Source organism: Anaerotignum sp., from assembly GCF_031981185.1.
In the GTDB taxonomy this organism is placed as follows: domain Bacteria; phylum Bacillota; class Clostridia; order Lachnospirales; family Anaerotignaceae; genus Chakrabartyella.
On the sequence record NZ_DALYUL010000007.1, the window covers coordinates 92986 to 146941 of the forward strand.

General features: G+C 38.0%; 56 protein-coding genes and 2 other annotated features. Of the genes, 14 read left to right on the forward strand and 42 right to left on the reverse strand.

All coding sequences use genetic code 11. The features are described from left to right. The 6 genes from RTK36_RS05665 to RTK36_RS05690 all read right to left on the reverse strand — a co-directional run. Positions 1–681, reverse strand: a 681-nt coding sequence (locus tag RTK36_RS05665; protein ID WP_312045147.1) for a metallophosphoesterase family protein, incomplete at its 3' end; no start/stop codon positions are given. Positions 682–813: 132 nt separating this feature from the next. Further along, the gene (locus RTK36_RS05670) at positions 814–1860 is read right to left on the reverse strand and encodes an alcohol dehydrogenase (RefSeq protein WP_331654969.1); all 1047 of its coding nucleotides are present in this window, start codon (positions 1858–1860) and stop codon (positions 814–816) included. A 106-nt stretch (positions 1861–1966) separates the two neighbouring features. Further along, positions 1967–2557 (reverse strand): NAD(P)H-dependent oxidoreductase, encoded by a 591-nt coding sequence (locus RTK36_RS05675; protein ID WP_312045149.1) that lies wholly within the window; start codon positions 2555–2557, stop codon positions 1967–1969. 15 nt (positions 2558–2572) lie between these two features. After that, positions 2573–3496: a ribokinase gene (locus RTK36_RS05680; RefSeq protein ID WP_312045150.1), complete on the reverse strand. Its 924-nt coding sequence runs from the start codon at positions 3494–3496 to the stop codon at positions 2573–2575. Beyond that, a complete protein-coding gene (locus RTK36_RS05685) occupies positions 3493–3969 on the reverse strand; it encodes a DMT family transporter (protein WP_312045151.1) in 477 nt (158 codons plus the stop codon). Before RTK36_RS05685 ends, RTK36_RS05680 begins: the two co-directional genes overlap by 4 nt. Before the next feature lie 11 nt (positions 3970–3980). Then, complete coding sequence (locus tag RTK36_RS05690; RefSeq protein ID WP_312045152.1) at positions 3981–4406, reverse strand: DMT family transporter; 426 nt, start codon at positions 4404–4406, stop codon at positions 3981–3983. A 149-nt stretch (positions 4407–4555) separates the two neighbouring features. On the opposite strand from RTK36_RS05690, the gene RTK36_RS05695 reads away from it, so the two are divergent. Beyond that, entirely contained in the window at positions 4556–5299 is a 744-nt protein-coding gene (locus RTK36_RS05695) for a nucleoside phosphorylase (protein ID WP_312045153.1), read from the forward strand. Positions 5300–5406: 107 nt separating this feature from the next. Further along, positions 5407–6186 carry a hypothetical protein gene (locus RTK36_RS05700; RefSeq protein ID WP_312045154.1) on the forward strand — a complete coding sequence of 260 codons (780 nt, stop codon included), beginning with the start codon at positions 5407–5409 and terminating at the stop codon, positions 6184–6186. A 362-nt stretch (positions 6187–6548) separates the two neighbouring features. On the opposite strand, the gene RTK36_RS05705 is transcribed toward RTK36_RS05700, so the two are convergent. The 16 genes from RTK36_RS05705 to RTK36_RS05780 form a co-directional block, all read right to left on the reverse strand. Then, positions 6549–7898, reverse strand: coding sequence for an aminotransferase class III-fold pyridoxal phosphate-dependent enzyme (locus RTK36_RS05705; RefSeq protein ID WP_312045155.1), 1350 nt, complete (start codon positions 7896–7898; stop codon positions 6549–6551). A gap of 38 nt (positions 7899–7936) precedes the next feature. Continuing rightward, positions 7937–9031: a YkvI family membrane protein gene (locus RTK36_RS05710; RefSeq protein WP_312045156.1), complete on the reverse strand. Its 1095-nt coding sequence runs from the start codon at positions 9029–9031 to the stop codon at positions 7937–7939. A gap of 362 nt (positions 9032–9393) precedes the next feature. Beyond that, positions 9394–9951 (reverse strand): XRE family transcriptional regulator, encoded by a 558-nt coding sequence (locus RTK36_RS05715; RefSeq protein WP_312045157.1) that lies wholly within the window; start codon positions 9949–9951, stop codon positions 9394–9396. A gap of 216 nt (positions 9952–10167) precedes the next feature. Further along, a complete protein-coding gene (locus RTK36_RS05720) occupies positions 10168–11085 on the reverse strand; it encodes an AEC family transporter (protein ID WP_312045158.1) in 918 nt (305 codons plus the stop codon). Positions 11086–11181: 96 nt separating this feature from the next. Then, entirely contained in the window at positions 11182–11535 is a 354-nt protein-coding gene (gene rplT / locus RTK36_RS05725; protein WP_256149828.1) for a 50S ribosomal protein L20, read from the reverse strand. Between the two features lie 30 nt (positions 11536–11565). Then, positions 11566–11766 (reverse strand): 50S ribosomal protein L35, encoded by a 201-nt coding sequence (rpmI, locus tag RTK36_RS05730; protein WP_066049731.1) that lies wholly within the window; start codon positions 11764–11766, stop codon positions 11566–11568. 77 nt (positions 11767–11843) lie between these two features. Beyond that, positions 11844–12338 carry a translation initiation factor IF-3 gene (gene infC, locus RTK36_RS05735; RefSeq protein WP_312045159.1) on the reverse strand — a complete coding sequence of 165 codons (495 nt, stop codon included), beginning with the start codon at positions 12336–12338 and terminating at the stop codon, positions 11844–11846. A 52-nt stretch (positions 12339–12390) separates the two neighbouring features. Further along, positions 12391–12521 (reverse strand) — a sequence feature (ribosomal protein L20 leader region). Between the two features lie 96 nt (positions 12522–12617). Beyond that, a complete protein-coding gene (gene thrS / locus RTK36_RS05740) occupies positions 12618–14525 on the reverse strand; it encodes a threonine--tRNA ligase (RefSeq protein WP_312045160.1) in 1908 nt (635 codons plus the stop codon). 408 nt (positions 14526–14933) lie between these two features. Then, entirely contained in the window at positions 14934–15854 is a 921-nt protein-coding gene (locus RTK36_RS05745; RefSeq protein ID WP_312045161.1) for a magnesium transporter CorA family protein, read from the reverse strand. A gap of 48 nt (positions 15855–15902) precedes the next feature. Beyond that, positions 15903–16214 carry a YbjQ family protein gene (locus tag RTK36_RS05750; protein WP_312045162.1) on the reverse strand — a complete coding sequence of 104 codons (312 nt, stop codon included), beginning with the start codon at positions 16212–16214 and terminating at the stop codon, positions 15903–15905. A gap of 235 nt (positions 16215–16449) precedes the next feature. Then, positions 16450–17196 carry an amino acid ABC transporter ATP-binding protein gene (locus RTK36_RS05755; RefSeq protein WP_312045163.1) on the reverse strand — a complete coding sequence of 249 codons (747 nt, stop codon included), beginning with the start codon at positions 17194–17196 and terminating at the stop codon, positions 16450–16452. Continuing rightward, positions 17186–17914, reverse strand: coding sequence for an amino acid ABC transporter permease (locus tag RTK36_RS05760; protein ID WP_312045164.1), 729 nt, complete (start codon positions 17912–17914; stop codon positions 17186–17188). The genes RTK36_RS05755 and RTK36_RS05760 overlap by 11 nt, the downstream gene beginning before the upstream one ends. Before the next feature lie 264 nt (positions 17915–18178). After that, positions 18179–18988: a transporter substrate-binding domain-containing protein gene (locus RTK36_RS05765; RefSeq protein WP_312045165.1), complete on the reverse strand. Its 810-nt coding sequence runs from the start codon at positions 18986–18988 to the stop codon at positions 18179–18181. Positions 18989–19267: 279 nt separating this feature from the next. After that, positions 19268–20530: a chloride channel protein gene (locus RTK36_RS05770; protein WP_312045166.1), complete on the reverse strand. Its 1263-nt coding sequence runs from the start codon at positions 20528–20530 to the stop codon at positions 19268–19270. A gap of 648 nt (positions 20531–21178) precedes the next feature. Continuing rightward, complete coding sequence (locus RTK36_RS05775) at positions 21179–22300, reverse strand: aminopeptidase (RefSeq protein ID WP_312045167.1); 1122 nt, start codon at positions 22298–22300, stop codon at positions 21179–21181. A 9-nt stretch (positions 22301–22309) separates the two neighbouring features. Further along, positions 22310–22831 (reverse strand): cysteine hydrolase family protein, encoded by a 522-nt coding sequence (locus tag RTK36_RS05780; RefSeq protein WP_312045168.1) that lies wholly within the window; start codon positions 22829–22831, stop codon positions 22310–22312. A gap of 181 nt (positions 22832–23012) precedes the next feature. Continuing rightward, positions 23013–23215: a binding site (T-box leader), on the forward strand. Between the two features lie 259 nt (positions 23216–23474). Here RTK36_RS05780 and proS point away from each other — a divergent pair. Next, complete coding sequence (gene proS, locus RTK36_RS05785) at positions 23475–24911, forward strand: proline--tRNA ligase (RefSeq protein WP_312045169.1); 1437 nt, start codon at positions 23475–23477, stop codon at positions 24909–24911. A 47-nt stretch (positions 24912–24958) separates the two neighbouring features. Here the strand turns inward: proS and RTK36_RS05790 are convergent, their stop codons facing one another. Then, positions 24959–25231, reverse strand: a complete 273-nt coding sequence (locus tag RTK36_RS05790) for a hypothetical protein (RefSeq protein ID WP_312045170.1) — start codon at positions 25229–25231, stop codon at positions 24959–24961. Between the two features lie 238 nt (positions 25232–25469). Between RTK36_RS05790 and RTK36_RS05795 the strand changes: the two genes are divergently transcribed. The 3 genes from RTK36_RS05795 to RTK36_RS05805 are packed head-to-tail and all read left to right on the forward strand — an operon-like array spanning position 25470 to position 27407. After that, the gene (locus tag RTK36_RS05795; RefSeq protein ID WP_312045171.1) at positions 25470–25754 is read left to right on the forward strand and encodes a UxaA family hydrolase; all 285 of its coding nucleotides are present in this window, start codon (positions 25470–25472) and stop codon (positions 25752–25754) included. A 1-nt stretch (position 25755) separates the two neighbouring features. Beyond that, on the forward strand, positions 25756–26919 hold the full coding sequence (locus tag RTK36_RS05800) for a UxaA family hydrolase (RefSeq protein WP_312045172.1): 1164 nt from the start codon (positions 25756–25758) through the stop codon (positions 26917–26919). A gap of 20 nt (positions 26920–26939) precedes the next feature. Continuing rightward, complete coding sequence (locus tag RTK36_RS05805; RefSeq protein ID WP_312045173.1) at positions 26940–27407, forward strand: VOC family protein; 468 nt, start codon at positions 26940–26942, stop codon at positions 27405–27407. A 229-nt stretch (positions 27408–27636) separates the two neighbouring features. Here the strand turns inward: RTK36_RS05805 and RTK36_RS05810 are convergent, their stop codons facing one another. Continuing rightward, positions 27637–29313: a methyl-accepting chemotaxis protein gene (locus RTK36_RS05810; RefSeq protein WP_312045174.1), complete on the reverse strand. Its 1677-nt coding sequence runs from the start codon at positions 29311–29313 to the stop codon at positions 27637–27639. A gap of 581 nt (positions 29314–29894) precedes the next feature. Here RTK36_RS05810 and RTK36_RS05815 point away from each other — a divergent pair. From RTK36_RS05815 to RTK36_RS05825, 3 genes are all read left to right on the forward strand, one after another. After that, complete coding sequence (locus tag RTK36_RS05815; protein WP_312045175.1) at positions 29895–30338, forward strand: MarR family winged helix-turn-helix transcriptional regulator; 444 nt, start codon at positions 29895–29897, stop codon at positions 30336–30338. Positions 30339–30437: 99 nt separating this feature from the next. Beyond that, on the forward strand, positions 30438–30926 hold the full coding sequence (locus RTK36_RS05820) for a permease (protein ID WP_312045177.1): 489 nt from the start codon (positions 30438–30440) through the stop codon (positions 30924–30926). Then, entirely contained in the window at positions 30923–31474 is a 552-nt protein-coding gene (locus RTK36_RS05825) for a permease (RefSeq protein WP_312045179.1), read from the forward strand. Before RTK36_RS05820 ends, RTK36_RS05825 begins: the two co-directional genes overlap by 4 nt. 134 nt (positions 31475–31608) lie before the next feature. On the opposite strand, the gene RTK36_RS05830 is transcribed toward RTK36_RS05825, so the two are convergent. Then, positions 31609–32856: a shikimate kinase gene (locus RTK36_RS05830; protein ID WP_312045181.1), complete on the reverse strand. Its 1248-nt coding sequence runs from the start codon at positions 32854–32856 to the stop codon at positions 31609–31611. A 362-nt stretch (positions 32857–33218) separates the two neighbouring features. Between RTK36_RS05830 and RTK36_RS05835 the strand changes: the two genes are divergently transcribed. Next, a complete protein-coding gene (locus tag RTK36_RS05835) occupies positions 33219–34823 on the forward strand; it encodes a family 10 glycosylhydrolase (protein ID WP_312045183.1) in 1605 nt (534 codons plus the stop codon). A 265-nt stretch (positions 34824–35088) separates the two neighbouring features. Here the strand turns inward: RTK36_RS05835 and rsmH are convergent, their stop codons facing one another. The 6 genes from rsmH to RTK36_RS05865 form a co-directional block, all read right to left on the reverse strand. Further along, on the reverse strand, positions 35089–36138 hold the full coding sequence (rsmH, locus tag RTK36_RS05840; protein WP_312045185.1) for a 16S rRNA (cytosine(1402)-N(4))-methyltransferase RsmH: 1050 nt from the start codon (positions 36136–36138) through the stop codon (positions 35089–35091). Positions 36139–36310: 172 nt separating this feature from the next. Further along, positions 36311–36544 carry a hypothetical protein gene (locus RTK36_RS05845; protein WP_312045188.1) on the reverse strand — a complete coding sequence of 78 codons (234 nt, stop codon included), beginning with the start codon at positions 36542–36544 and terminating at the stop codon, positions 36311–36313. Between the two features lie 298 nt (positions 36545–36842). After that, positions 36843–39383 carry an ABC transporter permease gene (locus tag RTK36_RS05850; RefSeq protein WP_312045190.1) on the reverse strand — a complete coding sequence of 847 codons (2541 nt, stop codon included), beginning with the start codon at positions 39381–39383 and terminating at the stop codon, positions 36843–36845. Beyond that, positions 39380–40063 (reverse strand): ABC transporter ATP-binding protein, encoded by a 684-nt coding sequence (locus RTK36_RS05855; RefSeq protein WP_312045192.1) that lies wholly within the window; start codon positions 40061–40063, stop codon positions 39380–39382. Before RTK36_RS05855 ends, RTK36_RS05850 begins: the two co-directional genes overlap by 4 nt. An 82-nt stretch (positions 40064–40145) precedes the next feature. Continuing rightward, positions 40146–41135, reverse strand: coding sequence for a sensor histidine kinase (locus RTK36_RS05860; RefSeq protein WP_312045194.1), 990 nt, complete (start codon positions 41133–41135; stop codon positions 40146–40148). Beyond that, entirely contained in the window at positions 41122–41808 is a 687-nt protein-coding gene (locus RTK36_RS05865; RefSeq protein WP_312045196.1) for a response regulator transcription factor, read from the reverse strand. The genes RTK36_RS05860 and RTK36_RS05865 overlap by 14 nt, the downstream gene beginning before the upstream one ends. Before the next feature lie 306 nt (positions 41809–42114). Between RTK36_RS05865 and RTK36_RS05870 the strand changes: the two genes are divergently transcribed. The 4 genes from RTK36_RS05870 (at position 42115) to RTK36_RS05885 (ending at position 45571) form a co-directional block, all read left to right on the forward strand. After that, positions 42115–42747, forward strand: a complete 633-nt coding sequence (locus RTK36_RS05870; protein WP_312045198.1) for a DUF4397 domain-containing protein — start codon at positions 42115–42117, stop codon at positions 42745–42747. A 255-nt stretch (positions 42748–43002) separates the two neighbouring features. Beyond that, entirely contained in the window at positions 43003–43968 is a 966-nt protein-coding gene (locus RTK36_RS05875) for an MBL fold metallo-hydrolase (RefSeq protein WP_312045200.1), read from the forward strand. 20 nt (positions 43969–43988) lie between these two features. Continuing rightward, positions 43989–44699 (forward strand): metallophosphoesterase, encoded by a 711-nt coding sequence (locus RTK36_RS05880; RefSeq protein ID WP_312045202.1) that lies wholly within the window; start codon positions 43989–43991, stop codon positions 44697–44699. Between the two features lie 359 nt (positions 44700–45058). Then, a complete protein-coding gene (locus tag RTK36_RS05885; RefSeq protein WP_312045204.1) occupies positions 45059–45571 on the forward strand; it encodes a VanZ family protein in 513 nt (170 codons plus the stop codon). A 287-nt stretch (positions 45572–45858) separates the two neighbouring features. Here the strand turns inward: RTK36_RS05885 and RTK36_RS05890 are convergent, their stop codons facing one another. From RTK36_RS05890 to RTK36_RS05940, 11 genes are all read right to left on the reverse strand, one after another. Next, complete coding sequence (locus RTK36_RS05890) at positions 45859–47520, reverse strand: flotillin family protein (protein WP_312045206.1); 1662 nt, start codon at positions 47518–47520, stop codon at positions 45859–45861. Continuing rightward, positions 47520–48110 carry a hypothetical protein gene (locus RTK36_RS05895; RefSeq protein ID WP_312045208.1) on the reverse strand — a complete coding sequence of 197 codons (591 nt, stop codon included), beginning with the start codon at positions 48108–48110 and terminating at the stop codon, positions 47520–47522. The genes RTK36_RS05890 and RTK36_RS05895 overlap by 1 nt, the downstream gene beginning before the upstream one ends. A 728-nt stretch (positions 48111–48838) precedes the next feature. Beyond that, complete coding sequence (locus RTK36_RS05900; RefSeq protein ID WP_312045210.1) at positions 48839–49522, reverse strand: peptidoglycan recognition protein family protein; 684 nt, start codon at positions 49520–49522, stop codon at positions 48839–48841. Next, positions 49522–49776, reverse strand: a complete 255-nt coding sequence (locus RTK36_RS05905) for a hypothetical protein (protein ID WP_312045213.1) — start codon at positions 49774–49776, stop codon at positions 49522–49524. The genes RTK36_RS05900 and RTK36_RS05905 overlap by 1 nt, the downstream gene beginning before the upstream one ends. Beyond that, positions 49742–50053 carry a hypothetical protein gene (locus RTK36_RS05910; RefSeq protein WP_312045215.1) on the reverse strand — a complete coding sequence of 104 codons (312 nt, stop codon included), beginning with the start codon at positions 50051–50053 and terminating at the stop codon, positions 49742–49744. Before RTK36_RS05910 ends, RTK36_RS05905 begins: the two co-directional genes overlap by 35 nt. Then, the gene (locus RTK36_RS05915; protein ID WP_312045217.1) at positions 50050–50328 is read right to left on the reverse strand and encodes a hypothetical protein; all 279 of its coding nucleotides are present in this window, start codon (positions 50326–50328) and stop codon (positions 50050–50052) included. Before RTK36_RS05915 ends, RTK36_RS05910 begins: the two co-directional genes overlap by 4 nt. A gap of 72 nt (positions 50329–50400) precedes the next feature. Continuing rightward, positions 50401–50556, reverse strand: a complete 156-nt coding sequence (locus tag RTK36_RS05920) for a hypothetical protein (protein ID WP_312045219.1) — start codon at positions 50554–50556, stop codon at positions 50401–50403. Continuing rightward, a complete protein-coding gene (locus RTK36_RS05925; protein ID WP_312045221.1) occupies positions 50556–50873 on the reverse strand; it encodes a hypothetical protein in 318 nt (105 codons plus the stop codon). The genes RTK36_RS05920 and RTK36_RS05925 overlap by 1 nt, the downstream gene beginning before the upstream one ends. Positions 50874–50895: 22 nt before the next feature. Then, on the reverse strand, positions 50896–52047 hold the full coding sequence (locus tag RTK36_RS05930) for a hypothetical protein (protein ID WP_312045223.1): 1152 nt from the start codon (positions 52045–52047) through the stop codon (positions 50896–50898). After that, complete coding sequence (locus RTK36_RS05935) at positions 52047–53057, reverse strand: hypothetical protein (RefSeq protein WP_312045225.1); 1011 nt, start codon at positions 53055–53057, stop codon at positions 52047–52049. Before RTK36_RS05935 ends, RTK36_RS05930 begins: the two co-directional genes overlap by 1 nt. Before the next feature lie 13 nt (positions 53058–53070). Next, positions 53071–53956: Gp37-like protein (locus RTK36_RS05940; protein WP_312045227.1), on the reverse strand; the 886-nt coding region annotated here is incomplete at its 5' end.

Below are 53956 nucleotides of genomic sequence, written 5' to 3' on the forward strand. Positions count from 1 at the left end.
CGCATAACGAATGGTTTCTCTACCGATCTTTTGTGGTCGGTGCAAATGCCCCAAAGCAACATAATCAAATGCAAAAAAAGCACTTGCATCTATTTCATCTACACCGCCTAAAGAACTGGTTTCCGAATCACTTCTCTCTGCTTCTCCGCGCCAAGTCACGAACTGATGAGCCAATAAAATGTTTCTTCCCTCTTTCTTAGCCGGGTTCCCTTGCAAAACAAGCTCCATAGCTCTCTGATAGGAGGGAATCTCCTCTTCATAATAAGGACTTACTAATGCGGGCTTGATAAAAGGAAGTAAAAACACTTCCATTTCTCCATATTCATCCTCCAATACAACAGATTTTAAAGCACCTTCATAGCATCCACAAATATGAATTTGATTTTCTTGAAATAGTCGGCTGCCAAAATCCAGACGATGGGCAGAATCATGATTTCCTGCAATCATAAAAATTGCAATCTTAAGTTTAGATAGCTCTGTCAGAAACCAATCTAACAGCCGCACAGCCTCCACCGGAGGAACGCCCTTATCATAAACATCCCCAGAAATAAATATGCCGTCTATTTTCTCCTCTACGGCCTTTTCTAAAATTTGAATAAGGATATATTTTTGGTCATCAATCATAGAAAAATCGTAGATTCGCTTTCCTAAATGTAAGTCTCCTATGTGAAAAAATCTCATACTTTCCTCCTTTCTTAGACTTTTGTTCCATTCATATGCTTAAAAGCAGACACCAAATAGATGTCTGCTTTGTATTAGCGATGGTTTCACAAGCTTAAAAACTTGGTGCTTTGATGTTTTGTAAATCTTCCTTCAACTATGTTCAAATGGCGTAATGACCCATTTGATACAGCCATCCAATCTATTTTCAAAAATGCGATATCCCTCCATCACATCATTTAAAGGCCCTCTATGGGTGATCAGGCAGCTAGTGTCAATCTTTTTGCATTCCACCATTTTCATTATGGCTTCACAGCTATTGGCATCCACCCCACCTGTTTTAAACACTAGGTTTTTACCATACATTTGATGCAACGGCAAGGTTTGTTCCTTTTCATAGAGAGCCACTAAAACCACAATGGCGTTTGGTCTTGCTACCTTCCATGCCAGTTGAAAGGTGTTCTCTCCACCAGCCACCTCAAACACACGGTCAGCACCTCTGCCTTGTGTCAGCTTTAAAATTTCTTCTTCTATATCTACTTCCAAAGGGTTTAAGCAAACATCCGCCAAACCTTGTTCTTTTGCCAAATTTAATCTGTCTGTGCTGGTATCCACAACAATGACGGTGGCAGGACTATAGAGCTTTATACTCATTAAAGTACATAAGCCTGTAGGCCCAGCTCCCAAAACAACCACGGTATCCGCAGGTTTTATCTCTCCAATGCTTGCAGCCCAATAACCTGTAGCCAAAATGTCCCCATTAAATAATGCCTCTTCATCAGATACATCATCGGGAATTTTCGTTAAGCCTTGATCCGCCATGGGAATACGAGCATATTCTGCCTGTCCCCCATCAATTCGGCACCCCAGCTCCCAACCTCCATGGATACAATTATTTACATAGCCTTGTTTGCAGAAAAAACACTCACCGCAAAAGGTTTCCACATTAACAGAAACCCGGTCACCAACAAAAAAGTTCTTCACCTTTCTGCCAACCTCAACAATTTCCCCTACAAATTCATGTCCCAAAACTATATTTTCTTTTGCTCTGGGCACAGCTCCATGCTTAATATGTAAGTCGCTGGAGCAAATTGTGGATCTAGTTACTCTTACAATGGCATCTGTCTCTTTTTCAATCACCGGAATTGGTCTATCTTCCAAGCACACAATGCCATTTCCCTTGTATACAACTGCTTTCATCGTTTCCCCCATCTTCAGCCCCCAATTCTAGATCGTAGACCCTTTTTTAGTAGTAATCCTATTTTAAAATCACTATAACTTTGAACTTTAAGCTCTTTATTTTCTATTAAAATGTGTTTGCAATCTCTTTCCCTTTTTCTGCAGCTTCCTTAATGATAACCTCAACAGGACGAAGGCCCATATCCAAACCTTCCGCAAAAATACAATCATATTTTTCAATTCCAAAAAACCGGCTCATTGCTTCCATATATCTTGAACCCATTTCCATAGGAGAATCCTGATAAAAACCACCTCTCGTGGTAACATAAACCATGTGATCGGCCTTACAAGTTCCAACACATCCCTGCTCATTGCAGCCAAATGTGATGCCTTCCACACACAAATTTTCAATATATGTTTTCAGCAGAGCAGGAAAGCTTAAGTCCCAAAAAGGCGCTGCCACCACGATTTTGTCAGCCTGGGCAAATGCATGGGCATAGTGAAAACGAGGATGGGAAAAATCCTTATCCGCTAGCAATGCATCTCTTTGGTGAAAATAGCCTTCGGTCATATTGATTAGTGCTTCATCCATCAAGCAAAGCTCCTCTATTTCATATGTACCTTTTTTGTCCAATTCCTTTAGAAATAAATCCGCTAGTTTTTTGGTTCGAGATGCATCTCTGCGAATGCAGCAATTTACAAATAATACTTTCTCCAAAGAAAACACGCTCCTTTAATCTATTTTTTCTATGGCTAAAGAGCCAAATTTATTTGTCTTCAAAACATGGTCAACCTCTTCTTTTATGGGAACAGAATCGGACGCACCTTTTTTGCCAATGGCGAGCGCACTTGCCGTTGTGGCCAACAATAAGGAATCCGGGATAGATTCTCCATTCAGTATGCCGTATAAGAAATAACCGCTAAAGGTATCCCCTGCCGCAGTGGTGTCCACAACCTCAACTTGATGGCATCCGATTTTAAAGGTCTCCCCTTTAGAATAACAAATGGCACCTCTGCTTCCCAGTGTAAGAAGGATATTACCCTTGGGATATTTCTGTTTTAAAACAGGTAGAATCTCTTCATCTTTTTCGCATTTTGCAATCTGTCTTCCTTCAACCTCATTCACAATCAACCACTCTAAAAGCTCCAATGGATACTCTAAAACCTTTCCATTCATGGGCGCTGCATTAAATGCAACTTTTAAACCCCTTTTATGTGATTCCTCAATCATATAATCCACCAAATTTGTTTCGTTCTGCAGCAGCACCAAACCTTCGTTTCCAAATTTGTCTAATGTTTCATTGATATATTCTTTGGTATAAAGCTGATTTGTACCCCCATAAAGCAAAATGCAATTTTGTCCATGTGCATCTACCTGAATGATGGCATGTCCGCAGTTTTCTGTTGTCTCCCTGAGCAAAGAGATATCCACATGATTTTCACTAAGCTTCGATGCTAGTGCCTCGCCTCCCTTGCCCACAAAACCTGCATGATAAACTAAATTTCCTGCTTTCGCCGCTGCGATAGACTGATTTAGGCCTTTTCCTCCACAGTTGATAAATAGCCCGTTAGATGACATCGTTTCACCGGGTTCAACAAAGTGATCCACACCATAAACGTAATCCATATTCAAAGAACCAAAATTCAGTATTTTCATTCTGTTTCCTCCTCAGTAGTCATTAAAACAGCCTTTCTCAATTCTAATTCACGAAGCTTTTCTTTCCAGGCAATTCCGCTTAAAATCATAAAAATACCCAAGATTTGAACGGGACGAAAGGTTCCAAAAAATACGTAATCTAAAACAATGGAAGCACTTAACTGCCCAAAAAGCATCAGTACCGTTGATGTCATAGCCCCTGTGTTTTTCGTGCCAATGATTAAAAAAATCATGGCTACCAAACCACAAACGCTTCCTAAATAAAAAAGCAGAGGAACCTCCTTTATAAAGGAAAGTTGAAACTCTCCACCCTTTCCTGTGATATAAACAAGGCAAAAAGCAATGACAGAGGCTTCAATGTAATTAATTAATGCGCCTCTCGCTGTACCCAAACATTCCCCCGCTTTTACATTTACCATCTTATTAATTACGGATAAAAATCCGTTGGCAATCGCCGCTATATAGTATATCATTTTTTTCCTCCCTAAGCGTACACAACGATCAAAACCCCTGCCAACACCAATAAATAGCAAGGCACCTGTTTGAGACGAAACGGCTTTTTCATAGCATTAAACCATCCATAATGGTCAACCAGTGCTGAAGAAATCATTTGTCCGATGATAGATAGGCTTAACAACTGGGTTGCACCAATGTGCAAAATGCACCAGCTGCTGCTGGCTACCAATGTGACACCCATAAAGCCCACTGCATATACGTATTTGGGCACTCCACCAAAAGTAATCGGTGTTTTTTCCTTAAGCTTAATATATAAGAAAAGAAGTAATGCCGCTATAACATGGACAAAAAAACAAACACCAAAAAGGCTATAATAATTACCTAACTGCCCATTTAGTGATACCATAAAGCCTTGAAAAATACCGGCCAAAATTAAAAATATAAAATAAACCATTTTACCCTCCCCAAAACACACAACTGTGTTTCTCCATTTCAATGATTTTAACATATTATTCTAATAGATTCAAATTATTAGACTGCAAACATTGCATTTTTTCAAAAATTAAGGTAAATTATACAAAAGGACACAAAGGAGGAACAAATATGCCAAATGTACAGCCCCATATTCAGCTAGATGAAACCCTTGAAGTGAAATATGCTTTACTTCCCGGGGATCCCGCCAGATTAGATAGAATTTCTCCATTTCTAGAAAATGTTGTAGAATTAAAGTTTAACCGAGAATACAGAAGCTTAATTGGAACCTATAAAGGTATTAAAATTTTAGCCATTTCAACAGGGATTGGTGGTGCCTCTGCCGGGATTGCCGTTGAAGAACTGCACAATATAGGTGTGGAAGCCATGATTCGTATTGGTAGTTGTGGCAGTTTACAGCCTAAAGTGAAAATGGGTGATATTATTCTGGTTAGTGGCGCTGTGCGTGACGATGGAGCATCAAAAACCTATGTTGACGCCATGTTCCCTGCCGTGCCAGATTCAAAACTGTTATTTGCTTGCGTTGAGTCTGCGAAAGAAAAAAATATTTCCTATCATACTGGTATTGCAAGAAGCCACGATAGCTTTTATACCGATGACGAGGATGCAATCGATGCCTTTTGGTCAAAAAAAGGCGTTCTTGGATGCGATATGGAAACAGCGGCAGTCTTTACCATCGGCCATTTACGAGGAGTGAAAACTGCTTCTATTTTAAATAATGTTGTAGAATACCAAGGAGATACCCTAGATAGTATTGTAAATTATGTTGATGGAGAATCCCTATCCATGCAAGGAGAAAAAAATGAAATTTTAGTTGCTTTAGAAGCTTTTGTGAAACTGGAAAAAGGCCTATAATAGGATTTTAATGGGATTTACTTTACCACAAGAAAAAAACTGTTTATTATGGAAACATTTCCTTTCTTTTATCGTCAAATTATTAGGACGATAAAGGAGATGAGATGATGAAAAAGAGTTTTTACCTATTTACATTTCTTTGCAGTTTGATTTTCTATGGTGGATGTGCTGATGTACCGTCAACAAAAACCGTTGAAAAACCCAACACTGCTACTACCAATGAAAAACCGACAGAAAAGTCAGCACAAACGCTGCATGGGAAAATTATCAAAATGGAAAAGGATATGCTTCTTGTAGCAGTTACAGAAGAAAAGGATATCTGTCAAGTTTCTACTAGCACATTTATAGGAGATATCACCCAAGTAGAGCCGGGGGATATGGTGGAAATTGGATTTGACGGTATGGTTTTGGACATTTATCCTGAAATTATTGCAAACCCTGATTATGTGATTTTCACCGAAAAAGGCGAGGACTTCGTGGGTCTCTATAACAATATTCTTTTAGATTTATATCAGGGAGATGCCGGGCTAAACAGTGACATTAATCTAATTGCCCTAGATTTAACAGAAGACGAAAACCTTACCGACAGCGAGAAAAACGCCCTGCTCTATTTACTCTGGAACGAAACCCAGATTGTTACCAGATTTGCGACCTATGATGATTTGCTTGCAGAAAATTTAATTGTGGTAGAAAAAGATACGAAATTTGCCAATATGGAGAACGGAATATTGATAAATTTGAAATCGACTAAAGCAGAAAAAAATATGTTTACATTTTCTGTTCAAAAATGGCGCTCCTCTTTAGGCGCATATGGTTTTGAAAATTGTACGGCTAAAAAAGAGAATGAAAAGTGGTCTTATACCGTAGGTAGTGAGATGATGTCTTAATACTTATAACCAGACTTGAACATTAAATCAGGACCACCAGCTTAGCTGGTGGTTTGTCCCGCCCCTATAAGGGGCTGTTACTTGCAACGCCTGAGGGCGTATTGAAAAAATACTCCTTATGCATCATACGCCCCGCTACCGTTAAAACGGTTTTAATAATTTTTTATACTTGCTATAAATTTTAGTATTACTACTCGTAAAAACAAAAGCCTTACAGCTAAAGCAAAAACCATTCCTACCACCTGCATAGCGGGTGGTTTTATCAAGCTAAAGCGAACAATAAAAAAACACCCCCGACGAAATATTTGATGGGGGTGTTTTTCATTCTCTTTAGTCTTTGCTTTATTTAATACTTATTTCCATTACCAACCTTTTTTGTATTTCAAAACATCATCAGAAATTTTTCCATCAAGATATTCCTGTATCGACTCCTCAATAATTTCAAAGCCTCGCTTTAAATTTTCGGGCTGAATATTTAGAGGGGGTTGAATTCGCAATACATTTTTCCCAAGAGAAATGATAACCAAGCCTTTTTCATAGGAACGGAACAAAACCTTGTAGGTTCCCACCTCATCAGGAATAAGGTTACCCATTTCGGGATCCATTCTAGTTAAAGCTAAACCTCTGGACATGCCCTTTCCACTTTTCTTTGTTACCACGCGGGGGAATTTTTCCATGACGCGGTTTATATGAAATTCCATGGCTTTTTCGTTTTCAGCTAACATATTTTGAAATTCTTCTCCTTGCATATAATCAAATGCAGCGCAACCAGCAGCACAAGCTAGAGCGTGGCCACCTAAAGTAAACAAATGTGCTGGAGCCGGTAAAGAATCCATAATTTCTTTCTTTGCCATAAAAGCCCCTAATGGAAGCCCTGCACCCAAAGATTTTCCCATTACAATGCCATCGGGTACAATATCGTAATGTTCAATAGAAAACCATTTACCTGTTCTGAAAAAGGCCTGCTGTACCTCTTCTGTGATAAAAAGAATTCCATGCTTTTTGCAAAGGGCGTATAATTTGCTCATAAAGATTTTATGTGCTGCAATTAATCCAGCATCCCCTTGAAGGGGTTCAATAATAACCGCCGCAACCTCTTCTGGAGGCAAATATGCCTCAAATGCCCTTTCTATCTCTTTTAAACATTCCCTTTCACAAACTTCATCTTCCAAATCATCCCCGTAAAAAGGGAAATTATAAATGTCCGGAAGAAACGGCCCCATTTTGGAACGCATTCTCGTTGTAACTGCACTTAAGGAAATAGAACCGTATGTACTGCCATGATACCCATTAATAAAAGTAATAATCTTACTTCTTCCGGTGTATGCCCTGGCAAATTTAATTGCGGCGTCGTTGGCATCGGAACCACAATTGCCAAAGCAAACCTTTGCAGAAACTCCTCCGGGGTAAACAGAAGTTAATCGCTCTGCATAGCTAATATTTTTTGTGTTAAAAATATAGGCAGGTGTGTACTGACTATACAATTCCAACTGCTCTTTGATTGCTTCTGTAACAGCAGGAAAACCACTGCCTAGATTTAAAGACGATGCGCTACTTAAAAAATCGATAAACCGATTATCATCTTGGTCAAAAATAGTATCACCCACAACCTTGTGTATTGTCAGTGGAAAATACGAAAAATGCTGACATGGTGCAATTACTTTTTCGTCACGCTCTATCCAAGCAACACTTTTTTTTGTTATTAAAGTCATTTTTTTCAACTCCCCATCTCTTCTATATAGATCTTTCTTCAGTTCCTTTTCATCAGCTTATATATACCCAGGGTCATAATTGGAACCACATATACAAAGAAGAATACCCACGCCAAAGTTCCATATCCCTTTGCAATTAAGTTGATGAGTCCATAAGAAGAAATAAAGGTTGTTACTACCAAAAGAATTATGGCAACCACTGGTGTCATCCAAACAGGTACCTCCTGTCTATTGCTTTTGTAACCTTCAGCAATACGGTCTGTGATTGAGTATATTAAGCCTGAGCCTGTTTCAATCAGGGTGCCAAATAATACAATTTGGAACATGTAACGCAACCAAGGCATATTCATTTGGGTTAAAATATAATCCACGGGGAGTTCCTGATCAATAATTGCAGGATAAAAACCTGCCATTGCCACGAATAAGATAATACCCGGTAATATACCAATTACACCTGCAATCAGTCCAGAGGTAAACGCCTCTTTTGAATTGTCTGAATGCCGAATGGTATAAAGCACTGCAATAATGATTGCTAAATTGTAAAATGCATATTGAAAACCCCCTAACGCCCAATTACCACTAACGGGAACCGTAGCAAAATTGTTTCCGATATCTGAGCTATATCTGGAAATTACCAATACCAAAAACAGAATATAAACACCGTAAAGGACAAAGGACCATAAAGAGAGGACCTTTTCAATGGCTTCTGAACCATTCATTACCAACAAAAAAACAGCAGCAGACATACCGATAATGCCAAACCATTTGTTTAATCCAAAAAGCTCATGCAAGATTGATCCTGCAGAAGCAGAAACAACTGCTAAAACGATTAAAATGAAAATTATGTATGCAACCTCAAAGACCATCCAGCCCGGCCCCATGAGTTTTTTCATAAAATTTTTATAGTCGTATTTTTGAAACTTTCGTGCAAAAGCAAAGGAAACGGCACAAACAATGGACCATGTGAGTAGGGATATAATGGTCATACCCAAAAAACCACCCAAAGGACCGTAGCCCATAAAATATTCAACCAGTTCTCTGCCTGTTCCGTAACCTCCGGCTATTACGCAAGATTGAAAAACGATGCCGGGTACAAAATACTTTTGAAACTTCTTTGATGATAAAATACTCATATGATTCCTCCTTTTTACACCATGCTTTCAATGTTCTCTTTTGTAGTTAATTATACTAAATTTAGTTTAATAGGATTATATATTTAATATATTTAAATGTCAACGAAATATTAAATATATTTTAGTATTTTTAAATTTTATATCTTTAGAATAAATAAATTTGGGGTAAGCTTATTTTATTGTCTGTTTTTTTAAACTACATAAAAAAAAGAACCTGTCTTTTATGCATTTTTATGCAAAAAGAAAAGCTCTTATCATTATTTTTGTATTCTCTTACATACCATGAGATAATATATTCTAAACGATTCACTCGCTGGAAATCCGCGAAGCTCTTTTATTAATAATTTCATGGTGAAATTTATTTAATATAAAGCCGGTGAAATAACTGCAACCGCCTCTACGTCTTCATCACCAGGATTATACAACTGATGATACGTTTGCTGGGGGACATAGATGCTATCCCCTTCATTTAAGATATATACATTATCACCAATATGATATTCCAAAGTTCCTTTTAATACCAAAGTACACTCGGCAGCTTCCTGGTGATACTGCACCATGGTGCTACCCCAGCTTTTAGGGCCTAATTTGAAGCATAGCATTTCCATCTTCGTACAAGCATTCTTACTTCTACTGTAGGGTGTTACAAACTGATATTCCATATTAATATCAGCAAACTGAATTTTTGTACGATTATCTCTGGTAATTACTGTAACCTGCTCTTGTTCTTCTTGGGAAAAAAGGGAAACCAAAGGAATTTCAATCGCCTCTGCAATACGCATTAAAACAGACAAAGATGGACTGATTAAATTACGTTCAATTTGTGAAATATATCCTGGGGTCACCTCAGCTTTTTCAGCTAAATCCTTTGCGGTGATGCCCTTTTCCACTCTTGCAGCCTTTATTTTTTCTCCAATCATGAAAATCTTCCTCTCTGTTTCATATTCTCCCTGCACTGCAACATAAACCCAATAATGTTTAATTCAAAACCAGCAAAATGATTGCAATCTTTTCGTATTTCATAGCAATTATACCATACTATTTTTATAAACTCAAAGAAATAAGAATTATTTCTATGTATTCTAATATTATTAAATCTTTCTTTATAATTATAATATTATATTGTTAAATAATTTCTAGTACAGTTTTAAAACAATCAGCAAAATAGTCATTAAAATCAAACTAAATGGGAGCATCAAGGAATTCAAAACGGCAGCCGCCGAACGATCATAACCACAGCGTTCTGTATAAATCGGTGCAATACTTAAAATAGGCGAAAAAACAACAATGGAAAGTATTTGTCTATGTAGTAGCGGCCCTGGTAAGTAATGATAAATTAAATAGGAAAATACGCATGCGATTCCAATCCTAAATACAAAAACACTCCCCATATCCTTCAAAACACTTTTTTTCATTTTAGGTTCAAACATGATTCCAATTAATATCATTGCCAAGAATGTATTTGCCTGCCCCATCATGGTTGCAAGATCAAATACAATATTGGGTAGTTGAATTTTTAAGCTGCATAATAAAATCATAACCAGATATGCAACGAAGGGCATAGATGAAAATAGGGTTTTTAGTATTTCTTTCACACTGACATTCCCTTTTCCTTTCACGATAAAGGTGGCAATGGTAAATGTAATGCCAAAAACCATAATAGCATTACCCACATCAAACATACAAACCACAGCCACAGCATCTGGGGCAAAAAAGCTCTGCATAAAGGGCAAAGTACAAAGGCCAATGTTATAGCCAGAGGCATTGATGATGAAAAACGCCCGCTCTGGGGGTCGCTTTTTTCGGGTAAGAAGCAGCACCAGGCTAATGGCCAAAAGATTTGTCATGAAGCCCAAGGAGATATCCATTAGTAAGGATACATCCAAGCTAAGGGTTCTAAAATTACTTACAATTACCATTGGCAAGGTAATTTTCATAACCAACCTAGATAAGAGGTCGGTATCCTTTTGAGAGAATAACCCACCCCGTTTTAGCCCAAATCCCACGCCAATCATAAACAAAAACCCGAAAGCTTTTGTCAAGACAATTTCCATAGCAGTGTTATCCCTCCTCCTTCAGCCTTAGCAGCGTCTTTATGAATGAAAAAAGACCTTTTGCGCAAAACAAAAGGTCGGTTTCTCAATTATGAATTACAGTTTTGCTTTTGCTGTAGCTACTAAAGTAGTGAATGCAGCAGGATCAGAAACAGCTAAGTCAGCCAACATCTTTCTGTTGATGTTAACGTCAGCCATTTTTAAACCATGAATCAGCTTGCTGTAAGAAATATCATTTAATCTTGCTGCTGCATTGATTCTTGTGATCCAAAGGCTTCTGTATTCTCTTTTTGTCTGTTTTCTGCCGGCAAATGCGAATGCCATAGCTTTCATTACAGACTGTTTTGCAACTCTGTACTGCTTGCTTCTAGCGCCACGATAGCCTCTAGCCAGCTTCAATACTTTTTTATGTCTTTTTCTCGCGTTTAACGCGCCTTTCACTCTTGCCATGGTAAAGTCCTCCTAAAAATATACTCGAAATTATGCGTATGGTAACAGTCTCTTTTTGATGCTGTTCAATACAGTTTTATCAACAGTAGTAGCGTGTCTCAAGTTTCTTTTTCTCTTTCTGGACTTTTTGCCAAGAATATGCTGTGTATTGGATTTCTGTCTTTTCAGCTGACCTGTGCCAGTAATTCTGAATCTCTTCGCTGCTGCTTTTTTTGTTTTCAACTTAGGCATAATGTTAAAACCTCCTAAAATAATCCTAGCAGATATATCTGCTGCTTATGTCTTATTGCTTTCTTCCATCCTGCGGATCAGCTCTTTGGTGCAAGGAACATAACTAAGCTTCTACCTTCCATCTTGGGTTCTTTTTCAACCACACCAAACTCTGCAGTTTCGTTTGCAAAGTTCTCAAGAATGACCATACCCGCCTTGGAATGACCAATTTCGCGTCCTCTAAAACGAATACTTACTTTTACCTTATCCCCATCCTTCAGGAATTCATTCGCTTTTTTCACCTTTACCTGAACGTCATGAGTATCGATACCAGGAGACAAACGAAGTTCTTTCACGTCTACAGTCTTTTGTTTCTTTCTGGCTTCTTTTTCCTTCTTAGCCTGATCGAATTTATATTTTCCATAGTCCATGATGCGACAAACCGGAGGCTTCGCAGTCGGTGCAATCTTAACCAGATCCAGCTTCTTTTCATCTGCTAATTTCTGTGCATCCCTAGAAGGCACGATTCCCAACTGTTCCCCATCTTCACCAATCAATCTAATTTCCTTGTCTCTGATTTGCTCGTTGATCATTAATTCTGTAATAGCAAAGCACCTCCCAAATTATTGTACCGTTATCCGCAAGTGCGCAAAAAAAATGCGCCGGAAGAAACCCGCCGCACACATAAAAACAGAGTAAAGCCCTGCTTTAAAAATCGTGTATTAACCTTATAAGCCCATGCCATAAGGTGAGAAGCGGAACTTCTTCTTTATTACCATAGAAGTATAGCATTAATTGACAGCCACGTCAATAGTTTTTCGAAAAAATATTTAATATGGGTGCAGATACCTTGATCTGCACCCGAAAACAGATTAGTTCATACTTCTTGATTTAATTTCATCTTTCACTCTTGTGATAACATCTATCAAATCTACCTGTCCTTCATCGCCATTCTTTCTGGAGCGCAGGGAAACTTTGTTTGCTTCCACATCCTTTTCACCCACAACGATAATATAAGGTACTCTTTCATTTCTTGCCTCTCTAATTTTGTAACCAATTTTTTCTGCACGATAGTCAGTTTCAACGCGGATACCTTCTGCATCTAGTGTATCAGCCACCTGCTTTGCATAATCGGCAAACTTTTCGGAAATAGGCAGAACCTTTACCTGAACAGGAGAAAGCCATGTAGGGAATTGCCCTGCAAAATGCTCAATCAAAATACCAATAAAGCGTTCGATAGAGCCAAAAGCAACACGGTGAATCATAACAGGGCGCTTTTTGCTGCCGTCAGCTGCCATATATTCCAAATCAAAACGTTCAGGCATTTGCATATCCAGCTGGATTGTGCCACACTGCCATGTTCTACCGATGGAATCTTCCAGATGGAAATCAATTTTAGGGCCGTAGAAAGCACCATCACCTTCATTTACGATATAAGAGATTCCATTTTCGTCCAAAGCGCTTCTTAGGCCTTCTGTTGCCAATTCCCAAGCTTCGTCAGAACCCATGCTATTCTCAGGTCTTGTGGAAAGCTCAATATGATAATTAAAGCCAAACTGACGGTATACCCCATCAATCAAGCGGATAACACCGCTGATTTCATCTTTAATCTGTTCTTCTGTCATAAAGATGTGCGCATCATCCTGGTTGAAGCAACGTACACGCATCAAACCGTGAAGTGCACCAGATTTTTCGTGTCTGTGAACCAAACCGATTTCTGCGACACGCATAGGTAATTCTCTATAAGAATGCATATCTTGCTTATAAACCAACATACCACCAGGGCAGTTCATAGGCTTAATACAATAATTCATTTCGTCAATCATTGTGGTATACATATTATCCTTATAGTGATCCCAATGACCACTGTTTTCCCACAAATGCTGATTCATAATAATAGGTGTTGAAACTTCAACATAACCTGCCTCTTTATGAATCTCTCTCCAATATTCCAACAAAGTATTTTTAATAATCATGCCTTTAGGCAAGAAAAATGGGAAGCCGGGGCCTTCATCCAAAAGAGCGAACAGCTTAAGCTCCTTGCCTAGCTTTCTATGGTCACGCTTTTTTGCTTCCTCCATCATTGTCAAATATGCTTCCAATTCGGATGCCTTGGGGTAAGAAGTACCGTAAATACGAGAAAGCATTTTGTTCTTCTCATTGCCTCTCCAGTACGCACCAGCCACAGAGGTCAGCTTAATTGCTTTAATATATTTTGTGCTCATTAAATGAGGGCCTGCGCACAAATCTGTAAAATCGCCCTGCTTATAGAAAGAGATGATTGCTTCTTCAGGTAAATCTTGAATCAGTTCAACCTTATAAGGCTCATTTCTTTCTTCCATATATTGAATAGCTTCTCCACGAGGCAATTCAAAACGCTCAATTGCCAAGTCTGCCTTTACAATTTTTTTCATCTCAGCTTCAATTTCTTCCAATTCCTCAGGTGTAAATGCTTTTTCCCTGTCAAAATCATAGTAGAAACCGTCTGCAATGGAAGGCCCAATCGCCAACTTTGTATCTGGGTAAAGATTCTTTACAGCCTGTGCTAAAATGTGGGATGTTGTATGGCGGAATGCCATTTTACCAGCTTCATCTTCAAAAGTACAGATGCTTACTTCTGCATCCTTCTCTACAACAAAACGTAAATCCTTTACTTCTCCATCAACAATACCAGCACATGCATTTCTTGCCAAGCCTTCGCTGATCGCTTTTGCAATATCCAGTACAGATACTGCGTGTTCAAATTCTTTTACAACGCCATCTTTCAGTGTAATTTTCATAATTTTCCTCTCCTTCTCGAAATAAAACAAGATTTTTCGGAAAGTAGACTGCAATAAAAAAGCTCTCGTCCACTTTCCTTTCGGAAAGGGACGAGAGCATAATACTCCCGCGGTTCCACCCTTTTTGTTAAAAAACCACTCATTTATAACTGTAACGTAGTCAACGGGCTTTATTAGAGCCACTCCGAGGTGGTTTTCGTACTCTTTCTAAACGTAGGACATTTACACCCATGATTATCAAATAATCCGATGTCCCTCTCTGGCCGTTTTGAAAGGACTACTGTCCTCATCAACGCTTTCTGTTCTTCAGTTGATACACTTCTAATTATAGCACCAAAAACAAACTTGTCAACACTTTTAACTCCTTGATAATTCATTTACTTTTTCAAATTTCATAAACATCTGATTTCAGAACCATTTGTTTTTCTTGAAAAAATAAATTCCTCCAATAATAAATAGTACGGAAATGACAATAACCGTAGCGTATCCGTACTTCCAATCATACTCCGGCATAGTAAAATTCATGCCATACCAGCCTACAATCAGGGTCAAAGGCAGAAAGATAGTTGTTACTACGGTAAAAACCTTCATGGTGGAGTTTAAACTGATATCCACCTCAGCCTCATAAGATTCTCTCACTTGCGTAACGGAATCTCGTAGATTTAACACACTTTGGAATCTTCTCTCGGTTCTTCTATTCAGCATTTTGAAGGAACGCAAAGTTTTACCATCAAAAATACCATTTTCATTTTCTCCTAGTATATCCAAAACATTTAAATATTGTTCGTAATATCTCTTGAGAAACATCAGCCTTTTTCTAAGGCTGATAATATCGGATACACAATTGTGCTTTTGAGAGGTTATTAACGCTTGCTCCAAGTCCATAATCTCTTTTTCCAGAGAATCAAAAACCTGATAATCTTCTCTGGTTTGTGCCTCGAAGAATAGATAGATAATGCGGTTTAGCGAAATTTTTTCCCCCAAACTTTTTGCACTTTCCTCCAACACATCCAAAACACGATCTTTTTGAGAAGTAAAGAAAAAAGCACGCCCTTTTTCCAAATAAATGATTACACTACCAAAACTAATCATTACTTTTTCGAAATCTGGCATTTCAAGGCTAATGCAATCAAAGTTTTCAAAGGAGTCGTATTTCGCATAGCCAAAGCGCCGTGCTTCATCTAAAATTTTCATGGAAATACCCCAAGTATTTGCCCTAGCTTCCATTTCTTCATAGGTGGATATGGATAAAAATTCTGTAATTTTCCCTTGATTTTTTTCTAAGAACGGGCAGATTTTATAATTTCCCTCTTCAATTGTTATAAACACAGCGAAACGCCCTTTCAAGTAATAATATTAACATGATTATCCCGTTTTTTATCTAAATTTCACGGCAGTTCCGTATGCCATAACTTCGGCAGCCCCTGGTGTAACAGCACTTGTTGTGAAACGCACGTTTATCACAGCATCAGCCCCCAATTTTTCTGCCATTTGAATCATGCGCTCTGTGGCAATATTTCTTGCTTCTATCATCATTTCTGTATATCCCGCTAACTCCCCACCAACAAGACTTTTAAATCCGGCGCCAATGTCCTTGCCAATATGCTTTGACTGAATGGTTGCACCTTGCACTAACCCTAGCATATCAAACTCTTTCCCGGTAATATAATCTGTATTCACTAAAATCATTGTTATCCCCCTTTTTAACCTTGGAAGTATACCAAAACAGACAATCATATTTATCATGCCCTCTTTTGAATTAGTATACACTACAAATACTCAAATAAAAGATATAGATATTATACCACAATTCAGTTTATGAATCTATGAATCGTCATCCAAAATAAAAATTTCAATATAAAACCCCGCACACTGCAAAATTTAAGCAACGAACGGGGTTTTCATTTAAATTAACTTTTTTAGCTTATAGCACTTTCGCAAGAAAAGCCTGCAATCGCTCACTTTTGGGTTTATCAAAAATTTCTTGGGGTGAGCCCTCTTCCACCTGTTTTCCGTCAGCCATAAACATTACCCTTGTACCAACTTCCTTTGCAAAGCCCATTTCATGGGTTACAACTACCATGGTCATATTATCCTTTGCCAGTTGTTTCATAACTTCCAATACTTCGCCAACCATTTCAGGGTCTAATGCCGACGTTGGTTCATCAAAAAGCATAACCTCCGGCTGCATACACAGTGCTCGTACAATGGCAATGCGCTGTTTTTGTCCGCCAGAAAGCTGAGAGGGGTAAGCATTGGCACGATCTTCCAACCCAACTCTTTTCAGAAGCTCCATGGCAATGGTTGTAGCCTCCGCTTCGCTTTTTCTTTGCAGTTTCATGGGTGCAATAATCATATTTTTAAGAATCGTCATATGGGGAAACAGATTAAAATGTTGAAAAACCATACCCATACGCTGACGATGAATGTTAATGTTAGTTTTCGAATCCGTAATATCTACATCTTCAAAATAAATACTTCCCCCAGTGGGGACTTCCAATAAATTTAGGCAACGCAAAAAGGTGGATTTTCCCGATCCAGAAGGTCCGATTACAACAACGACCTCGCCTTTTTTTATCTCCGTGTTAATACCGTCCAAAGCTTTGATTGCTCCGCCGTTATAGTATTTCTGAACTTTTTCTACTTTAATCAAAGTTGTATTAGCGCTCACTGTTTCTCAGCCTCCTTTCAAGCTTGCCTACCAGCCACGTAAAGAACATGACCATAACCAAATAAATGAGGGCCACGCCAATCAAAGGCATCATTGGAGAAAAAGTTCTACTTCTGATAATATCTCCTGCCTTGGTAACATCCTGTAATGCAACATATCCGGCAACGGAAGTCTCTTTTAATAATACAATAAACTCATTTGCCAAAGCGGGCAATACATTTTTGAATGCCTGTGGAACAATAATATACTGCATAGTTTGAAAATAATTAAAACCCAAGCTGCGTCCAGCTTCAAACTGTCCAGAATCAACAGACATGATGCCACTGCGCACAATTTCCGCCACATATGCACCTGAGTTGATACCAAACGCCAATACTGCCACCAATATTTTATTATTGGAAGAAGCAAAAATAATATAATACATAATCATCAGCTGTACAACAACAGGTGTCCCGCGGATTACCGTGAGGTAAACCTCACTCAAAGCATTTAGCAGACTTAAGGTGAATTTCCCAAAACCGGGACGCATTTCTTTTTTATTTTTATCAAAAGTAGAACGTATAATTGCAATAAGTACACCAATCACAATACCCAAAATTACGGCAAAAAAAGTTACCTTAAGCGTTACAGCCAAACCATCGGTTATATAGCGCCAACGGTCTTCGGTAATGAAATTCAATTCAAATTGGGCTTGCATTTTTCCCAGCCATTCAGCCATAGAAACCCTCCTTCTCTTTAGAAACCAAAATAGGGACGAAATTCGCCCCTATGAATGTGTCAACAAAGTCATTATCCTTTGAAAAAAGCTCAAAATTTTTAAGCTTTTTTCAAAGAAGCAGAAGAAGGACCGAAAACTCACTTTGGGAGACAATCCTACGATTCCCAAAGCATTTTGTTCCTCAAGTCCTTCCGCTGCTTAAAAATGACTTTGCATACAATCTGACAGGGGCCATACTTGACCCCAATCCAAGCGTATCATAAATTATTCAGCCTTGATATATTTATCAATAATCTTCTGTACTGTACCATCAGCAACAAGCTCTTTCAAAGCGCCATTTACTTTTTCAGTCAATTCGCTGTCCTTTGCGAAGCAGATTGCGTAATCTTCCACAGCGTATTCTGTGTCAAGAATTTTCAATCCTTCATTTGCTGCAACAAATGCTTTTGCAGGCTCTTTATCAATGATTACACAGTCAATTTTGCCTGTAACCAAAGACTGAACGGCATCAGCACCCTTATTATAACGGTCGATTTTGCCAAGATCTTTCTTTTCAATGTCACTGGATGCATAAATATCTCCGGTTGTACCAGTCTGAACACCAATGGTATGTTGTGCACCTGCTGCTAACAAATCATCAACGGATGTAATTGCAGAATCCTCTTTAACAATTACAACCTGAATGCCAGTTGCATAAGAATCGGAAAAATCTACACTCTCAAGACGATCAGGTGTTACTGTCATACCCGCCATACCAAAGCTTGCTTTGCCGCTTGTAACAGCTGGGATAATGGAATCAAAAGCCATATCGTCGATCTGGAAATCGTAGCCCAATTTTTCAGCAATCGCAGCACCGATTTCTGCATCAATACCAACAATGTTCTGACCTTCATGGTATTCATATGGAGGAAACTCCGCATTAGTAGCCATAATTAGGGTTTCCTTCTCACCATTTGCAGCATCTTTATCTCCCGCCGGTTGCTCCGCACCTTTAGATCCACCACAGCCCGCCAATGCAGCTGTCATTGCAAACACCATTGTTGTTGCTAAAATACCTTTCAAAAACTTTTTCATAATACCCTTCCTCCTATTTTTCCTTTTTCTATTCATACAAAGAAATATTCATTTTTACTTAAGAAATTATACTCTAAAATTGCATAAAATACAATGATATTTTTTCACTATAAAATCAATTTTAAAAATAAGTTTTTGTGCATATTGCTTTATCAGGTCACTAAAACCTCTCCAACAAAGTGAAGAAAGAACTTTTGAATTACATAAATTTCTATTAATACAGTATTGCAAATGCATATTTATTTGCATAAACATCGTATATTCATGAATTGAATGGATTTATGCTACATTTCTATCAATAAATTCTGGCTTCACTTTAGAATACATAATTTTTTGTTCACTATAAAGCCCATAGTAACCGGACAACATATAGCTTATTCCACAACAGAGCGCAAAGTAAACGATGCCTTTTGCACCGAACAACTCAATGCAAAGAAATACCGATGCAATAGGGCAATTGGTAACACCACAAAAAACAGCCGTCAGACCCATTCCAGCGGCAAACGATGGAGAAATTCCCAATAGGGGTCCTAAAACGCAGCCAAGGGTAGCGCCTATAAAAAACGTAGGAACAATTTCGCCCCCTTTATACCCTGCACCTAATGTAATTGCAGTCAGCAAGATTTTTAGAAAAAAAGCTTCTGGTCTTGCATCTCCGCTTACTGCTTTCTGAATAATATCCATGCCTGCGCCATTGTAGTCTGTAGTCCCCAAGAGCAACGTAAAACCTAGCATTAAAGCCCCGCCAACGAATGCCCTTATATATGGATTTTCTATGTACTTCCTATAAGCGTGGGAGGTTTTATCCATCACAATACAAAACAGCATACTTGCCAATGCACAACATATGCCAAGAATTCCAACAGAAAGTGCTAATTTCAACTTCAATCCTTCTGGAACACCAAGTAAAGTATATGCAACCGGGAGGAAACCTAATTTTTGAGCCAACGCCGATGCAATAAATGCGGCAATCGTAGCCGGAACAATAGCGGAATAATGCATAATTCCAACAGAAATTACCTCCATAGAAAATATAACTGCCGTCAGAGGCGTACCAAAAAGGGAAGAAAAACCAGCAGCCATACCACACATGGTGATAATTCGCTCGTCCTTCTCGTTTAGCTTAATAATTCGTCCCAGAAAAGAGGCTATGCTCCCCCCAAGCTGAAGTGCCGCCCCCTCTCTACCCGCCGATCCTCCGAAAAGATGGGTAATGATAGTGCTAAAAAAAATCAATGGAGCCATTTTTATAGAAACAGCTTCATTTTGCCTCACAGCGACCAAAATAAAATTTGTGCCACGGTCTTTTTTTATTCCCAACAAATGATACAAACCAATGATTACAAGTCCAGCAAAAGGCAGTCCCCACAATATCTTAGGGTTTTCCATTCTAATAGCTGTTACGCCCTCCAGTAACCAGTGGAATGTGATACCTATAATGCCGACAATCCCTCCAACAACACACCCGATCAACACCCATTTCACAAAAATAACCGCAATGCATTTGCAACTCACGATGTGGGTTTTTATTTTTTCCCACACAATAACCCCTCCCTCCATAAAAATACGAAAACGCTTCTGAAAACCTCTTTCATAACTTTGCAAAGATGCAGTTGAAAGAATCTGATTGAATTGAAGAAATTCATGAAAAATCCAAGACAGGAATTCACACAGTTTTCAGAAAGGCTTTAAACTCAAAGCTTAGTATACATCGTTTCTCATGGTCATTCAAGAGAAGCTTGGAAATTTATTTCACCTGAAAGGCCTTGACATGCCCCAAAAATCAGAATTTCTTTCCCTATTTCCAGTGTAAATTCCAAAAAAATTCAATATGATTTTCACTACTTTGGAATCCCTGTCTAGCCAAATCAGGACCACCAGCTTAGCTGGTGGTTTGTCCCGCCCCTATAAGGGGCTGTTACTTGCAACGCCTGAGGGCGTATTGAAAAAATACTCCTTATGCATCATACGCCCCGCTACCGTTAAAACGGTTTTAATAATTTTTTATACTTGCTATAAATTTTAGTATTACTACTCGTAAAAACAAAAGCCTTACAGCTAAAGCAAAAACCATTCCTACCACCTGCATAGCGGGTGGTTTTATCAAGCTAAAGCGAACAAAAAAAAGCTTTCTTTTGCAACTTAATTTAGATGCAAAAAAAAGCTTTTCAACTGTATTTGAGAATTAAATTACTTTACTAAAAGCTGGTCCTTAAACTTTCCATTTTCATAAAAAAGGACTCCATCAGCATAAATCTTCCCTTCTTTGGTCATATCTGTAATCATATCCCAATGAATGGCTGATTCGTTTTTACCACCGGCTTCGTGGAAAGCCTCACCAATGGCCATATGCATAGATCCGCCGATCTTCTCATCAAACAAAATATTTTTTGTATGCTGTTGTATGCCATAGTTTGTGCCAATAGCTACCTCTCCAAAATAACGAGAACCCTCATCGGTATCAATGAAAGATAAAAGCTGTCTTTCTTTTGCTTTATTCTTACAGGTAGCTTCTATAATGCGCCCATTTTCAACCGTAAGGCATACCTCTTCAAATTCATTCCCATTCATAATGGAAGGATAAGAAAAAGTAATATGTCCGTTTATGCTATCTTCCACTGGGGAAGTAAATATCTCACCATCGGGAAAGTTTTCTTGCCCACAACAATTAATCCATTTCCTTCCTGCAATGGAAACGCGAATATCTGTATCTTTGGTTAAAATGTGCAGTTCCTTTTTATCATTTAAATAGTTTGTCCATTGTTCTTGTATTTTCGCCATTTCTTCCCATTTGGCAACAGGATCCTCTTCATACAAAAAACCGGCACGGTAAACAAACTCTTCGTATTCATCTAAACTCATACCTGCATTTTGGGCATCTCCATTGGTAGGGAATTGGGTGCCGCACCAACGCAAGGAGCCATTTCCCATGCGCTCAGAATAAATCTTACGATTTTCCCGGTTGGCTAAACGTCGGTTTTTCAGCCTTTCCCCATCAACGGATTGGAAAACCTTCACGTTTTCACTGCCCCAGGCGCTAATCCATACATCACTTTTTGCGCATGCACCAAAACGTATATTTTCTCTTGCATATTGCTCTTGGGTACCATTTTTAATGATTTCCGCGTCCACTTCAGGAATATCAATATGATATTCTATCAATGCACCCTTTTTCAAAGCGGCGCGGGTTACTGCTTTCACAAAGGGTAACGCCGCCTCTTCCCCCGATATCGCAACACGGTCACCAGCTTTTACTTTGGTGGAATAGTCAACCAAAACTTCCGCCAGCTTTTCTAAACGTTCATCTCTCAAAAAAACACCTCATTTCACAGTAATTTGGCACATAGCCAAGGTTGTCAGTGCAGCCCGATGGGTTTCAGGTGTCACCCCTGCACAGCAGGAAGAATCCACGCAGATTTTCATTTCAGGCATTTTTGCTTTTAGTAAAATCGCATTAGACACAACACAAATATCAGTACAAAGCCCCACCATTTCAACTTCTATTTCTTCATTTTTTGATTCCTGATATAAAAGCTCAGCCAGTTCAACAGAGCCAAAGGTAGGCTTATCAATCACCCGCACTCCATCCAAAACCTCTGCAATCCGTTTATCCAACTGCCATCCTTCTGTGCCTCGCACACAATGAACAACCGGTAAATTTTTGCCTTCTTGGGTTTCCAGATAGTTTTCTTCATGGGTGTCTCTCGTGGCAATAATATTTTCCTTAGGATACTCACTAATTTTATTCAGTACGCAATCCACAATTTTCTGTGCTTCTTTTGTTCCTAAAGAACCATCAATAAAATCTTTTTGCATATCAATAACAAGCAATATATTTTTCATGGACATCCCCTCCAAACGTAGAATAACATTTTTAATGAATTAATCATACAACAAGCGTTCCCAAATTTCTATATGCATTTTCCCAATTATAAAGCAAGAATACGATAATTTATGGGCAAATGGGAAATTTCAAGGGAATCCCCTTGACAGAACATTTCTTTTCGGTTTATGATTATAACTGATAAAAACTGTGAAAGAGAATAGTAAAAAAGTCCATTTGGCTACAGAAAATAGGCGGTTGATGCAAGCCTTGACAAACCTTTTTGAACCCCCCTCCTGAGTTCCGCAGGGAAAATGCGGCGTAGCTTGGCGTTAACAAGACTTAAGCGGACGGATTTTTCCGTCAATGAGGGTGGCACCGCCGATTCGACCTTGGTCCCTTTTTATGGGATTAGGTCTTTTTTTGTGGAAAAAAACATCATCACAGTCTAAGGAAAGTTAAGGCAATAAACCACTTCTGTATGTAAATCTCGCTGTGCTTTTCGCCAGAAAATGGAAAGCTATGATTGATTCTTGAAATATTTGCATGCATTTTTGCACAAACTGGTCAAGAAAATCCATTTAGATGAATATACAAAGCATTGCCTAAATAAATGTATTTGACAAAACATATCTTAAATGAAAAGTGTTAGGAGGAACTATAATGGCAAAGGAAAAAAAACTGGTTGAATCCATTACCGATATGGAGTTGGATTTTCCTCAGTGGTACACTGACGTAGTAAAAAAAGCGGACTTAACTGATTATTCAACCTTAAAAGGCTGTATGATTATTCGTCCATACGGCTATGCAATTTGGGAGTTAATTCAAAAGGAGCTCGACAGACGTTTTAAGGAAACAGGCCACGAAAACGTTTATATGCCTATGTTTATACCCGAAAGTCTGCTGCAAAAAGAGAAAGATCATGTGGAAGGCTTTGCGCCCGAAGTTGCATGGGTAACCCATGGTGGTGAAACCAAATTGCAGGAGCGTATTTGTGTTCGCCCTACTTCCGAAACTCTATTTTGTGACCATTACGCAAATATTATTCAATCATATCGTGACCTACCTAAGCTTTACAATCAATGGTGCTCCGTTGTTCGTTGGGAAAAAACAACCCGTCCTTTCCTAAGAACTACAGAGTTTTTATGGCAAGAGGGTCATACTGCCCATGCCACAGCGAAGGAAGCAGAGGAAGAAACCGTTCGCATGCTTAACGTTTATGCAGATTTCTGCCATGAATATTTGGCAATTCCTGTAGTTAAGGGTGAAAAAACAGCAAAAGAGCGTTTTGCAGGAGCAAAAGCTACCTATACTATAGAAAGTTTGATGCATGATGGAAAAGCATTACAGTCAGGCACAAGTCATAACTTTGGTGATGGATTTGCCCAAGCTTTCGGAATTCAGTATACAGATAAGGATAATCAGTTGCAGTATGTTCACCAAACCAGCTGGGGTATGACAACTCGTTTAATTGGCGCATTGATTATGGTTCATGGGGATAACAGCGGTCTTGTTTTACCTCCTATGGTAGCACCTACACAGGTTATCATTATCCCCATTGCTCAGCATAAGGAAGGTGTTTTGGAAAAAGCAGAAGCTTTAAGAGCAAACCTTAGCAAAACTTGCCGCATTAAATTGGATGATACAGATAAATCTGCCGGTTGGAAATTCAGTGAATACGAAATGAAGGGTGTTCCTCTTCGTCTAGAAGTTGGCCCTAAGGATTTAGAAAAAAATCAAGCGGTTATCGCAAGACGAGATACGGGGGAAAAAGTCATCGTTTCCCTGGATGAACTGGAAGAAAAAATTCCCGCCCTACTTCAGGAAGTTCAGGATAACTTGTTGAGAAAAGCAACAGAAAGAAGAGACTCCAAAACTTATACAGCTACAAATTTAGAAGATTTCGAACGCACCTTAAACGAAACACCAGGTTTCGTAAAGGCAATGTGGTGTGGCGATCAGGCTTGCGAGGATGCAATCAAAGAAAAAACTGCCGCAACAAGCCGCTGTATTCCTTTTGAACAAGAAGAAATCTCCGATACCTGCGTTTGCTGTGGCAAAAAAGCAAAACATATGGTTTATTGGGGCAGAGCATATTAATTTTACAAACTACCCCGCCAATGCAAAGTGCATTAGCGGGGTTTCCCTTACTCTTTCAAATCTTGAATATCTTTTTCCATTTTAGTAATGGTAGCTTCAATTTCTTCAATCTGTTGGCAAAACTGAGTTAGTTCTTCAGACAATGCTATGCCCTGGCGAAATTGCTCGAAAATAATCCCACCCATTCGCTCTCTTATGGAGGAAATATTCTGTCTTTGTGCCCCTATTTTAGAATTAAGCATTCCGATTTCAACCATATCTCCAGTTTTATCTGCGGCTTTTTTTGCTATATTTCCCACCTTATCCATAAATCTAGCCATTCGTCTCCCCTCCCTTACTCTCATTTTCTATTCATTGGGTAATTCTTTTATGCATTCCATTTTTATTTTGGTAAAAAATCCTCATTCGATTGATTGAAATCCTATTGCAAGGCTTATCTTCGTGGTATATGATTAAATAATATAGTAATTTTAGGAAACAAGTACTTGGGGGGAAATTAAAACTTTGTACTGTCTTATGGTGATTTTCCTTGCCAACATACAAAAGAGGAGGATAAAAATGAACCCTATACTAAAGATTCACAAAAAAGACAATATAGGAACTTGTTTAAGGAAACTGGAAGCCCATGAAACCATTCTTTTTGATGAAATCAGCATAACCGCCACAGAGTATATTCCTCAATATCACAAAATTGCACTTACAGATATCCCGATTCACAATCCCATTTTCAAATATGGACAAATTATAGGCCTTGCCACCCATGAAATAGCACAAGGTGATTATGTACATGTTCATAATATCGAAAGCACACGAGGACGTGGGGATAAAAAGGAGGAGTGCTGATATGATGCTTATGGGTTATGCACGAGAAAATGGTACTTTTGGTATTCGAAATCATTTATTAATTATCCCTGCCTCCGTCTGTGCTGGGGAAGTGGCAAATCGCATTACCGAAAAAGTTGGGGGTATTTCCATTCCTCATCAACATGGTTGCTGTCAAATGGGTGCAGATTTTCGTCAGACAGTCCGCACCCTTACTGGCTTTGGCTGTAACCCAAATGTAGGTGCTGTTTTGGTTGTGGGACTGGGCTGTGAAGGGATACAGCCAGACCAGATCGCCCACGAAATCGAAAAAACAGGTAAACTAGTTTCCTTCATTACAATACAAGGATGTGGAGGAACAACAAAAACCGTGGAACAAGGAATTCAGATTGCATCAAAAATGGCGGGCGCCCTTTCTACTATGAAAAGAGTACCCTTCTCCATCAGCCATCTCGTTCTGGGCATGGAATGTGGAGGAAGTGATCCCACCAGTGGTATTGTTGCAAATCCTGCCATCGGCATTGCTTCGGACAGCCTTGTTTCCATGGGCGGAAGCAGTATTTTAAGCGAAACCACCGAGGTAATCGGAGCCGAGCATATTTTGGCAAAAAGATTTTCTGATAGTCAAGAGAGAGCGAAGTTTTTAGGTATGGTTTCGAATGTGGAAAAAAGAGCTTTAGACGCTGGCGAAGATTTGCGAGGTTCCCAACCAACCCCTGGAAATATTCAGGGCGGACTTAGTACCATAGAAGAGAAATCCTTGGGATGTATGCATAAGGCGGGTGATACTACCCCGTTTATGGGTGCTTTGGAATATGGAGAAACTTTTCCTTCTACAAAACCAGGTTTATACTTCATGGATACCCCGGGAGAAGATATCGATTCTATTACAGGCATGGTTGCAGGTGGTGCTCAACTAATTGTTTTTACCACTGGACGGGGAACACCCACAGGGTGCCCCATCGCTCCTGTCATTAAAATCACAGGAAATCCTGAGACATATTGCAATATGGAGGAAAACATAGATATCAACGGTGGAAAAGTAATTCTTGGAGCGTGCAATCTTGACTCCGTTGGCAAAGAAATTTTTGAGAAGATGATTTCTGTTGCAAATGGAGAATTGACCAAAGCGGAGAAACTGGGCCACAATGAATTCGGAATTTATCGCATCGGCTATACATTTTAGTACTTTAGGAGGTCCTGTTCATGAAATTTAAAAGTCCATTACTTGTGGTATCAAATTTGGAGGAATCAAAACGATTTTACACGGAAATTTTAGGCCTACGGGTTGTTATGGATTTTGGAGCAAACGTGACCTTAACCGGGGGAATTGCGCTGCAAACAAAAGATTCTTGGATCTCTTTCATTGGTGGCAAGGAAGAAGCCCTTATCTTTGGGAACAAAGTGACGGAATTGTACTTCGAAGAAGACGATTTTGATTCCTTTGCAGAAAAAATAGAAACTTGCAAAGAGGTATCCCTTGTGCATCCTGTAAAGGAGCATAGCTGGGGACAAAGAGTGATACGCTTTTACGATCCTGATAAGCACATCATTGAAGTTGGCGAGAATTTGAAGTCCGTTTGTTTCCGCTTTTTAAAGATAGGGCTTACAAAAAGCGAAATCGCAGTACGAATGGATGTTCCTTTAAAATTAGTAGAAAGACTATTAAAGTAACTGGGCACCCTTTACCCATAGCGTTGAAAAAGCTCCCGCAGTTCATCAATAAAGATAGAACACGGGAGCTTACTCTATGGTGATTTCATTTTTGTTTGAAACCAAAAATGAAATCATATTAAGAGACAAATTTAATTTCACTTACTTTAAATCCGTGGTATTTTAATTCTTTCACTGTAGCAAAAAGTTTTCTGTAACCCACTTCGTACCATATCATATTCCAATGAATTTATTTTAATTTAAAATTAGAAATTTGACTTTGCAGTATTTGAGCCTGACCTGAAAGTTCTTCGCTGGAGGCAGCGCTCTCTTCTGCTGTGGCAGAATTTGTCTGAACCACACTGGCAATTTGTTCAACCCCAACATTAATTTGCTCGGTTGCTTCTGCTTGCTGTTGAGAAGTTTCTGCTATCTCCTGAACAAGTACGATAACTTGATTACCCTTTTCATCAATTTTATTTAGGGACTCTCTCACTCTATCCACCAGTTTGGTTCCATTGTTGACAGCAATAATGGTATTATCAATTAATGTTGTGGTATTCTTCGCAGCCTCTGCACTCTTACCGGCCAAATTTCGCACCTCATCCGCAACAACAGCGAATCCCTTCCCCGCTGTACCCGCACGGGCAGCCTCAACAGCGGCGTTCAAAGCGAGGATATTCGTTTGGAAAGCGATATCGTCAATAGCACGAATAATTTTTTGCACTTCATTCGAAGTATTTGTAATTTCATCCATAGCAATAACAAGATTTTGCATTTGCTCATTTCCTAAGTGAATTTCATCTGTGGTCTCTTTCATATTTTCATAAACTTGCTTTGCACCATGGGCATTTTGTTTAATGCGTTCTGAAATTTCGGCAATGTTGGATGCCAACTCCTCAATGGCACTTGCTTGTTCTGTGGCTCCCTGGGACAAAGACTGTGCACCAGAGGATACTTGATCTGCGCCTATAGAAACCTCCTTTGAAGAAATCTTGATCTGGGTGAGGGTTTCGTTCAACGCAGCAATAATCTGCTCCATGGCAAGTTTAATTGGATAAAAATCGTTTTGATAATCAATATCCACCTGTACCGTCATATCTCCATCAGCCATATTCCCAAGAACATGAGAAATATTAGGAATATAACGATTTAAGTTTTCAATCAAAGTACGAATACTGTTGGCTAAAGAACCAACCTCATCTTTAGATTCATATGTAACCACTGCATTCAAATTGCCCTCTGCCAATTCCTTCGCTGCAGCCTCAATGTCTGCCAAAGGTTTGCGAATGCTATTGATAATGTATAGTCCCATAAGTATTGCAAGGAAAGAACTGGCTCCAAACAATATAAAAATGATCATTGTAACAAGTTTTGCAGATTTTTCCGACTTAAGATAAAAATTATTTGCTGTTTCTGTTGCGATATTGTTAACTTCATCTGCCAACTCTTGTGCTTTCCTTGAAGCCGGAACATATTCCTCATTAATAATTTGTCTGGCTAACTCAATGTTATTCGCATAAGCCGCGGCCTGTATTCTTTCACGTATTTCCGCTCTTTTGGGAGTATCTGCCACAATTTGTGCCAACTTATCTTTCCCTTCTTGCTGAATCAGTACATCATCTAGTTCTGCCAATAAATTTTCTAAATTTGCAACTCTAGAATCTAAGTCTGTATCCCATGCTTTCAATTTTTCCGGGTCTATCTCAATAACCATATATGCTAAATCCGCTTGTATTCCTTGAATTTCACTTCTGACTGTCTGGGTATAGTTTGTTGAGTGAAATGGTTTGTTGTAAAAACCCGTAAAATCATTTCTAATAGAATATATCCCCAAAAAAACTGCACAAAGTACCGTAACAATATTTAATACAATTACTATTCCAAACGAAATGCTCAATTTCTTTCCAATGCTAAAATCTTTCATACTATCAGTCGCCCTCTCTTGTCTTTTCCTTCGTATTTCCCCATTAGTTTTATCAATTACATACGCTATAACATCTTTTAATTGCTTTATGTAATTCTATTTTTTTAATATACTTGTTCATAAAATTATAGTCAATATTTTTTTAGAAGAATATGTCGAATATTGTTAAATTATCCAACGTTAACTTGCTTTTCAGCTCAATAATTCACATATCGTGATATAACTTTTACTTACTCAAAATATTTATTGTAAAACATTTACATTAATTTATTTTTTGTGCTCTTTTTAAAGGCAATCACCTTTTTTATTTATAGTAATTATTACGATATTTAAAATGCTCATGACATTAAGAATTTCTATGTTCTCGTGATTCTAAATAAACGTAGATATTAACACAGATAACATTTTAATGGACTATACTTAATTTTTTAAAGATAAATTAAGTTACCGTCAGAGCAAAAGTTATTTAAATAAAACTTCTTGATAAAATCAATCAAAAATGATAAATATTTATGTTGAAATATTATAAAGGTACCTGTATAATATGACTATGAATTTATAAAGCAGAGAAGGGACCCTATATGCAAAACAATTTGGAATTAATGGATCAATTTTTTCTAGTCAATCGTTTGATGCATCGCTATCATCATCGGAAGAATCGAATTGCTCAAAAGGAATCATTTCAAGGACAAGGACGTGTTTTATCCCTTTTGCTCCATAATCCTGGTATTCGACAAAAAGAGCTGTCGGATTGGCTGGATATACGCTCTCAGTCTATAGGGGAAATTATTTTGAAACTGGAGCTAAATGGTTATATCACCCGTACCCCTAGTGAAAAGGATCGGCGATCCATGTGTATCTACTTAACAACAGAAGGGGAAACGGCAGCAAGATTCATGGATAAAAACATTCAAGAAGCCGTAAAAGTCTTTGATTGCTTGAGTGATGATGAAAAAAATAACTTGCATCAATATTTGTTTCGCATTGTAAGTAAGCTTGAAAATATAACAAAGGAGGATGCCTGAAAGATATAAGTTTTTAAAAATGGATATTAAATTAATACTGTACACTGCATTTTTGTTGCAGTAACTTCAAATCAATTCCTTTTCGTATGGAGATAAACTATGGATATTCAAACCTTTTTATTTTATTTTGCAGCAATCTTTGCACTTATTTTTTCCTTTGTGAAGGACAAAAAAAAATCCAAGCTTGCATTAAAAAAAGCTTGGAAATCTTTTGAGAATATTCTTCCTCAGGTTTTATCTTTGCTTGTAATAGTGGGAATTCTACTTGCAATTGTAAATACAGATGTTATATCCCAGTTAATTGGTGAAAATTCAGGATGGTTGGGTGTAGTATTGGCAGGCTCCGTTGGGGCGATAACACTCATTCCCCCTTATGTTGCCTTCCCTACGGCAGCTCTGCTAATTGATGCAGGTGCCGGATATATGCAGATTGGGGCATTTATTTCTTCCCTCATGATGGTGGGTCTGGTCACAATACCAGTAGAGACAAAGTTTTTCGGTAAAAAGCTCACGTTTTTAAGAAATTTATATGCTTTTATCTTCTCGTTTTTTGTTGCAATTATAATTCGTTTGGTGGTGGGTTCATGATGAAAAAAGTTCTTATGCTTCTTAAAAGATATCGCCTCTTTCTTTTCAGCTTGGTTTTATTAGGCATTCTGACCCTATTCAAACCACAGGTTGGAATAAAAAGTGCAGGCATCACCCTTTTTCAGTTGACGCAAATGCTTTTGGTAGTACCCCCTGTCTTTGTTTTATTAGGGCTACTGGATGTTTGGATCCCCAGAGAAACTATGGTGAAATATATGGGAGAAAATTCAGGACTAAAAGGAATGTTTCTAGCCTTTATTATCGGCTCCTTTGCGGCAGGACCCCTTTACGGAGCGTTTCCCATTGCTTCAGTCTTTATGAAAAAAGGTGTGAAATTTACGAATCTAATGATTTTTATTGGCGCTTGGTCTACCACGAAAATTCCTATGTTGATGTTTGAGATGACATACATGGGGATGAAATTTGCCTTGACCCGCCTTGCTGTGGATATCCCAGGGATCATTTTCATAGCGTTTACTCTAAATCGCTCCCTCTCAAAAAAAGAGGTGGAAGAAATATATAAAACCGCTGAATCCCTGGATGCGTAAGAAATAAAAAAATCACACATAAAGTGTGATTTTTTTTGTAATTAATGACAACTGCAAATAAATAGAAAATAGTTATTAATGGCAAGGATAATCATTGCATACGTATATACCTTATGATATTTCTTCTTAAGCATTTAATTTAGTAATTGATTATATTTTTCCAAAAGCTCCTGAAGTCCGTCTTCAGCAGTTTTGTTGTTGTGGCAAACAATCTCAGCAGCCTTTTCATATAATGGCAGACGCTGCTGATATAAACGAGCAGTGGCTTCTGCATCTGGCGCCAAAGGTCTCCCGTTGCCGCTCTCCAATAGAGAAACTTCTCTCTTAATCCATAGAATTCGGCCGTTTTGCTTTAAGTCACCAATGTTTCGCTCATTCTTGATTACACCGCCCCCTGTTGCAATAACAAGCCCGTTTTTTCCAGAAAACTTCTGAACCATATCTCTTTCTATATGACGGAATGCAGGCTCACCCATTTTTGAAAAATACTCTTTGATTGGCATACCAATTTCCTTTATAATTTCTTCGTCAATGTCCACAAAAAATTTTCCCAAACGTTCAGCTGCCATCTTGCCCAAGGTAGTTTTTCCGCAACCACTCATTCCAATGAGAACAAGATTGCTTCTCTCTTCCAATAAAGCCGTATATAAATTTTGAATCAAAATACTCTCCATTTTTTTGCCCAAGAAAATTTCCACTGCACATTTTGCCTGTCCAATGAGCATTTCTAAGCCCCCTACCGCAGTCACCCCTTTGGATAGTCCATCCAAAACAAATTTCGTCCGCAGCGGATTGTATACAACATCCACCACTGCTTCTAAACTATCAAAGCCATTTAAATCAATGGGACTATCCTCCGTATTAGGATACATTCCAACAGGCGTGGTGTTGATAATAATTTGTGCATCCCTATGGCTTTCATAACACACTTGGTAGTTAATCGTTTCTACATTTTCTTTATAATACACAGTAAGAACCTCTTCAGCCCCCATATCTTTCACAACAGAAATGCAGGCTTTTGACGCCCCTCCCTTACCCAAAATTAAGACTTTTTTCCCCTTTGGGTCTACTTTGTGCTTCATTAACATATAGCGAAAACCATCATAGTCCGTATTATAGCCGTAAAGTTTGTTGCCCCTATGAACAACTGTATTCACCGCCCCGATTGCTGCCGCCTTAGGGTCAATACTATCCAAATATGGTATAACAAGTTCTTTATATGGAATTGTGACATTTATTGCATGAAAATCCCTTTGCTTCATGAAATTATGAAAAGCTTCATGAGAAAGAGGAATTAAATCATAAGTATAATCTGCCAATTGTTCATGTATGATTTTGGAAAAACTATGTCCAAGTTTTTCTCCAATTAAGCCATATCTCATTAAAAATGCACCTCACATCCTTAGATATTCTCCTATGGTAATACACCTGCCAAAAATATGCAACTTATTTATAAGGTTTTTTAGTCAAAAAAATCATTTTAAATATTTTAAACTCTCTCAGATTATATCAAATTTTATTGACTGTATAAATGGTAGATAAACAAGATAAATTTAGATTTTATTATATGAAAAAAATCAGTTTCAACTGCAATTTTAGTACCATCATATACCAGTCCTTTGTAATATATTCTTAATGGCAAAATAGGAAAAAATATGTTAGAATAGGTAAAAACGGCAATATTGGTAAATTAATATGGGAATTGGAAAAAAGGGTAATACTTGTAAATTAATAGGAGAATGAGATGAAAAAGTGGTTGAAAAAATTTGGAGCAGCCTTACTAACAGTAACAGTGTTAGCAGGCAACGTAAATTGCGTAACGGCTTTTGCCGCTGGCTCAAAGGATTTTCGTGGTGTGTGGATTTCAACGGTGTACAGTGCTGACTATCCCTCGGTTCAAAACAATATCAACGATCAAAAAACTGAATACACCCAAAAATTGGATAAGCTGAAAGCCATAGGGGTTAATGCAGTTGTGGTTCAAGTTAGACCGAAAGGCGATGCTTTTTATGAATCGGATTTAAATCCTTGGAGTGCAGTTTTAACTGGGGTGCAGGGAAAAGATCCCGGATACGATCCGATGAAATTTATGATTGATGAAACTCATAAAAGAGGGATGGAATTTCATGCGTGGATGAATCCCTATCGAATTACCACCTCAGGCACCGATTTGGCGGCTTTGTCTTCAGATAATATGGCTAGAATGCATCCTGATTGGATTATAACCTATAATGGTGCCATGTATTATAACCCTGCAAAAACAGAAGTCAAAGAATACATCCGAGATACTGTTGCTGAGGTTGTGAAAAACTATAATGTAGATGCAATCCATTTTGATGACTACTTTTACCCCACAAACTATCCTCTTGCGGAAGGTCAAACAAGAGACGGTGCAGAAGCAAACGCACGACGTCAACATGTGAATGACATGGTTCGTATGGTTAGCGAAAAAATCAAAGAGACGAATCCAAAAGTTCAGTTTGGAATTAGCCCCTTGGGTATTTGGAAAAATAACAGTTCAGACCCTTCGGGTTCAGCAACAAATGGCGGCGAAGGCTATTATTCTGTTTATGGTGATGCTAAAACATGGGTGGAAAAAGGTTGGATAGATTATATTACGCCTCAGCTTTATTGGGAACAAGGAAATGCATATGCCGATTACCAGACCCTAGTAAAATGGTGGAGTGACTTTGTAAAAAACACAGGTGTTACCCTTTATATCGGACAAGGAATCTATAAAGATGTAGTAGCAAAGGAAGTTGCAGATCAACTTAAAGTGAATGAAGACTATAATGTAAGTGGAAGCATTTTCTTCAGCGCTAGAGATTTATTTGATGATCGCCAAGGTGCTGCGACAGCTTTAAAGAAATACTATAGTGCGGTTACTCCAACGCAGCCTACGCAACCCGAGTCACCAACAATCATCGAAAAGAAAAAGGCCTACGCAACAAAAGCAGCAATTACAGTAAACGGTGCTCCTGCAGACTTTGAGGTGTACACCATTAACGATTATACCTACTTTAAGCTAAGAGATATTGCTCATTCCATTAGTGGTACAGCTAAACAATTTGATACTGTTTGGAATAATGAAGATTCAACCATTAATTTGTTGACAGGTTTAAGTTATACCGGTACAGCAGAGACTAGTGCTGTTGCGAAAGATACAACGGCAATTACATCTACTGCAAAACTATTTTTGGATGGCAATCAAGAAAATGTTAGCGCGTTTACAATTAACGATTACACATACTATAAACTTAGAGATGTTGCAAAACTTTTAGATGTAGGTGTGACTTGGGATGACAAAACCTCTACCATAGGAATTGACACTACAAAATCCTACAAATAAAATCTCGGCTTTAAATACCGATTCTTATGTAAGTACCCTAATACCTATATTATAGGCAGAGACATATAAATGAACTACACCCCTAAAGTTAGACAGTATGGTATACTGGAAATAACTTTGGGGGTGTTTTTATGGGGAAGGCAACGATTTAGCAGAATCCTTCTACCATCACTTAGCGAAACCAACGACTTTTATACATAATTTATGCATTCGTTCGTTTCGCTTTATTCCTTGATTTACTTAGCAATTTTGTAAATGAATCATATCAAGCTTTGATTGCCCATCTCATTTTTGCAGAACGAGCACGACTATTCCTATTGCATTCTTCTGCACTGGGCCTGATAACCTCTGTCGAAACTTCACGATATACCCCATCCTGCAATAATCTTTTGAAAGATTTTTTTACCATTCTATCTTCTCCCGAATGGAAAGTTAATATGGCAACACGCCCACCTTTGGCAAGAACATTGGGCAGTTTTTCTAAAAACTCAAATAACACTTCAAATTCATTGTTGACATCTATTCTTAGTGCTTGGAATGTTCTTTGACATGATTTCTTAATCACTTCTTTTCTTTCATCGGCGGGTAAAAATTGCAGAGCATCTCCAATTACTTGTTGCAACTTTGTAGTGGTAGATATATCTTCACCCCTTTCAGTTCTTGAAACAATGGCTTTGGATATTATTTCTGCATATGGTTCATCTGAATTTTCAAATAGCATCCCTTCTAATTCTCTCTGACTAATGGTTTTTAGCCGTTGTGCTGCAGAAATACCTTTTTCAGGATTCAGTCTTAAATCCAAAGGCCCCTCTTTTTTAAAAGAAAAACCTCTGTTCGGATTATCTATTTGCATGGAAGAGACACCTAAATCTGCTAATACAAAATCAAACAAACCTGCCTCTGAAGTAACTTCATCCACATTAGCAAAATTCAGATTCTTCGTCGTTAATATTTCAGAGCCATACCCTAAATTTGCTAATCTCTCAGTTGTTTTGGCAATTTCAATGGGGTCCACATCAAGGGCAAACAAATGCCCCCTCCCCTCCAAACATTTTAGCATTTCTTGGGTGTGTCCGCCATAACCCAATGTTGCATCTAAGCCCGTTTGTCCCGGCTTAATCTTCAAAAAGTCCATGATTTCTTTCACACATATAGGGATGTGCATGCCGGCAGGCGTATTCCCTTTTTGAATGACTTTTGCTACAGTATCACCATATTTTTCCGGTTGAAGCTCCTTATATTTTTCATTATAGTTACGGGGATGAGCACCTTTATATCTAACACGCCGCTTGTGTTCCTTTTCTTGATTTTCCATGAAAAACGCTCCTTTTGCTTCCTTATTATTTTACTTTATTTAAGTTTTTCCTATTCACAAAAAAAGAGCCAAATGAATCCTCAGCTCTTTTCATCATAACATACTGTGAATTGCAAGTATAACACAACAATCCCTAATTAAGGGAAATCAAAAAAAAATATTGCTGAACCTTTTAAATCGTGGAGTCATAAAAAACCGCATCATCCTCAATATCAAAAGCTCCTTCGTCATTGCCAACCATAAAGGTACCATGAACAGCAAGTCCATTGAAAAATTTCACAATACAATCACCATTTTCACGGGGAAATTGTCCAGTGTTTGCATCATATAAATCAAAATTGCTCATAAAATGTTTCTTTTCATCCAATGACAAGCTACCCCAAGTACGACCCAAAAAATTTTCCATATATGTACTCCCTTTCTCATAAATTATCCTATTACTTGTACATTCATTAAACTATGCAACATGTGGTTTTGTCAAGAAAAAGGAATAAAACCCTTGTTTCAATTATAATTTAATCAACTTGTATAAACGATTCGTGGTTCAAATCATATAGAAAATTTTGTACCATCACATAAAAGAGCTTCTAACCTAAATTTATAGAAGCTCTTTTATATAGAACAATGGGAAATTTACCTGTTAGAAATAGGTGAGGAACCAGAACTCAAATTAATAAAGCTTCTTTCTATTTATCGATTTCTCATCAAGTCATATCATCCCGAAGTGCATCAATTATATTTTCTTTTTTTATCTTTTTAATTGCATAGAGCATGGTGATAAATACAATAAAAAGCACACCAAACACGCTGATCGTCATACTCTTCCACGGGAATACATATTCAATGTTCCCACCACCAATTACCATGCCTCTATAAATCAGATAAGAAAGGATCCCTGAGAGGGGTAGCCCCCAGAGCATTGTTCGCCCACCGTAAAGAACACATTCAAAGCACATCATCTTATTGAAATCCTTATCTGACATTCCCACAGAGCGGAGCATGGCAAGCTCTCGTTTTCGCAACTTAATATTGGTTGAAATTGTGTTAAAAACATTGGCAATGCCAATGAGTGTAATCATGGCAATAAAAACAGCGGAGAACAGGTTCACAACAAATGATAAATTACGGTTTTGCTCCAATATCTCATACAAATTGTATAAATTATAATATGGGGTAATTTGTGCCCCCGCAATCATCTTTTTCATCGCCGCTGTAGATCTTCCAGGGTTTTCCGATTGAAAGGTCATGCCAAGTTTCGTCGGTTTTACCGTATTATCTAGGGCATCAAACTGTGGTTTCACTTCATAAGGGGCAATTATCATCAGTGTATATCCAGACCAATCACCTGGATCCGACGGCAGTAAATCAGGATAGTCTTTTACAAAGGTAGCACGGAGATTTTTTGCCTGTCCTCCATTTTTGGAGGGTAATGTAAATTCCATAGGCTGTTGCTGGGTATACCAATGTAGGGGGAGTATTCCTGCCATAATCATATTTTGATCCTGCCCAGAGTACTCTGTCTGGGATATTCCAAGCCCTCTCAGTAGATTTTCATAAACTTCGTCCTCAACAAACTGAACATCCAACTGTACTTCAACTGTTTCACTAGTCCCATCATAACCAATAAGATCACCAAACTCATTCAAAAATGTTTTGGTCAATTCACTTACTTTGAGCTCACATGAATAAGTTGAAAGAGCCTGATATGCACTCTCAGTAACGCCATCAGCAGTTTTCAACTGATCATAAAGTTGAAACATATCGCCTTCCGCCATATCCCTTGTGTAAAAACAGATATCGTAGTCCTCAGCGACCATAGAGGAACCCTCCCCTATCTGATTTAAATAGGCTCCAAAAGAATTTGCCGTAACAAATAACACAACGCTTAAGGTTAGAGACAGAATAATACTACGATAACGGCGTTTGTTTCTTTTAAAATTTTTCAGTGCAAGAATTTCTTCCAAACCATAAAAGTGCTTAGCAAACTTTGAGATTTTTAATGCTTTCTCTTCCACCTTCACTTCATTTGTTTGGCGGATGCATTCCATCACTGGAGTTCTAGCCGCCTTCTTTGCCGGAATATAAGCCGAAATGAAAATAGTAATTAGACTAATCACTGCAGCCCCAATAAGAACAGGAATGGACAGCACCAAGTTCAAGGGTACAGTATCATACATTGCATTTGCGAAATTCATTGCCACAAGGGACAGAACAAGCCGAATGCTGGGAATGCCAACCAAAATTCCTAGTGGGATGCCCACCACTCCCACGCAAAGACCTTCAAATAGCACGGAATTACGTAGCTGTTTTTCCGTAGCACCCACTGACATGAGAATTCCAAACTGGTGCATCCTTTCATTCAATGAGATATTGAATGAATTATAAATTAAAAATACTGACCCCAACATAACCAAGGCAACCAAAATTCCCGCAATGGAATATAGAAGAACAGTAACCATTTTCTCTCCTGAAAGGCCCATAAAACGCAATACATCATCATTCAAAACATGACTGTAATGATCGGAAATACTATCTTCATAAGCATGCACCTGATATGGATTTTTCAGAGTTATAAATATGGTAAAGCTATCTGATGGGGTTGCATCCGCTGTAGTGATAATTGTATAGCCCGGTGCAGCATATTCCTCTATTGCTGGTCTTTGACAGATGCCCACAACTGTATACGTTTTCTGTGTTTTAGATACAAGGGTTTCTTCTCCTGCACAAAAGGCGTCGTGCTGACTCAGTTTTTGGTCTCCCTTTATGCGGTCGCCTACGGGGAGGTTAAGTGTGTCCCCCACCAAAATGTTCACGCCACCGTTTGCTCCAATATGAGCAGGTATCATCACCTCACTGCTATTCTCTGGCAATCTGCCTGAAATCAGTTTTATAGGCAAGTCTTTTAAGGCTTCTTTGTTCCATCCTGTTACAAAAAGGTAAGGCTTATCAGGATTTCGTCCTCCATCCAAAGGGGCATATCCAATGTTTTGTAGTGCAACAACACTTTTCACACGACTATCCTTTGCTTGTTCAGACAAAAAGGTGGAATCCCCATTGGGTATTGCAATATGCCAACTACCATATTTGACTGCTGCACCGTTTATCATATAGTTTTGCAAAGATATTGCAAAAGTAGCCACTGACGTAATCATTGCCGCTGACAAGATAACCCCAACAATTGTAACTAAGGTTCGGGTACGGCTTTTTTTCAAGCTTTTTAGGGTAATTTTATGAAAGATATTCATGACCGCACCCTCTCATCTCTGGCCACTTTGCCGTCTGATATACCGATAATACGGTCTGCTTGTAAGGCAATATTTTCGTCATGGGTAACAAGAATTAGTGTCTGCCCATATCTTTGATTGCTTTCTTTCAGTAGTTTAATGATCTCATGGCCATTTCGACTATCTAAACTACCCGTTGGCTCGTCTGCAAGCATAACTGCCGGCGCATTCATCAAAGCCCGTCCAATGGAAACACGTTGCTGCTGTCCCCCTGAGAGCTGATTGGGTAAATGGTTTTTACGCTCTTGCAATCCAAGCATTTCTAACAAATCATTCAGCCGTTGTTTGTTAATCATTCTCTTATCCATTAGGATCGGTAACGTAATGTTTTCAACCACATTTAAAGTAGGAATAAGGTTATGGAACTGGTAAATCAATCCCACCTGCCGCCTGCGAAAAATAGCCAATTTTTCGCTGCTTTGGTCATAAATATCCTGGCCCTCCAAATATACTTTTCCGCCTGTAGGCACATCTACTCCGCCAATACTGTGAAGCAACGTAGATTTACCTGAACCCGAGGAACCAATAATTGCTGTAAATTCTCCCTTTTCAATGGTAAGGGAAACATGATCAAGGGCAATAACTTGATTTTCACCCTTTCCATAAATCTTAGATAAATTATCAACTTTCAAAAACTCCATTATGTGAGTCTCCTTTCTCATGGTTTACCCATATAATAGAACCTTCAACTTACATTTGCGTGACTTTTAAGTGACAGATTTGTCACTTTGGGAAGCGAAGGATAAAGGCCGCCCCTCCCTGAGGGTGGTTTTTCGCCGCAATTGTCCCTCCCTGACGTGTTATAATCATTTTGCAAAGAGCCAATCCAATCCCATTTCCTGTTGCATTTGTATTTTTCCCTCGATAAAATCTGTCAAATAGACATGGTAAATCTTCCGTCTCGAAGCCTTCACCACTGTCGTGAATGACAATCTGCGTAAACAATGGGTTGTCAGTGCAGGTTATCTCGATCCTTCCATTATCCCCTGTACTTTCCAAGCAATTTTTGATAATATTTTGGATTGCTTCTGAAAGCCATCCTTCGTCTCCCTGGATCCACATGCCCTTTTGCACATCTATTTGTAAATCAATATTGTGCAATTCCATGGTGATTAAGAAGGGGCGAAGGGCTCCACAAATCAACGGATTTATCTCTATCTGTTCCCTTTGAAATATAACAATGCCCGCATCCAATCGGGATATTTTCAACAGTGAAGTAATCAGCCAATCCATCCGCACTAGCAAATCCTCAGCTTCTCTTAGAAACGCTTTTCTCTGGGTTTCATCAGGGTTGTTGTTTAGCAAAGACAAAATAAGGTTCACAGATGTAAGAGGGGTTCGTAGTTGGTGGGCTATATCCGCCAAAGAATCAGCAAGATGCTCCTTTTCCTTTTTTAAACCTTGGTTTTGCTCCCGAATACGAGACGTCATTTTTGTAATCTCGCTGTGCAAAATGGATAACTCTCCCTCATCTGATTCACCAATAAAAAATTGTTCAGCATTATGTAACACAAGGTCGATTTGATGTGAAATTTCAGAAATCTTCTTGTACCTGTTTTTTGTAAATATGAAAAAAGCTGCGCCAACGGCTATGGAATAAACGATGGCAAGAATGCCTGCCTCCTTGTTCATTATAAAGCCTACTATTACAGCAATGGCAGCAATCAAAAAATACAAAATTGAAAACTGTCGAAACTCTCTATTTCGCAGCATCCTCATCCCCCAATCTATACCCTGTACCACGAACAGTCAAAATAATTTTTGGACTTGCCGGGTCGTTCTCTATCTTCTCCCGCAAACGTTTAATATATACCGTCAATGTATTATCAGTGACAAATTCCCCTGCAGCATCCCATAATTCGTCAAGGAGTCTAGACCTTGTGATTATGCTTTTGGGGTTGCTTACGAACAGGAGGAATAAGCGATATTCTAAAGCTGAAAGAAAAATTTCATCTCCGTTTTTTGTTACAACCCCTCTTGCTGTATCAACACAGAGGTTCTGAATTTCAAAATCCCCCCCACTACGTTCACCATTGCGCAAAGCCCTTCTAATTCTTGCAATTAGTTCTCGGGGACGAAAAGGTTTGGTAATATAGTCTTCCGCACCCATGTTCAGCCCAGTAACAACGCTCGCCTCATCACCTGAAGCCGTTAAGAAAATAATAGGTATATCTCCTTTTTCTTTGACTTCAGTATAAATTGTAAAACCATTTCCGTCAGGCAAAGAACTATCTATCAACGCCAATTCAAATTTATTTTCTGAAATTGTGGCAAGGGCTTCTTTGCGTGAAGCCGCATGAATGACTTTAAAACCCTCAGATTGTAGTAAAAGCATAAGGTTTTTTGCAATGGCTGTGTCATCCTCCACCAAAAATATGCGTTTCATTCTTTTTCCCTCCATTTCTGTATGACTTATAGACAATCAAAATCACAACAGGTACAAATCATTTATCTCGAATTTACCCCTAAATTAAATAACAATGTATTGTGTTTTTTGTATTAATTCTTCTCTTTACAATTACGTTTCAGTTAATTATCATTGCTATTTTTCTATTATATATCTAATTCGCCTTTTTTTTCAAATAATAAAAAGCATTTCTTTTCTTATATATTTTATAAGCTCAAATAGGTCTCACAGAGACAAATCTTCTAACATATTTTATATCATACTGCTATTTAGGAGCGATGAAATATGTATGCCAACAATAAATATAATCAAAAACAAATGCAACAAATGCCAATGGGTTATGTACGTGTCATTCATACAGTGCCTGGCGCACCAAATGTTGATGTATACGCTAATGATAAGAAAATCGTCAGTAATCTTGCCTATGGTAACTATACCGATTATTTGTCCGTACCCGAGGGAAAATACAAAATAAGCCTATACCCTGCCGGAAAAAAAGATACTCCTATTTTATCCGATATGCTGACCGTTAATAGAGATACGGTAATGACCATAGCAGCATTGGGAAATCCAGACGATATAGAACTTAGTAGCATCTCTGATGCTGACGTAATGAAAAAGCCCGACAAAGCCATGATACGCTTTATCCATCTTTCGCCAGATGCCCCCGCAGTAGACATTACATTGCCAGATGGAACAGTTCTTTTTAGCAATATCCCATTTGAACACCTTACACAATATATTGATGTTATGCCAATGAATTATACGCTGCAAGTTCGTGTTGCCGGAACTGACAATGTTGTTCTTACAGTGCCTGATGTGAAACCAGAAGCAAATAAATTCTATTCCGTTTATGCAATCGGTTTAGTTGGCGATACGCCTGAACTTAAAGCATTATTGGTACAAGATGGTAGATAAGCTTAAGTAACATTAAATTGGCTAGGGCGAATTGAACTATATCTATAAAAAAACCTTCAAACTGAGTTGTTATATCAATTCAGTTTGAAGGTTTGCAATACATAAACATATACAATAAACTGTCCAAGGTAGTTGCAGGCACTCCTCTACAATACACTTCGGTATAAGACACCAGTGCTATGCAGAAGGTGATTGGTATGATATAATGAAAAGAATATCTTTCTACAAAAAATGTTTGAGTTAGGAGGTAGTACTATGCTAACAAAAGTAGCTGATCATATCTATAGAAAAGTAGTACCATTACCCAATAACCCCCTGCGAGAAATCAATGCCTATATTATAACGGGAAGCAAAAATCTCTTGATAGATACCGGCTTTAACAGACCCGAATGCGAGGAGGCGTTAAAGAGAGCCTTTGCAGAGCTTGGAATCGTCAATACAGATTTATTTATCACCCATTTGCACTCAGACCATTGTGGTCTTGTACCAAACTTCGCCACTAAATCGAGCACCATTTTTGCCAGTGAAACAGATGGCGAACTGATAAATTTTGAAGTAGGAAATCTTTACTGGCGTATGTTAGATGATTTATTTATTAAATACGGCTTTCCTAAAGCGGAATTTGGTAGGAATACAGATATTCATCCAGGCAGAAAATATTGCCATGATGCTAGAGTAGATTTTACATATGTTTCAGAGGGCGATGTATTAAAATACGGAGAGTATAAGCTTGAGGTCGTTTTAACACCAGGTCATACACCGGGACATGCCTGTTTGTATGATGCAAAGAAAAAGATATTGTTTTGTGGCGATCATATTTTAGGTACTATCACGCCAAATATATGTATAGAATTGGGCGTTGAAAATCCATTAAAGGATTATTTGGATAGCCTTGCTAAAATAGAAAAATTAGATGTCCAGTTGTTGCTCACGGCCCATGGAACACCAATAGAGAATATGTATGGGCGGATTAAGGAGTTACAAAAGCATCACGAAGAAAGATTGGAAGAAGTAATGAAAGTTTTAGGTAACCAGTGGAAAACAAGCTATATGGTTGCAAAAGATATGACCTGGGAAATAAACTGTAAGGACTGGGATGATTTTCCCCAACCTCAAAAATGGTTTGCAACAGGTGAAGCCATTTCCCATTTGCAGTACCTATTTTTCACCGGAAAAATTGACCGTGAAGAAAATAACGGTATCTATTACTATAAAAAATAATTGTCTTTTGGAGGGAGTGTATGTCAGGAAGAATTTTAATTACAGGAGATAAACATGGAACTTTTCTTCCTTTGTTTAGCCTTGCTGAAAAAATAGAATTAAAAAATAGTGATATTTTAATCATTGCTGGTGATGCCGGCTATGTTTGGAATGAAGATTATTCTTATGGAATAGAAACATTACAGCAAATTTTCCCGGGTACTATTGTTTTTATTGATGGAAATCATGAAAATCATGCTTTACTAAATAGTTTGGAGATTTGCCAATGGAATGGCGGAAAAGCCCACCAGGTAGGAGAACGGGTATATCACTTAATGCGAGGTGAAATTTACTCTATTTATGGAAACAATTTTTTCACCTTTGGCGGTGCTCGCTCCATTGATAAAGATAGACGGGAGGAAGGCATAAGCTGGTGGAAAGAGGAAGAACCTTCATCCGAGGAAATCGAATATGGCAGAAAACAGCTTTTAGAAAACTATAGCAACATTGATTATGTGATTACCCACGAAACACCTTTATTCGCCAGAGAATGTATTTCTCGTTTTAAACAAATTGATGGGGATTATCATTTGCCCTCACATCTTCAGGAGTGGTACCATCTCATGTCAGGTTCTCCAAAATTTAAGAAGTGGTATTTTGGCCATATGCATGTAGATCAAGCCATAACGCCACAATTAAGAGGCGTACATGCAGATATTTTACCGCTAGATGAGGAAAAATCTATTTATTAAAGCTAAAAACATTTCTTTGGAAAAGCTCAATGCAATTTTTTGACTTACAAAGGCAGAACCACGTTTTTTGGTTCTGCCTTTAGGTATGCATCTGAATAGAATATGTTTCCTTGCACAAAACCATCTTTGCAAAACAAAAACCATAAATAATATTGATTCAATGTGGGTGACCTTATAAAGTTATCTTCTAATCAACTACAAAATTATATAATTCTTAAAAAAATCTAAAATTATATCATAAACAACTATGATATAATAAATTTATTGAAGCATTCAAATAATAATGAACCAATGCTGGTTTTGGGTGACGTAATATAAAAAAGTTACTCTACTATCATGCAGAAAGGAAAAACATTTCAATGGGAAAAAAAAGAAAAGTTAAGACTCTTGGGGCATTGCTATTCATACTTTATTTATTCATTTTAGTATGGATCATACTATTTAAGCTGCAATTTTCATTGCGCGATATAGATACTATAAGATTTGTCAACCTGATACCCTTTCACTATGCTAATTCTGTTGGCGGACTATTTCAAATTACGGAGATCAGAGATAATGTTCTGATTTTTATACCTTTTGGTGTTTTGCTTTCTATGCAGGCTCCAAAAATGAAGTTAGGAAGTAAAATCCTCATCATTTTGGGAACAAGTTTCGCTTTAGAAACCTTGCAGTATATTCTCTCTATCGGTGTTACTGATATTACGGACTTAATAACCAATGTATCTGGTGGACTAATCGGTATTCTTTTATATTCTTTCTTGCTAAAAACGGTAAAAGATAAGCAGAAAATTGATACAGTTATTTCTGTTTTTGGTGGTATCATGGCTGTTTTATTCTCGGGTTTGATGTCTATTTTACTACTGGTTAACTAGTAGCATCTGAAATTTGATGACTATAGAACTAGCTTTTTACGGGCACAGTCGTAAATTTGCGCTACGCCCTTACCTGCTTCCTATGAAAATAAAATGAACCTCTAAACTAAGCATTTATTCTGCATTACCTAGTTTAGAGGTTTTCTTATGAATATTTCTTATTGAAATTTAAAATAAACTTCATATGCCGTTAGCATATCAAAATGATATTATAATTTATTGGGCACTAGAACTAAGAATCATTTATCTAAATAGCAGATAAGAACTCGCTTAACCTATATAAATACTCAATTCTCTTCCGACCCCTCTGATATCTGTTCTATGGAATCCACCGATTCAACAATTTCAACAGATACTTCCGGATCTTCAATAACTACTTCTGTAACAGTTTCACCGTCTAAAATATCATCCTTAAGTACTCCTGCTGTTTCCGCAATAACGGCGGCCTTTTCTTTATCTGAAAGTTTGTCAAGATTAAAGTTGATATTCTTATCTGTCTTGCCAGCATAAGTATTGGCTTTCATGACCTCTGTCATATCAAATCCCAGCACATCCCTCATGCCTTCCGTAATAGCGGTTAAACTTCCAAGCGCCATTTTTGTCACATCTGTTGCACTACCTCCGGAACCGTCTCCACCACCAATAATCGTAATCTTATCAATTCTGCTCATTGGTTCTGCTATTGCTCTGGTGATCTCAGGAAGCTTATCAATTACTATGTCAATAATAGCGGCGTTGCCATATTTAGCGTATGCCTCTGCCTTCTTTTCCATGGCTTCCGCTTCAGCAAGGCCTCTTAGTTTAATCGCCTGGGCTGTGGCTTCACCTGTTTTTTGAATCATTGCAGCCTCAGCTTCCGCATTTAACTTCTTAGCCTCTGCATCGGCCTCTGCAGCCCTAACAGTCTTAATTTTATCGGCCTCTGCTTGTAACTCTGCTTTTTGCTTTTCGGCTGCAGCAGGGTTTACGACCGTTTCAAGTAATTCTTTTTGCTTGCGCTCTGCTTTTCTTTCTGCAAGTTCGGTGTTTTTTATTGCAGCAGCAATTTCCACTTGAATTTCCGCTTCTTTTACAGATTTCTGTCTTTCTTCTTTTAAAACAGCCGCATCCATTTCAGTATTAATAACTTCCATATTGGTGATATTTTGTTGAATTTCATAGGATGCATCTGTTTTAGCCTTAGCCAGCTGTCTCTGTTGTTCATAATCTAAAACCTTAACGTCTGCTTCTTTCTGCGCTTCTGCAATCTTTGCATCTGCTTCCAGCTGTGCAGCTGCACCGAGTCTTTTAGCCTCAGAAGTTTTAATCTGCGTTTCTCTTAATGCTTCCGCCTCTGCTATCTGGGCGTCTCTTTTTATTCCAGCAATCTGAGGTTTACCCAGTGCCTCTAAGTACCCATTCTTATCTGAAATTTCTTTTATAGAGAAAGATTTTAACTCCAGACCTAATACATTTAACTGCTCCGCTGCTACTTCAAGAACTTTTGATGCAAATTTATCTCTTTCACTATAAATCTCTTCTACAGTAAGGGTTGCTATAATTTCTCTAAGCTTACCTTCTGAAACATCCTTAGCCGTATCAATAATTTTTTCTTTTGTAACCGCAGACGTCACATCGTTAAACTGTTCCATTGCCATTAAAATGGCTTCCTCAGTATTTTGCACTTTAATTACCACAATACCTTCTGTATTAATAGGAACGCCATGTCTAGTCATTGCATCCTGCATGGCAATTGGAAAACGTACGTTTTGCAATGAAATATAGTCAATTCTTTGGAGTACAGGAATAACAATAACGCCACCCGCCGTAATCACTTTTTTCTTTCCAAGCCCCGTTACAACCGCCGCCTTATCAGCCGGAACCTTTTTCCATGCAGTTAAAATAACTAATGTAATCAAAATAATACCTAAAACAACCGCTCCTACGGTTAAGAGCAATGAATCAAACATCAAATATCCCCCTTCTTTTCTTTACAGACAATTGCAACACCATTCTCCTTTAATTCCAATATTTGAACGGTTTCACCATAGCCAATGGCCTCATTATCCTTTGAAGCAGCCGTATAATTTAGAGTTATCCTATCTACAATAACAACAATTTCTCCAAATCCGGATTCAATAATAGAACTGGTGACTCTGGCAGACTTTCCAACTATCTCGTCAGCCTTGGGAGATGAAACTCTATTTCTTTTAAGCGGTAAAATAACGAATTTGTTCATTATCACTGCAAAAAAATACCCCGCTGCAATGGCGATAATTAGGCTAATCTTCTCACTCACAAAAAATAGAGAAATAAGACCTCCGCCTCCAAATAAAACAAGAAACGATAAAATGGCTAATGAGCTAAGCGGTAACCAAGTGCTTGCAAAATTCATATCAGCATCAAAGTCGAAATCAATATCTGTACCCATGCTAAGACCAATGGAAAGAACGCCCATTATCAAGTCCAAAATAGGTACAATAATACCAATAACTAGGGTTGCTGTATATATTTTTTCCAGCGAGCTGAGCGATGCGTAACCTGCAAAAAGCTCTTTCATTTTGCACTGTCCTTTCTAATTTGTTTTCTACTTCATTATATCACATTTTCCAATATTTTGTAATAACATCTTACAATATTTTCTAATTTTTTATTAAATATAGCGATTTTAGTCAAAGGCCGATTTAAAATCATAAAGCAAATAAAAGCAGCAATATTACTTTTATATTCTATTAAACAGTAAAATAGAATGTAAACATAACCATAATATGGTCTTAACAGAAATTCTATAAAAAACTCTCAAACACATTTTTATACACTGAAAATGTAGAATTTCGTAATTGAAAGTTATTTGTATAATGACTTAAATAAACATTGCTTAAATTCAGCGCTGATAATATATATAGCACAGTTGTTTATCGCTTTTTATTCTCCTTTCTGACTGCTCCATATTTTTAGCTCCAATAAATATTCATCTAAAAGTTTGTTAAAGCATAAAAAAATAACCTCCAATCACATTTTTATACGTTACAAAAGTATAGACGTATTTTTGTAATTGAAAGTTATTTGAATGTCATCCCTGGTACGTTTTTTATTCATTAAAAATAATTAAACTATATAAATTAAACCTCAATTTTAGTATTTAAAATGAATGTTTACTCATCCCAATTACCCTGACTTTTTTACATGCTTTTCTATAGTGTTTTTTACTGCATTTACTGCAAAATCCACCCTATTCTTTTATAAAAATAACGGCTTGAAAAATTTATAGTACGTTTTTAGTACGCTCTATTTTCTTTCCAGCGTTGGCACGCTACCCTTATTACCAACCTTTAAGTCCAAGACCGCTGCAATGTCCCTTGTCTTGATATATGTAGCCCCATCCTTACGAATCATATCTACTTCCTGCTCTTTGCCATCAATAATAATTTTACCCTTTTCCACCATTTCATCATCCAACCTTTCTTTGAAGTTTTTCCATGCCTTTTCATCCTCTACAAACGGCTTAGGACATATCTTCCCTACAACGTCAAAATGCCTTATCACATTTTCAATCGGCAAATTGTATTTTTTCATCAATGACCGAACCAATTCAGCAGCATTTGCCATAGTTGCTTCGGTGAAATCACTTTTCCCATTTCTTACAGCATCACAAAGCTCAATAGAAATACTATTATTATTGGTACACTTTCCATACCATTTTCCGCCGCCCGTTGTGGCGCATGATGGGTATTTATTACCGCCTACGCTCCAAGCAACAAAATTGTCAGGCACACTTTGAAAAACGCTCTTATCGTCAACAAAATAGTGGGCTGACGCTTCTACAATTCTACTCTTGAAATAATTTGCATTTGCAACAGCCGTATCCCCATCATTGGCAGTGTAATGAATTACTATGTACTTAATTGCCGAGATATTGCGCATATTGCCAAAGTTGCCTTTTGCCGCTGTTACTACATTAATCTTCAACATTATTCCTCACCTCCGCTATTTTTCTGGTACTGGGTGCCAAAGTAAAAGGCAATCACCACACTAAATATGGTTAAAAACTGCTCTCCACTAATCCGGCCAACAATGGCTAAATAAGCAAATACCACCGTCAGCAAAATAGTAACGATGGATTTCACAGTCAAAAGATTCTGAATGGTTACCTTTGTGCTTTCCCTTAAGATTGCCGCCCCTTCCAACCACTCACCTTGCGCTTTGTTCGTTTCGTTTACTTTCATTCTCCGATTCCTCCCGTCTCATTCGTCTTTCCTGCCGCTTCTCCGCTTCCTTGTCCTGCCTATCTGCCCAGCGGTTGAATATGGTCATAACACCGCAAATGCCCAACTCCGTACCAAATACCGTCAATGCATTCCCTACAATGGTGGAAACATCCACCCCAAAGTAGGCTAAAACCATCCCCGCCACAACCACCGCTACGCAGAAAAGTAACGACGACACCACAATGGTTGTCATGGTATCATCATTAATCCGCAGACGTCTGCGTTTTTCCTTCAAGGCAACCGCCCCCCTGAAAGGAGATACCCGACCACCGCACCCACTACAACAGTAATTGCCTTTTCAACCACACTTTCCCATCTCTTCGCTGGTTTATCGGCTAACATCTTCACATCAGACTTAATCTCACTTACATCTTTCTTAATATAGCTTTGCTCCGTTTCCATTTTGGCAAATGCATTTGTAAGCTGTTCCAAATTATCCTGACGTTTCTCTAATTTATCTTGCCGTGTTTCTACATTTTCAATTCTAACTGCCATTTCATCTTGATTCATTGCATCAGCTCCTAGTTCAAAAAATAATAGAGCTGCAAATAAACAGCTCTTTTTATAAAATTCTCAATATCATTACACAATTTTATTTCCATTTAAGTCATAACCCTTTTCAGAAAGCATCACAGATACTGTCTCTCTGCATGTACTTGGCACAAGTTTAACTCCTTTATTATTTTCATCACATGTACGTTCTTTTTCTAAAACTAAGTAAAAATAAGTATCTTCCATTATACATTTCCTCCATTTGATAAAATTGCTTCGTAAATATCTGCGTTAGCTTTCATTTGAGACAATCTATTTTCTTGTAATTCTTCATAAATTGCTGCTTGAGTCTTCATCAGCATAAGCTCAATATTCGACGGCATATCTACTGGCTCATCTACAGTAAATTTTCCATTGGAGTAATACATCCCTATTGTTACGCTACTGCCGCATGCAACGGCAAACACTTCATTTCCTTCGCTGTCTGGTGGGAACTCTGGTTTCATGCCGTCAAAAAGTATGTCAATTACCAGCCCTTTGCAAATTATTGCGTACTTAGTCATTTAAATTCCTCCTATCAAAATATCACATATACCATTCTTGCATATCAAGCTCAAACATAATTGGCACATGAAGTGTTCCCGAACCATCCATAAATATGTCAGGTGTGTATCTGCTACCACTTGAATTTGCACCATACCTTATTCTTGCTCCAGACCCATTAATACCGCAGTCTCTTGTTGCATATGCCACCCCTGAATTCGAAACTTTAACGTATCTTTTCGGGTTTACTCCGTTTCCTGTGCCATCATCAAAGTAACTCTCAGTGTACTGTGGTATAGAAGGTGTTGCCGCCAGAACAAGAGTATATCCCAACTCTTTTGCAGAAGGCTGATATATTTTTGTCTCTTCTGTGTCCATCACATACATCTGTGATGATGTGTTTGGGGCAGTTAAGTACTCTCTCTTTTTTGATACCATTGCCTTCTTAAGATTTTTGTTTAGCATTGCACCATAGTAAGCATCACTTATCTCTCTTATTTTTGAACCTGCTCCCCATGATTCTCCCAACACAGAGGTATAGGCTGAACCTGCTGTTCCATTTATTTTGAACATTGTTATTTTAGATATTGAATCTCCACTTCCTGTTATACTTGACACAGTGTACATATGCTCATTCGTGGCAGATTGAAAATAGTTCTCTGGCATGGTAGCCAAAAAACCTGGAGAGTATGAGTCTGGTGTATCTCCGACAAAGCCCTGCTTTGCTCTCAGCAGTTGTGTTTTGCTCATTCCCCCAGCAAGATAAACAACAAGCACATGGGTATAAAACATACCATATGTTTCTATAGCATTCTTATAGTTTATAGCTAATAAACTCGGGTTTATTTTATCTCTAACGCTGTACAGAGATTCCCCTAAAGCACAAAACACTGCGGACACTGCACTTATTAACTGCCCTGATATGGAGCCCCACACGTCTGCATACTTCAGAGCATTCTGTCTAAACACTTCTCTTGATTCATCACTTATTATAGGGTTCAAAATAGCTTGTCTCATATATGACATCACGTTATAATTTGAATATACAACTCTAGATGAGAATGTTTTTTTGAACAGCTCATTTGAGCCAAGTACAGCCCCATTAGTTCCAGATTCCAGTATATCTTTTATGTAAAAGTTAACATTAATATCGCTTTGTATCCTTTCAATATCCATACCACTTAAAATTCCCATTAAACCACCTCACTGATTATTGTGTCATATCCTTCAGCTACCTTTTTATCTATTTTCCGAATTTTCTTTTCAATGTTTAGTCCATCTTCTGTGTAGATACTAAGTGTAGATACATAATCCTCTCCTGTTTTTTCATCCACCATCTCTGCTACTTTCGTGCCAGTCAATGTGTATTTAAGGGTATTGAAGTATTTGCCATCTACTTTTCTTTCTTGCATGGTACAACCAACAAAGGAAAATAAATTATTAATATCAAATGTTTGTAACTTAGAAATATCGCCTTGTACTTTGTCAAACCACGCTTGAATAACAGCTTGACGGGCGTCAAACTCATTTCGCTGGGTATCGCTCTGTGTTTGCCAGCCCTCCTGCTGTGTTGCCATTTGATTTTCCCAATCTGCTTTTTGTTGGGCTTTCGTTGCATTCCATTCAGCAATTTTTTGATTGAGATATGTTTCATATTGCTTGAAAATTTCTGTTGTATCAACATGGTCAACCACAGAGTGGACAATACCACAACCTGTACTATCTAACTTTTTAGATGTAATTTCAGCCTGTGTAATTCTCTGCGTGCCACTCTTAACCAAAACAATAGCTAACTGCAATTCATAAATATCAGCATTTCTCACTAATGCTGGTACCTGTGGATTTGCACTAGCCACCCCCTCTTTATAGATTGCTTTCATTGCCCTTGTGGTTGCATTCCACTGTAGTACAATAGAATCTTTTCTGTTATAGCTTGCATGGCTAGGAGAAATAAAAATAGGCAAATCCTCTGGTAATACATAGGTATAACCATTTATATATCCACTACCACTATGTAAAGTAACTACCATATTACTCGTTAGTGCTTCAACATCTAAACCATTAGAAGGATTAGGATAAACCCCATTAGAGATAAACTGTTTAAAGTAAGTCGCAAAATCTTTCGCACTATATACCCTATCAAATTCCCCTTGCTCATCCTCTATGGCATCAAAAGGAAAACTAAACTCTTTCATTTCTTCCACTTTATCACTTCCTTTATCTTAAATAATCCCCAAATGTAACAGCCAAGTTCAAACCTGTGGTATCATAAAACTCTTCTATTTCAACCACATTTTTCTGAATGGTTACACCTAACTTTTTGTTAATGGTTGTTACTACATCCCCTAAATTCCAATCAGTTAAATAAAAAAACTGTATAGAATTGGTATCCATTACAGTATCAAGGGTTTCTGATATTTTAAATTGTTGTAAGTAAATTTTACCTTGCTCCTGTGCTGTTGCTGTACTTTGAGAATCCAACTTCATATATGCTTCTTTTCTGTCTAAGCCTTTATTGCCATCATTCACAATTGTAGCTGAACCTTCATCATTCTCTACAATACAAGTATTCTTATGGGCGGTTGTATCAAAGTAGTATTCTTGTTCTAGTACGTTATTAAATTCTTTGCTAAACTTTACATCTGTTTGAATTGTTCCTTCGTACAACTCAAATACATATCTCTTATTTGCAATATCATAGTTAATCCGAAATCCTATATCATACTGCTGAGTAATTTCCTTAATCATGGTATAAACATCCACATTTTCATACTTAACACTAATAACAGGATTGTTTTTTAATGTGACTGATCCAATAATTAAATCAGGAATATTTCTATTGATATTGGTTGCATTGATAAAATTTTCATTTAACAACTTAGCAACTAAATTAGAAACTGTAATATCACCTATAAAGCTTGTAGTTCTATTCTCTAGGATGCAGGATATGCTTTTGCCAATGACAATTAACTTCTCTACTCCATAGCTATTAGTTGTAACATTCTTTTGCAAGATGAAACAAGCTTCATTGTTTTCCTTATGGTAAAGTAGAGTATTGATTTTTAATAACTTAAATACATCTTCATCAAATGGCATTTCAATC

Coding starts and splice junctions, on each gene's coding strand:
- RTK36_RS05830 (WP_312045181.1), bottom strand. CDS start 32,856: ATGAGATATGGCTTAATTGGAGAAAAACTTGGACATAGTTTTTCCAAA.
- RTK36_RS05685 (WP_312045151.1), bottom strand. CDS start 3,969: ATGATATACTATATAGCGGCGATTGCCAACGGATTTTTATCCGTAATT.
- RTK36_RS05870 (WP_312045198.1), top strand. CDS start 42,115: ATGTATGCCAACAATAAATATAATCAAAAACAAATGCAACAAATGCCA.
- RTK36_RS05850 (WP_312045190.1), bottom strand. CDS start 39,383: ATGAATATCTTTCATAAAATTACCCTAAAAAGCTTGAAAAAAAGCCGT.
- RTK36_RS05805 (WP_312045173.1), top strand. CDS start 26,940: ATGAAATTTAAAAGTCCATTACTTGTGGTATCAAATTTGGAGGAATCA.
- RTK36_RS05905 (WP_312045213.1), bottom strand. CDS start 49,776: ATGAAAGTAAACGAAACGAACAAAGCGCAAGGTGAGTGGTTGGAAGGG.
- RTK36_RS05800 (WP_312045172.1), top strand. CDS start 25,756: ATGATGCTTATGGGTTATGCACGAGAAAATGGTACTTTTGGTATTCGA.
- infC (WP_312045159.1), bottom strand. CDS start 12,338: ATGATCAACGAGCAAATCAGAGACAAGGAAATTAGATTGATTGGTGAA.
- proS (WP_312045169.1), top strand. CDS start 23,475: ATGGCAAAGGAAAAAAAACTGGTTGAATCCATTACCGATATGGAGTTG.
- RTK36_RS05700 (WP_312045154.1), top strand. CDS start 5,407: ATGAAAAAGAGTTTTTACCTATTTACATTTCTTTGCAGTTTGATTTTC.
- RTK36_RS05900 (WP_312045210.1), bottom strand. CDS start 49,522: ATGTTGAAGATTAATGTAGTAACAGCGGCAAAAGGCAACTTTGGCAAT.
- RTK36_RS05680 (WP_312045150.1), bottom strand. CDS start 3,496: ATGAAAATACTGAATTTTGGTTCTTTGAATATGGATTACGTTTATGGT.
- RTK36_RS05890 (WP_312045206.1), bottom strand. CDS start 47,520: ATGTTTGATTCATTGCTCTTAACCGTAGGAGCGGTTGTTTTAGGTATT.
- RTK36_RS05760 (WP_312045164.1), bottom strand. CDS start 17,914: ATGGCTGAATGGCTGGGAAAAATGCAAGCCCAATTTGAATTGAATTTC.
- RTK36_RS05880 (WP_312045202.1), top strand. CDS start 43,989: ATGTCAGGAAGAATTTTAATTACAGGAGATAAACATGGAACTTTTCTT.
- RTK36_RS05670 (WP_331654969.1), bottom strand. CDS start 1,860: ATGAAAGCAGTTGTATACAAGGGAAATGGCATTGTGTGCTTGGAAGAT.
- RTK36_RS05855 (WP_312045192.1), bottom strand. CDS start 40,063: ATGGAGTTTTTGAAAGTTGATAATTTATCTAAGATTTATGGAAAGGGT.
- RTK36_RS05790 (WP_312045170.1), bottom strand. CDS start 25,231: ATGGCTAGATTTATGGATAAGGTGGGAAATATAGCAAAAAAAGCCGCA.
- rpmI (WP_066049731.1), bottom strand. CDS start 11,766: ATGCCTAAGTTGAAAACAAAAAAAGCAGCAGCGAAGAGATTCAGAATT.
- rplT (WP_256149828.1), bottom strand. CDS start 11,535: ATGGCAAGAGTGAAAGGCGCGTTAAACGCGAGAAAAAGACATAAAAAA.
- RTK36_RS05895 (WP_312045208.1), bottom strand. CDS start 48,110: ATGAAAGAGCTTTTTGCAGGTTACGCATCGCTCAGCTCGCTGGAAAAA.
- RTK36_RS05820 (WP_312045177.1), top strand. CDS start 30,438: ATGGATATTCAAACCTTTTTATTTTATTTTGCAGCAATCTTTGCACTT.
- thrS (WP_312045160.1), bottom strand. CDS start 14,525: ATGAAAATTACACTGAAAGATGGCGTTGTAAAAGAATTTGAACACGCA.
- RTK36_RS05705 (WP_312045155.1), bottom strand. CDS start 7,898: ATGACTTTAATAACAAAAAAAAGTGTTGCTTGGATAGAGCGTGACGAA.
- RTK36_RS05710 (WP_312045156.1), bottom strand. CDS start 9,031: ATGAGTATTTTATCATCAAAGAAGTTTCAAAAGTATTTTGTACCCGGC.
- rsmH (WP_312045185.1), bottom strand. CDS start 36,138: ATGGAAAATCAAGAAAAGGAACACAAGCGGCGTGTTAGATATAAAGGT.
- RTK36_RS05765 (WP_312045165.1), bottom strand. CDS start 18,988: ATGAAAAAGTTTTTGAAAGGTATTTTAGCAACAACAATGGTGTTTGCA.
- RTK36_RS05780 (WP_312045168.1), bottom strand. CDS start 22,831: ATGAAAAATATATTGCTTGTTATTGATATGCAAAAAGATTTTATTGAT.
- RTK36_RS05925 (WP_312045221.1), bottom strand. CDS start 50,873: ATGACTAAGTACGCAATAATTTGCAAAGGGCTGGTAATTGACATACTT.
- RTK36_RS05690 (WP_312045152.1), bottom strand. CDS start 4,406: ATGGTTTATTTTATATTTTTAATTTTGGCCGGTATTTTTCAAGGCTTT.
- RTK36_RS05695 (WP_312045153.1), top strand. CDS start 4,556: ATGCCAAATGTACAGCCCCATATTCAGCTAGATGAAACCCTTGAAGTG.
- RTK36_RS05815 (WP_312045175.1), top strand. CDS start 29,895: ATGCAAAACAATTTGGAATTAATGGATCAATTTTTTCTAGTCAATCGT.
- RTK36_RS05860 (WP_312045194.1), bottom strand. CDS start 41,135: ATGCTGCGAAATAGAGAGTTTCGACAGTTTTCAATTTTGTATTTTTTG.
- RTK36_RS05720 (WP_312045158.1), bottom strand. CDS start 11,085: ATGGAAATTGTCTTGACAAAAGCTTTCGGGTTTTTGTTTATGATTGGC.
- RTK36_RS05835 (WP_312045183.1), top strand. CDS start 33,219: ATGAAAAAGTGGTTGAAAAAATTTGGAGCAGCCTTACTAACAGTAACA.
- RTK36_RS05865 (WP_312045196.1), bottom strand. CDS start 41,808: ATGAAACGCATATTTTTGGTGGAGGATGACACAGCCATTGCAAAAAAC.
- RTK36_RS05915 (WP_312045217.1), bottom strand. CDS start 50,328: ATGAATCAAGATGAAATGGCAGTTAGAATTGAAAATGTAGAAACACGG.
- RTK36_RS05920 (WP_312045219.1), bottom strand. CDS start 50,556: ATGGAAGATACTTATTTTTACTTAGTTTTAGAAAAAGAACGTACATGT.
- RTK36_RS05930 (WP_312045223.1), bottom strand. CDS start 52,047: ATGGGAATTTTAAGTGGTATGGATATTGAAAGGATACAAAGCGATATT.
- RTK36_RS05810 (WP_312045174.1), bottom strand. CDS start 29,313: ATGAAAGATTTTAGCATTGGAAAGAAATTGAGCATTTCGTTTGGAATA.
- RTK36_RS05715 (WP_312045157.1), bottom strand. CDS start 9,951: ATGATTGGAGAAAAAATAAAGGCTGCAAGAGTGGAAAAGGGCATCACC.
- RTK36_RS05885 (WP_312045204.1), top strand. CDS start 45,059: ATGGGAAAAAAAAGAAAAGTTAAGACTCTTGGGGCATTGCTATTCATA.
- RTK36_RS05845 (WP_312045188.1), bottom strand. CDS start 36,544: ATGGAAAATTTTTTGGGTCGTACTTGGGGTAGCTTGTCATTGGATGAA.
- RTK36_RS05750 (WP_312045162.1), bottom strand. CDS start 16,214: ATGATTTTAGTGAATACAGATTATATTACCGGGAAAGAGTTTGATATG.
- RTK36_RS05875 (WP_312045200.1), top strand. CDS start 43,003: ATGCTAACAAAAGTAGCTGATCATATCTATAGAAAAGTAGTACCATTA.
- RTK36_RS05795 (WP_312045171.1), top strand. CDS start 25,470: ATGAACCCTATACTAAAGATTCACAAAAAAGACAATATAGGAACTTGT.
- RTK36_RS05825 (WP_312045179.1), top strand. CDS start 30,923: ATGATGAAAAAAGTTCTTATGCTTCTTAAAAGATATCGCCTCTTTCTT.